Genomic DNA, 57,671 nt, shown 5'->3' with positions numbered 1-57,671 from the left:
GTGTTCTAGGGGGAAGTTATGAATTTTAAAAAGTTTGAAATTCATCTTTTTAACAATAATTTAAATAGTTTTTTTTATATATTGATAAAAGAAAAGGAAACAATAAATATTTACAGTAATACAAATCTGCAGGAAATCACGTATAGATCATCCGATCTGAATTTTCAACTGGTTAAAGTCAGACGAATTTTAGCATTGGGCGAAGACCATTTTTATGAAATCGAGAAAAATGATAAGAAGTTAGGCTATTTTTCTCCTAAAGACAGCATCATGTTGTTCCCCAAAAAAAGGGAGCAGGTGAAGATTCTTGAAAATAGTATATTAAAAAATGAGTTTAATGAGGCAATGAATATACACTTAGAAGATAATTCAGTCATACATGAAGGTAAGATAGTGTATTCTACATTCTATTCTTTTTTTAACGACGTAGTGTATGAAGGGCTGATCTATCAAAATTCATTATTAGGTTTCTTTCCACCGCAAGAGTTGGATCATTTGTATAAATACGAAACGGAGTTCAGTTTAAAAAGAAGATGCCAAACTTTTATGGATGCAAATTTGAATAAACCATTCAAAGAGATCCAGGATATGGATAAGACTTTCAATTCCAAATATATTTTAACTAAAGAAAGAAAAATCCGTTTTCACTTGGGTGGCAAAGATATTTGGATAGATGAAGATAATGTTGATATATCCTATGCGATTGAAGATCATTTCCCCACCACGCTCCAAGAATGTTTAATAACATCACTTTTTTTTACACTTGATAATAAACTGAACGATTATCATAAATATTATCAACAATTATTGAAAAAGAGATGAGGTGTTTATCGTGAATCTGAAAATCTATAAAAAGAACTTTGAAAAAGTTGCTGAAAAAAATATATATGATAATATGCACGGTGATATTATTGAAAAATACTTCCCTTTTAACTTTGCAGAAAAAAGCAGTTTATCCGTTGATAAGGGTCTTTTTTATAATAATAGAAAAGAAATTGATATTGAGAGTTCAAAGGGTGGTTTATTAATCCAAGCATCTCCTCATTCACATAAACAAGTTTATGTGTCTTATATGACATTAGATAATAATTTTAATGAAATACCTGCCAACCCACTGATTAAACGTACTTCTGACATGAATTATTATTTAAGTCTAAACTATGAAGAAAATGGCATATCAATAAGACCGTTTTTGGTATTTTATAACCAAGTTGAAAAAACACGTTTACATGAGATAATCGAAAATTCAACCAAAATCATATTTAGAAATGGTGAAGAAAGTTGTAGATTAACTTTCAAATTGGAGAATGTAGGAAAAGCAAAACTCAAGAATATTATGTTACATTCTCTAAAGGCAGGTGATAGTTCTGATTAACGAATACGTAACAAATTTGATCAACAAGAATTTGGATATATTCAGAGATAAGACCTTTCTTTTTTTAGAAGAGGAAAACCAATTCATTTACTCTGATATTTCGAGTAAAGCAGTGAGTGGCTTATCTCAGTCTCTCCACCAAAAAATTATAAAATCACATCAAATAACAGTAAAAAACGGAATATATTATCATAAAATAGAAATGCCCACTGGCGAATTAGGTTATACATCTTTAGATGATTCCATAAGGTTATACAGGTTGCCCAATTTGTTTGCGAAAATTAAATCAGCCGATATCGATGCATCAATTCAATTCCAAGAAAACATTAATCTCACTGAATATGATGACAAGCTGTTGAAAATATACTACGCATTCAAACAGCATGACAAATTACATCTTATAATCAATAAAATTGGTGCCAAAACTTTAGGACTTGTAGTTAACATTTCAGATGTGAATTTTTTGAACAATGAATTTGAGGATATACAAGTAACCCTGATGCCTGGATCCAAATTATATAAAACAAGCCAATTTAATGAAGAAGTATTGACAATCCAGAAAGAAGCAGAGGTAAAAATCATCAGCTATCTGGAAGGTACCGACAAATACAGAATAAGGTATAAAGGCACGAATTATTGGGTTGAGTATGATCATTTTCCTATAGATGAAAAGATTGTGGTTGGGAAACTGATTGAAGAATTATCAGGCAATGAAGAGGCACTGGAGTTATTGGATAATGTAAGATCCATTAACGACAATATCCATAATTTGAAAGACATAGAGAGAGAGTATGAAAACTTTAAAAATTCTGTATATAAAAATCTTAGATTCGACAATGATTTTTCTATGCTTGTCCATAAAGATAACGGGTGATTAAATGAAATTAGGTAAGTTTTTTGATTATAATTTTAAAGGTATTTCATCTTTATATGATATACCGATTATTAAAATGAATGCTTTCTTGAATAATCTTAATATTTACACTTTGGAAAAGACTATTTTTTCAAAGGAATTAAATCTGTTAAACATTAAATCCGACGAGCTTGAGACTTCATCTGCTCTGATGCTATTGAGCGAGCCTTCTGACCAAACTGTGGAAGAAGAGGATTTACAGTCATTTCTGGAAGAATATCGTCAGTCTTGTGAATTGGCTTCAGAATATAATGTTCAGATGGTACATATAATTACTAATAAAAAATGGTTTGATCTTTTTCGAGAGACTATTAAAAAGTATGAAGTTCGAGTGTATACAGGACCTGTTGATTATTCAGAGTTGAAGGACGGATTATCAAAGTACGAAACACTTTCTATTAATGATTTTCTTTTACCGTCAGCATTAGTAAATTATTCAAATACTATTCATAACAACATTCTGATAGATTTGCGAACAATTGGTGAAAACAAAGGTGATGGCGGAAGTTACTCGTTAAACTTAAATAATATTCTAAAGAGATTAAAAGAGTTTGATCAAAGTTATATACTTATCAATGACAAATCCAATTTGATGGAATTTAATGATCCGGATATCCATGTGATCAAGGAGTCGGACTTCAAACTCAGTGACTATGACTTCAGTTATGTCTATGTTTATCATAATCAGCCATACCAGCATGATCCGATTAAAACCATCTTGATGTATGCTGCTAATTCTAAAGTGGTATTCACAAATTATAATTATATCGTCAACAATATATTGCCTTCCGTGATTTTAAGCTTCAATAATAAACTGAATATCATTGAACCTTTGGAACACAGCGTTGCATTTGATATTTTGAATGAAAATAGAAATAAAGTGATGTTTAACTACACATTCATCAATGTTTTAGAGGATATTTTAAAAGATTTAACAGATGAAACGATAATAGTGCCCACAGAGTTGACGGATACAAATGAATACTTTGACGATCAGATTTATATCAGGCAGGGTGATACTTCAAATTATATATGTAAATTTGATGATAATCTGCACAACTTGGAAGAAACTTTAATGTTTCCTATTGTTTTTTTAGGTAAAGAGACCGTGAGCTATAATAATAGTTACATAAAATCCAGTAATGACACACCTTATGTAATACCGATATATCAAAGGGAACAGAATATCAGTAACAACCCCAATCTATCGGTTATCATACCCATCCATAATAATGGGGTATATCTGAAATATAAATGCTTTTTAAGTATGTTAAAGTTATCGATTTTCAGTGATATAGAAATTATTTTTGTAGATGATGGGAGCAGCGACAAAGTAACCCGAAGAATCATTGATGAATTATTGTATAATTATCCTCAAATTGTATACAAACGCTTTGAAAAAGGATCAGGCAGTGCTTCCAGACCAAGAAATGAAGGAATGAAGATTGCCAGTAGTAACTTAATAAGTTTTCTGGATCCAGATAATGAAGCGATTGATGATGGCTTCAGTAAGTTGCTGAAAGAAAAATTAAGTGATTATTCTTTGGATATGGTTGTTGGGAATATTGTACGTGAAGATAATTTTAGACGGAACGAAATCAATTATTTTAGGAAAGTTTCTTCCAAAGTAGAAAATGATGTGATTGAAGATACAAGAAGTGCTTTAATTGAGAGCAAGTTGACAGTACAAAGTATTCAGGCATTAATAGTAAATAAATCAGTTATTGAAGAGAATAATTTGAGCATGGTAGAAGGTGCAGCAGGTCAGGACACTTTATTTTATCAGCAGTTATTTTTAAAGTGTAGGAAAGTAAAAGTTATAAATCATAATATCCATTCTTATTATGCATATGTAGAAGGATCGGTGACGAACACAGTCAGCAGTCGATTCTTTGATAAATTTTATAAGGTGGAAAAAGAAAGGATCGAATTTTTAGAGGATGAAGACTTGATTCATTACTACATGGAAATCAAGTTCAATAGTTATTTCAGAAGTTGGTATTTATTCAAATATCATCAGATTAACGATGAGGTTGAAAAAGCTAAAGCGAATGATATTCTAAAAAAAATCATAGCTTTATACTTGCCTTATAGAAATTATATTAATTATGATCTGGTGAAAGGATTTTTGTGACGCATCTGTGATTCAGTCCAATGATGATTGTGTCTCTGGAAGAAAATAGAAAATGGGCAAGCGAGGGGTGATAGTGATGAAAAAAATACAAATGTATCCTTATGGGTTCGTTTTCTCCAAAAACATGTTAGAAAATGCGCCTGATAATTTTAGAAAAATTCAAGTAAATGATGATTATTTCTTTTATTATGACTGGATTTTGGAAGCTGATCATAAACAAATAAATGGGAAATTCATAATAATTTACGGTCACTATACTTATGCACATCCTGAACATTCATTCAGCAACCAAAAATTGATAGAAATACTGTTCGAGAAATACTTCGTAGATTATAGTGAATTTTTAAATATGTTAGATTATTTGGGAGGCAGGTATGTAATCATAGTGGGTGATGGTCACAATATCAATTTTTATAATGATGCAGCAGGCACCAGAAGCATATATTACTCATTGGATAATGATATTGTAAGTTCACATGTCAAACTGATAGCTGATAATCAGGAGACCAGTAAAGATAATTTAGTAGCTCAGTTTAAAAATTTGCCGAAAATCAGTACTAGAACACCTTATGATAATGTGAATGGTTTGTTGCCCAACCATACATTGGAATTAAATAAAAAAGAAATAAAAAGATATTTTCCTAGAGAAGCAAATCCTTTTACTCATTTATCGACTAACGAAAAAGTTGTCTTATTTGAAAAGATAATCAGAAAACAATTAAATTATTATTTTGATAACTATCCTAATATTGTTCATTCTATAACTGGCGGTTATGATAGCCGATTATCATTTGCAATCAGTAAAGAGCATTTTGATAGAATTCGATTTTTTACATATACATTAAGTCAACAGAAGGTTAAGAAAAAGAACAACTTTTCAACAAGGTATGAAGAAGATAAAATTTTGGTAAATCAATTGATAGAACATTTACCAATTGATCATACATTTTTCTATTTAAGTGACAATAAAAAACAGGTCTCTGACGAACTGAATCATATTTTAGCGAGTAATACCATCGTCGAACATGGAAGAAAACTGATTCCGCATTATCTTGATTTTAGTAAGGATGATTATGCACTCCATATCAGGGGAAATGCCAGTGCAGTTTTAAAGTCCCCCTATCTTTCATTGAATGAAGAAAGAGATGAGTCATTTCTACTAAAGAAATTCATATCTAACTTGCGACTGAAAAAATCAGAAGAAGTTTCAAAAGAGCTGCTTACTTATTTAAAAAAAGAAATTAAAAAATATAATTATGATGGGAAGGTGGAAGGTTATCACGGACTTGATTTGGCATACTGGGAAATCAGAACAGGAAGATTTCATGCAGAGGTTTTTAATGAGAGTGACGTAGCCTTTGATTCTTTGAATCCAGTGAATCTGAGGGTTTTATATTGTATAGCGCTGTCGTTTGACTTAAAGGACAGAATAAATAATTATATTACTAAAGAATTGATAAATAGAAACCTTCCCATACTGAATTTTTATGGCATAAATCAACTCCAAAACATGTATGAAGAAAAGCAAAAAGAAGAGAGTCTTATGGAATTACCTGATTTTAAAGTGCCATCATTTAGTATTCATGATGATAATGACCAAAAGATACATGATGTGGCAAATTTCAATCATACCTTATATATTCCAAAAAATTATATAGAAGCTGGGAATTATGCTTCAATCCAATGGATATTCGATGAAGAAAAAGGATTTATCACTTTAGATCTGATTAATGCCTATTCTGTCAAAAAAGGGAAAAATTATTTAAAATATGAAATTTATAAGAACGAAAAATTAGTCTTATCAGAGGATATAGCTTTCTGGCAATACAACAACAACATTTCCATATTCAATCTTATAAAAGGGGATGTCTTAGAAATAAGAGTTGTTGCTTTAAAAACCACTGTATCTCAATCGTGGGAGCGGGCCTCTCGTTTAAAAATAAGCAATATTAAAGAGGTTTATACCGTGGAGAAATTTGATAGGGAGGTATTATGTACAAGTCCCTATTCAGTTATTGAGTAGATCATGAATATTTAAGTCAATATAAATAGGAGCCTAAAAATGACGGTGCAAAAATTTGATGTAAAAGAAGTAGATGTATTTAAACTATTAGAATACTCGGAGAGATCAAAGAAGTTATCAGATAAAGCATTGAATAATAAAATCGTACCTTTTCCCGGTTTTGATGAAACTGAATTCAATGAAGATATATGGTATGAAATAAAAAAAGAAAAGTATGGTCAAAGCTATACTTTGTATATTCACACTTTGAGAATTTGTGTCGAATTATTGTTGGAATATGAAAACTCTAACAGAAAAGAATATTATGATAAAGCCAAAGAGATTATTTTTTCATGGTTGAAATTTTCAGAGGAGCCAACTGATAACAAAATGATTTGGTATGATCATACAACTGCGAATCGAACTCAAGCTTTAATTCATTTTATTTTTATATCTGAAAATATTGGTGAGCAGTTGGATTATGAATTATTTAAAAATACTTTGCAGAAGCATGGCGAAGTATTAATGAATGATAAATTGCATAAACTGAATAATCATGGATTGATGATGGATAGATCTTTGATGGTCTTGGGCAATGTGTTAAATGATGATAATTACAAGCAAAAAGGAGTAGCTCGGGCATTAAACACCTTTTGGTTTAATTTCAGTCATAAAGGCGTACACTTGGAGAACTCACCGCAATACCATAATATGGTATTAAGAATGTACGAAGAAATTGAAATGTATTTAAACAACCGTGATGAGTCATTGGGTAATCATATTCTCGAGTATATGAAATTGGCCAAAGAGTATTCTGCATTGATAGTGCGTCCAAATAAGAAAATCACCAGTATTGGTGATACTGGCAACAGCTATAAGAAAATAAAGAAAAAGTATTCCAGCATTTATGATAGAGAAGCAGGAATATCAATCATCCAGCAAGAATCTCCGACCCCATTATTTTTGACATATATATGTGGTTATAGTACAAAAGTTCATAAACACAAAGATGATTTAAGCATAACCTTAAATTATAATAAAAAAGATTTCTTTGTGGACCCAGGTCCATATAACTATAGCAAGCATAAAATTAGAAAGTATATGATTTCCAAAGAAGCTCATAGCAGTTTCTACTTGAAAGAGTTCGATTACAATATTAAGGAAAGCAATAGATATACACGGAAAATTTCATTGGAACACTATTTTGAAAGCTCCGACTATTATATTGTTCGGGGATATAATGGGGATTATACAGGCAGCAGTGCGAAATTATCCAGAACTGTCATTGTTTTCAAAGATAGTAATCTTATCATACTGATTGATGATGTGGATACAAGCGTTAAGCATAAATTGAGATTTACCCAAAATTTCAATCTTGATAGAAATGTAAAGGTTGACAAACTTGAGAGTAAGATAAATCTTAATGTGGATGAAGAGACACTTTCCGTAAAACAATTTAACGATATAGATTCTTTCAAAGTGGTGAAAGGCGATAAAAATAAGCCGGTAGCATTAAATACCACCGGATTTGGTAAAGCGACTGAAACGAACCAATTGCAATTTGAATATGCGACCAATGAGGAAAGTGTATTTATGACAGCGATTTATGATGAAAAGCTAGTTGGGAATCTATACCTTTTAAGGGCAAATGATATCATAAATATCGCCTTTAATAATAAGAATTATACAGTTGCCCTCTAGATAATCCCCATGGAATTATAATAAAACAGGTTCTAATACCATAAATGGTATTAGAACCTGTTCTGATATTTTCATAAAGTCTTATCTTAAATTAATTGAAACATAATAAATTTGAAATTATATTAGGAATTTATTAACTTATCCCATAGGTTATGATTTTGATTAACAGTTTTGAAACCTAAATTTCTCTAATAGTAAGTAATGCCCCAGTAGTGCCTCCTAAACTGAAATCTTTATGGTTCACCACCACTTCGTCCTCATCTTCTATTGCACTCCCGATTCTGACAGAATAAGTTACTTTTTTATCCATTTTCGGTTTATCAATATAATAGAATGAGATATCTACAGGTATATTTTTACCTGGACAGTAAACTAATTTAGATGAAATGCAGGTCGATCCACGGAATAGAGCAACAACAACTCGTCCTTCATTATTAGACCGGTTGACATTACCTTCAAACTGACAATGGAACGCACTCATTTTTGAATAAGGTCTGACAGATATATACCCTAATTGAGCACCTTGTTTAAACTGTGGAACTTCAGAGAGTTGAAAACCGGTTTCAGTTCTTATCTCATCCTTGTTGCTTTTGGACCATACGCGTTTCTCTGAATCTCCAGGTATGATAGTACAGCTTTTTGTCAATTGGTTTCTTGTTCTATATGAATAGAAATTACCGCTCTTTACATTAATATAATTGTCTTTATCCAAGAAGTTTCTTATTTCTCCGGAATGATTGCTATTCACAAAATGAACGACATCATCTTCATTTTCTGGCCATATGAGGACATGGTTGTTTTCAAGTGAGATATCTTCCATGAATTTACCTGCGCTCCATTGATGATAGAAGAATTCTTTACGCATTCCTCTTGCTATGTTATTTCTTACCGTGATAAAACCCCTTTGATAAGTAGTCGGTGCATGGTTCAAAACGGCGATACCTATGAACCTTTGTGGTAAATCAGAAATAAAATTATCACCATCAAAGTTCAGAATTTCTCTATAATTTTCATTAAAATCGAGCTCTCCAGACATAGAAGGATGGATATATTCATTACCTTCAATCGTATGATTGCCACCAAACCATATTCCAACGCATTCTTCCATTTTCCCGATAAACTTATTATTTATAACTCTTTCGTTGGTTCCCCGAAGGAAAATACCTCGATAAGTATTGATGATTGTATTGTTGCTATACGTCATATGATCTGCCGGCCCATGACTACCAAAACCAAAGTTACGTGCTTTAGTTTCTCCCCAGTCACCTTCAGGATACCATGGGGCTTCTTTTGGTCGATTAGGTTCTCGGACCCCGCCACCGTAATTGATACATGAATCAACAGTACCCAATCTGCTAGGATAAGCATTACCAAAATCTCTCACACTGTCGAAATCCACGCCACGTCTGCATCCCCAGAACCAAGAGTTCTGTATCATAGAATGAGTTGAGTTTTGTATATTTACCCCATATCCAAGATAATTATTATTAGAATGACTTACACCGCACGATTCTATAAGAGTGTTATATGAACGTTCAATTTGAAACCCCATTCTTCTTGCATTATTAATAGTAACATTTCTAAAAATACAATCTATACCATACAAAACTCTTATCATTTCAAATTGACTGAAATTATGACTAGGAACCCAGTCAAATTCAACATTCTCAATTAAAACAGAAACTGGGTTAAATAAGTTAACTGTAACTTTTTCTTTTGCTGGACCACTCTCATCTTTGGTTACATGATAGCCGTCAAATAGTATATTCCTAAGTTCTATTTTAGATGATAAAGTACGTTCTACCACGTTTAATTCACCTTTAAAAGCTTGTGGGAATATATACGAAGTTTCTCCATCAACTTTCTTTGGCATTTCGGGAGTGAATTTTGCTTTTTTTGTTTCACCATTGTACTCTGTAACCGTTGCTGAGTAACCTTTATTTTCTCCATCTAATATTGTAAAGTGTCTGCCTGGTACATCTTCTGGTTTTGGATTGAAATTTTGAGGTAAAATTATTGTATCTTTTGTCCCATCAATCAATTTACCGATATTATAACCAACCCATCTATATGGCGGATTTGCAGGCGGTCTAGGGTCATGATACCAAGATTTAGTGGAACTTATTTCACATAATTGTCTTGTTTTTATATCATTCATATTATCTAATGAAATAAATTTAGAACCGGCTTTTTCATTGTTAATTAAAGTTTTTGAACTTCCAGCTGCTTCTCCAGAAAAATTTAAGGCTACTCCTTTTTTTACATCGAATAAAAATTTAGATTTTCCTGGTCCACTACCGCTGGATTGGATTTTTACAGATCTATTTCCGCCTTTAAATGCAAGTGTTTTAGTAATTCTATAGGTTTTACCTGGACTCAACATAACAGTGCCATTAACTTTTAAAGCTTTTTGAATAGCTTCTTCGACTGGCTTAGTGTCATCAGCTTTTCCATCACCTACAGCACCTAATTGATCAACCGCAAAAATATAATCTAAATAATTGTTCTTATTTTCCATTTTATCACTATTATTCAAAATATCACCTCTATGTAATTATAGTGAATTATAAACACTATATGAATATTTTAACCTATTTTATTATTTAAATATACTATCCATAGATTATGATACTATTAAAGAAATGATAAAAGTTTATATTAAATAAATATCAATGGAGGGAAAAGTTTGGAAGATAAAAAGGTTAAGAAATATAGAGATTGGTCAGAATTTCGAACGGATAATAGTGTAGGAATTATTACTACATTACTTAGTGAGCAATTTTTAGAATATTCTTTTAATGCTAAGCCGTTAACTTTTGAGAATTATGTAGAAGAAATTGAGTTGTATGATATAGATACTGTTTTTATAGACAATGAACTTTATGAAATTGACCATGCCTGGTATAAAAAAAGCAGGATAAATATTGTTAAATATTTAAATGAGAATAATATAAATTTAGTAGTATTAAAAAACACCACCCATCCTGTGAGTAAAGTGTTCAAGTATGCATTTCAATTGAATATAAATCCGCAGGCTGATAATTATTATGTTTCTAATAGCAGATTGAACGTTCCTATCGTGCTAGATATAGAAAAATATAATCCCATTAATTCTCAAAAAAATAAAGATATTATTTATTTTAATGTTGGGAAGTTAATAGCGTCAAAAGAAATTAAATCTTATAATAAAGAAACTGACCCTGACTTTTCAATAGTCTCTGAAGAAAGTTTAAGTAGAAAGATACTGTTGAAATTATTTAGTTTTATAAAAAAAGCTAAGATTTTATATATATGTGAGACGTCGAAAATAGATGAAATTGTTTTAAATTATATAGAGAAAATAGCGTTTCTAAATAGTACATACGTTATCTTTGATTACAGTTTTGGTTATAATCCTGAGCACGGATATAATTCGAAAGATGATAAAAATAACGTATCAAAACTGCGAATTTTAGTAAATAATAACACTTACAGTTTAAAACAAGCATTATATGGACAAAGGCAAGTAATGAAATCCAATACGTTTTTACTTAAGGAAAATCTATTTACTTTTCTTAAAAGTAAATCAGAAATAAAGATTAAACCGGAGATAAGTGTCATTACTTCAACTAATAGAAAAAACAAACTGAATTATTATCTCGATCAAATGAATAAACAAAAAGAAGTTACTTTGGAAATTAATTTAGTTACACATGGTTTTCAACTAACTCCTGAAGAACAAAAAGCATATCAAGAAAAATCTGTACATCCACTTAATATCATGTATGTCACTGCCAAGAAAACATTAGGTGAGTGCCTGAATAAGTGTTTAGATTCGAGTACAAAGCCAGTAATAGCAAAAGTAGATGATGATGATATGTATCTTGATTACTATCTTTTTGATCAATGGCTAGCCTTAATGTATAGTGACTCAGAAGTTGTTGGGAAGACAGATGGGTTTTACTATTTTGAAGCTGATGATATAGTGGCAAGAAGAAATATAGATAGATATTACACATTCGATACTTTTATCATGGGAGCAACTATTATGGCAAAAGCAGAAATAATTAAGAAATTGAAATTTAGTAATATCCCAAAGGCTGTTGATAGTGATTTTTTGAGAAAATTGAATGAAATTGGCGGGAAAGTTTATATCGGTCACCCATTCGAAATGTGCGTATACAGGGATGTTAATGTTGATAGTCATACGTGGAAAGTTGATGATTTAACAATGTTAAAATCAGCTGAAATTGTAAGTTTTGGTAATCCTGTTTCATATATTTCACTTAATCAAAATTCGTAGAATCTTATAATTTGTAGTGGCTTTGAGTGATAGATCTATATTTACTAATCTATTAGAAAAAACACATTCCTTCGACTGTTTTTGATTAATCTTCTGTTTAGCTATAGATTCGTAATTTTTATCATTACAAGCTGGGGTTAGAAAGGGATATTTTATTTTCGATTTTGTAACATATTAAATTTTGGTTGGAGGGTACCATGATTAACAATAAGATGAGAATTTTACTTACAATACCGGTGTTATTTGTACTTGCAGCATGTGGTGGAAACGATGATGGTTCTCTTCTGAATGATGCGGAGATTGAGGAGGGCTATTACATCAACTATAACGGCGAGGAATCTGAAAACGCGGAGATGCGTACTTCAGATTTCATCGAGTATGATGATGGATCGGATTATTCACTGACTCGTCCTGCGTACATATCTTATTACAATGAGGACGAGTTCATCCAGACCAATCTGTATGTGGACAATATGCCCGTTCTGATTGAATCGGTTCCTGAAGCGACGCATGTCAGGGTGAGCTTCAATCAAAATAATGAAGATGCGATGGTATTCATCGATGAAGCGCTGGAAGAGGCTGAAGCGGGTCAGGAAAGCGTACCTGAAGAAGAAGAAAGTGAAGAACAAAACGGTGGATCAGATTCTGAGTCGGATGAAGGGACAGAATCATCAGAAGAGGCTTCTTATGATGAGTTTGACTTTGCATCTGTTGAAGGTGAAGCGGTACTTGATACATCAGAATTTACAGATCAGGATTTGTTCATGTACCAGGGAATCAATGAAGAAGGTGCCTTTACTGAAATGAATGATATGGCAACCACCCGCGGAATTGCCTACGATGACACTTCTGAATATGTCATTAACCAGTCGGCAGACATCGCATACTACAACGACAGTGAATTCCTTGAAATCCATTCAGTGGAAGACGAAGGATATATTGAAAATGTTCCGGATGCGAATTTCATCAATATTACTTATAACCTTGATGATATGAATGACTTGATGTTGCTGGAAGAAGACTAGGATGAAAAATTTAAAGCCTGGAATTACATATAACCTGTAATTCCGGGCTTTATTGTTGTGATCATATTCTTTGAAGTATCAAAGTATCATTTATTTCTGTATCGGCATCCATTATATTATCGGCCAATATAATCAATTTCCCATCTTTGCCGACTTCGATAGAGCCGTTGGTATGTTCGGTCCCGTTAAGTTTCGCTCCATTGATGGTCATCGACTTTAATGCTTCAAGTCTGCTGAGTTTCATATCTTCACCAAGCACTCTGCCGCCTTTGGTTTTGCGCTCATTGGCTATCCGTATATTATCCATCGGTGAAATGGGAGTGACAGGACAGTCGGAATGGAGTGTATACAAGACGTCCATGTCTTCGGCCCATCTGGCGGGGCTGATGTGTTCAGCTCTTTCAGGGCCGAAGAATTTTTCATAGTGCTGGTCGCCGTAATAATACACGTGGTTGATGAAGAATGATCCGTCGATGCCCGCTTCTTTCATCGCTTTTATATCCCCGTATTCCCCGGTCTGGATATGCTCGATCCGTCTCGTCTTCGTATAGCCTTCGCAGTTGTCATTGACGTGTTCATAGGCTTTGATGACGGATTTGATTGCGGCATCGCCGTTGGCATGTGTGGTGAGGGGAAATCCGAGCTCCGCAAAATGTACATACAGTTTTTCCAGTTTTTCCTGCGGCAGGATGGTTTCACCTTTTTCATCTATATCATGATAATTCTTGGTCAGCGCGGCTGTGTGCAGCTGCGGCGAGCCGTCCTGGAAGAATTTTGCGCTGTCGAGGACGCATCGTCCGTTTGATCGTGTTTTGATGAATTCATTGATTTCATCGAATGTTCTGCCTTTGAATTCCGGCATTGTCAGCAATAATTGATAGTCGATCATCAATCTGAAGTTGAGGATGCCGTCATGCCTGAAATATTCCATGTACGCTTCAAAATCATGCGACCCTTGAGCGAGTCCGACACATGCTTCCGTCGCAGTTGTAATGCCCTTGGATAAATAAATGTCTTCGGCTGTTTTCAATGCCTGTACCATATCCTCTTTTGTCGGTTTCGGCAGATGGGGGATGATCTTCTCCATCGCCGGGAGCTCGAATACAAGACCGTCGAGTGTTCCATCGGTTTTGCTGAAATAGCCCCCATGTGGGTCCGGTGTTTTATTATCAATACCAGCAATGTCAAACACTTTTGAATTGGCGATGCCCATATGTGCGGAACTGTGCCTGATATAGACCGGATGGCCGGTCGTTAGTTCATCCAGTTCCTGCCGGGTGATATGCCTTTTTTCTTCGAGTTCCAGTTCGTTGTAGCCCTGGGCGACAATCCACTCTCCGGCTGGTGTGTTCTGGATAGCGACACGCAGGGCGAGTTTGATATCTTCAATATTTTTCACGGTCTCAGGAGTCAGATCAACGAGTGATTCATACAGGCCGAAGAGCAGCGGATGGCTGTGGGTATCTATAAAACCCGGGATGATGTATTTACCCGTACAGTCGATGACATCTACGTTTTCATCCGCTTCTATGCTGCCGATATCTTCGATGATGCCGTCTTTGATGAGAATATCTCCTGTATAAGGAACGTCATTTACCATATCAATGATGTTGCCATTTTTAAGCAGTTTATCCTGTGTCATGATTATCTCTCCCTTACGTTAGGATTTTCGAGTTTTTCAAAGTAAGCCGCCTGCACGGTTTCACTTGCTGCGTGTTTAGTGAGCAGGCTCACGCCCACAAGGAGTACGAAAGAAACGATGAAGCCGAATAGTGCATGGTCCATGCCGATCGGCAGGAAAGGATACGCTAATACTAATACGGCCGTACCGATCATGCTCGTCAGAACGCCTGTCTTTGTCACTCTTTTCCAGAACATGACCGAAAGGAATGGGAAGACGGTGATCGTCGCAGTCAGTCTGAGTGCCCACTGATAAGTCGTTGCGATATCTTCTATGCTGTATGCAAAGAGGCAGGCGAGCGCAGTGATGATCAGCACTGATATTCTTGAAGACTTCAGCATCGTTTTCGGACTTGCGTCCCTGTTGATGAAGTTTTGATACAGATCGACCGTCAGGTTGCTGCTGCCCTGTAATATGAATGAAGTCGCCCCGGTCATCAATGCTGCGAGTAATCCAAGGAAGACAATACCGCCAATCGGGCTTGCCATCAGTGAATCCGTGACATAGGAGAAGACCAGATCCGGGTGCATATCCAAAGGTACAAACTGACGTGCAGCAAGTCCGATTAAAAATGGCAGGAATGAAATGAGTCCGGCGATAATAAAGCCTAATGAATTTGCTTTAACAGCCGTATCTTCATCTTTTGCAGCAAATATCCGCTGCCAAGTGGACTGCCAGACCAGATAAAACGGGCCAACGGATAAGGCATAGAGCATAATCTCTCCAAGTCCGTCCGGGCCGGTGAAGTTTATATACTCCGGTTCACTTGCATTGAACAATGAGCCCAGTCCGCCGACATGAGTGACGGTAACAATTGCCAGTGCGACGACACCGATGATTATGATGATCGACTGAATGGCATCCGTTAATATTGTTGCAGGCAGACCGCCGATGACTGTGAATATCAGAATGACTGCAAATGAGATGAATATACCCACCGGCAGGGTGATATCCAAAGTGATGTTGAATACTGTAGACATACCGACCAGCTGCAGGGCAGTCGTCGGCACAGAATAGATGAAGGCTGAAAGGACGGATGGAATGATCCCTGCCTTACCGCCGAACCGTTTTGTAAATAAATCCGCGAGTGTGATCAGCTTCTGGCGGCGTAACGGTTTTGCGAATCCTATAATCAGTATTAAAGAGAATATGATTGCTACGAATGCGAACTTCCAGTAACCGGACAGGCCGACGGTGAATCCGAGGCCGACCCAGCCGATAAATACGGCAGCACCGCAAAACGTACTGATTACAGTGCCTGTAATCTTCCAGAAACCGGTATTTCAGCCGCTGATCAAATAATCTTCATATGTATTGATACGTTTGAAATACCAAAATGCGATACCCAACATGAAGATGAAATATAAAACGAAATAAACGATATACCAACTCATAAATAATCCCCTTTTATTGCTTAACTTATATTCTGGTCTTTATTTTGTTATCCATTTGAATGAAATGGATAACATAGATTATACACAAAATTTGTGTGAATATAATAAGTTTTAAGAAATCAGTTTTTATTCATTAAAATTTTGATATGATGTAGAGAAATATATAGATTAGAAAGAAGCGAATTCAATGGATATATTACCAATCATAGCGATATTGCTTGTCGGTATCGGCGTCGGTTTCATCAATATCGTCTCAGCCGGTGGATCGATGCTGACTCTGCCGCTGCTGATATTCTTCGGTCTGCCGTCGAATGTGGCGAACGGGACAAACAGGATTGCGATTCTATTTCAAAATATCTTTGCAATGTATCAGTTTCAGAAAAGCGGTCACTTGAACTGGAAGCTTGGACTCACGCTTGCTGTGCCGACGACGATCGCTTCCATCTACGGTGCACAGATCGCGGTGGATATCGCGGAAAGCACGTTTGATAATCTGCTCGCAACATTCATGATCATCTTTGCGGTGCTGCTGATCATCAAGCCGCAGCGTTTTATCAAAGAGAAGTTCAATCAGACGACATCGATCATTTTATTATTCATCGCATTCATATTCATTGGCATTTACGGTGGGGCACTGCAGGCGGGTGTGGGATTCTTCATCATGCTGACGCTCCTTACACTTGTGCCGAGAATACCGATGGCGGAAATGCACGGGCTTAAAGTGCTTGTGGTGACCATCTATATTTCAGTTTCGACATTCGTGTTCATTGCGAACGGACTGATCAGCTGGGATTTTGCGATTGCTCTTTCCATCGGTTCGGCCACAGGTGGATTTTTAGGCGGGAAATATGCGAGCGTATTACCGGATAAACTGCTTGAAAAGATATTGATTGGTGCAATCATTTTCTTTGCCGCCATTCTCCTGCTCAGATAATTGCTTTCAATTGATTTTAAGCGATTGTAAGTTGTATTATTTAACTGACATTAAACAATAGGGGGACAATGTGTGTTTTATCAAATGTTCAGACTAATGCTCGTGTCCTCGCTGCTCATCACTTTAAGTGCATGCCAAGAAGAATCCACAACGGATAATTTAATCAATAAAGTGAACAGTGTCGACGACAGCTGGATCAACTATGAAGGCCAGCAGGAAAATGATAACACAATGGTGCAGTCTCAGTTCATACCGTATCATCCGGAGAAGGCGTATGAAGTGAACTATCCGACGTACATCGCCTATTATGACGGAGAGACGTTCCTTGAAACCATCCGCCACCAAGAAACGCCGGCGACAGTGGAAACGGTGGAAGAAGCGGACGGAGTCATCGTCAGTTACAATAAAAAGAATAAAAACGGCATGAAGATGGTGGAAACGGATGAACAGTAAACTTTATATCGTCATCATGCTGCTTTTCATCTCTTTACTCGGCGTCATCATTGCGGACAGTTTCTACCATAACTATACGGATGATCCTGTCGACAGCGATGTGATTGTCGTGCTCGGCGGCGGTGATCAGGGCAGGGTGGATAAGGCTGCTGAGCTGTATCAGGCGGGCTATGCCGATACAGTCATCATGACACCGGTGGGTGACAGATTCAGTGCAGAAGAGCTGATGACCATCGGCAGACATTACGGCATAGACGAAGAAGATATTATGATTGAAGAGGATTCCAGCAGTACACATACAAATGCGGAGGAATCCGTTAAAATCATGGAAGAAGAAGGTTTCGACTCCGCCCTGATTGTTACGAATGATTATCATATCAAAAGGACGAGACTCGCATTCGACAGATTGAATGACGGAAAGATGACCTTCAATTATATCAGTGCGATGAATCTATCCAATGAAAGATGGTATGAAAGAGAAAACTCAGGAACCATCTGGCTGAATGAGTTTGTGAAAACCTGGGGTTACAGATTTGGATTGTATAACTGGTTTGGATGAAAAAGAGGAAACCTCCCGGCAGTATAAATAACTGCTGAGAGGTTTTTATTTATATCTGTTTAAATGATGCCCTGGAAACGTAGGATGATTTCCGCAATGATGGAAGAGCCGAGCAGGGTACCTGTAAGCACAAGCAAGCTGACTAACATTGCTCTCCATCCCATTTTGGTGAAATCGGTCCAGGATCTGCCGATGGCAATTCCGGCATAAGCGAGTATCGGTGTTGCGATTGCAAGCAGTTCTATGTTCTGTGTCATGGAAACGACGAACCCGCCCCAGGGCAGTTCAGGTACAGAGGCAAGAATACCTATCGCAATTACATACACCACGCTCGGAATATTCAAAGGAATAATTTTCTTAAGCACGAATCCGGATAGCACAATAAGTATCAGGATAAGCATTCCGATTACGGCTTCAAAAGAGATAATGTCATAACCGACCCAGTTTCCGATGAATGCAACAATCCCTACGACTGACATGAGTAAAAAATATTCTCCTATATTTCTCATTATTTCTCCCCTCCACGCATTTTCCAAAATACTTTATAAAGTTTTTCTGCAACCGGTAGAGCTATGAAAATACTGACAAATAAACCTGTCGCATAGGTCAATAGATTACTTGCCCCGGCAAATGCAACAATTTGAGATTCAAGTTCTGGAAATGATGCGATTAAAGGTCCGATAGCGGCTGTCATCATACTGCCGCTTCCGACACCTGCGGCCATCGCCAGTGATAATGGATGCAGCGGTGTATATGCTGCGAGCACACCTGAAAAAATACCATAGAAGAGTGCGCCGAAAACAGTTCCGAAAATATAAACCACTGTGATCCCCTGACCTTCGGCTGATTCAAAACCGTATTTATCGTAAATGATGCCAAGGTTGGGTTCACGGCCAATGGAGTGGGCCATCCCGATACTTTCACGTTTCATGCCGAATACAAGTACAGCGACGGGCAGGGCGAGAAAGATCGTCCCGAAATTCCCCAACTCCTGTAATATTAAAGCCGGCCCTGCGGCGATGACATTGACGAGATCTGGCCCGATCGTCACGCCGATCTTTGCAATCAGCAATGACACACTGATGGTGATAATGGGTTCCGCATTTTTTGATTGTTCATCTTTTATGAGCGGAGTGAAGTAAAGTACGAGACCAATGACAATGGCGAACAGCATCGGTAAAAATACCATGATGCCAGGCCCGATACTGATTTCTATAACGCCTACTGCTTCTGTGAGTATAACGATTCCAAGAACAACTGCATGAAGTCTCCAATCTTTGATCAATTTGATTGTTTCACTCATTTTGAAGCCCCCTTTATTCTGAAATCACTGAATAGACAGCTGTCGAATCCAGTGTCCCCTTTCCTTGCTTTAAAGCGGTTCTGTATAGCTGACTGACGATTGATGAGACAAATTGTGGTGTTTTTGATTCTTTGGATAGATTCATATAAAGTTCCAGGTCCTTTGACATATGTCCGAGAAAGAACAGTATATTATCGAACTCTTCATTAATCAGATTTTCGCCGAAAACATCTAACACTTTATTTTGTCCTGAACTTTGCTGAATGATATCTGCGAGCTGCCGGTTTGAAACACCGTAATTGTTCGCGGTCACCATTGTTTCACTGAGTAATGCCGTGATGCCTGCGACAATCATATTATTGCAGAGCTTCACTGCCTGGCCGGTACCGGAATCACCGACGTGGACGATTTTTTCCCCGACGTTCTCCAGAATGGACCTGGCATCCGGGAAAATCTCTTCGTTGCCGCCGACGAGGATGGTCAGCGTGCCGGACTCAGCACCTGCAGGACCGCCGCTGACCGGGCAGTCAAGATAATAAACGCCTGCATCTTCTGCTTTTTTGTGAATCATTCGGGTCGTTTCTACATCAGTTGTGCCCAAATCAAATATCATGGCATCTTTAGGGAGATTTTGCAGTACACCTTCGCTCCCGAGGAGTGCATTTTCCAATATTTGAGTGGACGGCAAGGACAGGAATAGGTGATCGACGTTTGCTGAAATGGTTTTTATTTCAACAAATTCAGCACCTTCACCTTCCAAAAGCTCGCGTGATTTTGACATGTCATCATGGATCAATACATTGTGTCCCGCTTTCAATAAATTGCGTGCGATACCTTGTCCCATTGCGCCACAGCCAATCAGGCCAATATTCATTTTATTACCCCCAATAAAATACTTTTCTTTAATGATGAAATTCAACTTCTAAGGCTTCATATAGACCGCTTTAGTATCCAGCCAGAAATCAAGCGCCTTGCTGCCTTGTTCCCTCGGCCCCAGACTCGATTTCTTTTTGCCGCCGAATGGAAGCTGATTTTCGAAAAGATTGGAAGGTATATTGACATGGGTCACGCCGGTTTCAATACGGCTTACAAAGTCGTGGGCTTTATTCAGATCGGATGTGTAAATGGATGATGAAAGGCCGAATTCTGTATTATTCGCGATATCAATTGCTTCATCGTATGAATCGACTTCGATAATTCCGACGAACGGCCCGAAAATTTCTTCCTGAGCAATTTTCATATTGGTATTCACATTACTTACAACGGTTGGTGCAACGAAGTAACCTTTATCTCTGCCTTCATCCATTAATCTCACGCCGCCGTATTCAATGACTGCACCTTCTTTTTTCGCAACATCCACATAGTGAAGGTATTTGTTCAATTGTCTTTCATTGGCGATGGCTCCATTATCGGCGCCTTCTGAAAAACCATCCGCAACTTTAAGTGCCTGTGCTTTTTCAACAAGCATGTCGGTAATCGTTTTTGAGATGCTTTTAGGTACAACGATCAGCGAAGTGCCGGTACAACTTTGCCCGTTATTGAACATCCCGCTGATGATTGCGCCTTTGACCGCTTCTTCGAAATCCGCATCTTCCAAAATGATTGTTGCGTTCTTCCCTCCCATTTCCGCCTGCATTTTTCCACCGCGGTTTCTGACCGTCTGCCCAAGGGAAAGACCGACATCGGTAGAACCGGTGAAAGAGATCGCTTTAAGGGATTCATTGGTTGCCATTTCGTGACCGACGACCGCACCATCTCCCGTAACCATGTTGAGGACACCTTTCGGTATTCCGGCTTTTTCAAACAGTTCCACGAGTTTTACTGCAATTTGTGCAGTTTCATTCGTCGGTTTATAAACGACCGTATTGCCGGCGATCAGTGCAGGCGCGATTTTGAAGATGCCGATACCGAGCGGGAAGTTGAATGGTGTTATGACACCGACGGCCCCGAGCGGTTCTTTCAAAGTGTATGCGAAAGCATCCGGGTCGTTTGAAGGGATCGTTTCACCCGACAGTTGATTGACAGCGCTGATAAAATGCTTCAAAGCTTTGATGGTCGCTTCCACTTCTTTTCCTGCTGCAGAGAAAGTTTTTCCGACTTCCTTTGTAATGACTGTGGCAAGTGTATCTTTGTCTCCCTCGATCAATGACATCACACGGTAAAGTATATCTGCCCGTTCAAAAGGGGTCGTCTTTTTCCATTCGGGAAACGCTTTCACAGATGACGTGATGGCTCTTTTTGTATCTTCTGCAGTGGAATCCTGAAAAGCACCGAGTATTTCGTCGGTATTCGCGGGATTGGTCTGCTGAAATGTTTTGCCTGAATCCGAGTGGATCCATGCACCGTCTATATAATTCGAATAAGTTGTCACCATATATATGCCACTCCTTTAATGATTTGGTTGTATTTAATTATAATATTTCTTTACAGGAGTGAGTATATGGAGCTGCACACAATTTTCTATGCTTCCATGTGCTGCTCCACATACATTTCATAAGCGATGACGATATTCATCCATTGATGTTCATCCTGCAGATTGATATCCAGGATAGATTCAATTTTTCTGAGCCGCTGGTAAAGCGTGTTTGTATGAATATATAATTGTTCGGCTGTTTTGCTTTTATGTGTGCGCCCATTTTCAATCAGCGCCCCGAGTGTTGTGAGATGTTCCGGTGAATGCTCCAAGAGAAGACCGATATGGTCTGTGATGAATTCATGTTTTACCTGTTCATCGAAGTGGCCCCATAAACGTTTATATCCTAATGTGGAATATTCGACCAGCGACGATGCAGACTGGCAAGCAGCAATGATTGCTTCATTATAAGAAGTATTTAATTGTGCAATGGGACGGGCTTTACCCGTACCGGTAATCATTCCGTATTGCTTATACAAATGTTCCGCAAAGTCTTCCAAATACTGACCGGACGGGGATACTATGATGTAGAAATTTTTTGTAAGAAACAAAGTGGACCCGGGAAAGTATTTCTTCATTAAATTTTCCAGCTGGCGTGCAAAAGTATCATCTCCGTGCGAAGTGGCTGAGATCGCAAAGCAGTAAACGGCTGTGTCTTTTTTAACATTGATGTATTTCAACAGAGTTTCAAATTTGCCATCATTCAATACGCTTTCAAAATCTTCAGACCGGTGCCGGAGGGCCTCTTCATAATTTTCGATTTCCTTAATAAGCAGTGTAGTAAGTGCATCTGCAGCATGATATACGACTTTCAATTGATTTGTTGAGAAGTCTGATAAAGGTCTTATTGCTGATAGATAACCTAACAGTTGTTTATTATGGATGATTGAGATGGCATTGGCAGGTTCAGGGCCAGGAGAATCCAGAGAGAATTTCGAATTCAGTTTCGTCTCCAGTAAATCAATAATCTCCTTTTGGCCGCGATTTCTGATCAACGCTTGTGAAAACTGTTCCTTTATACGGCTGTCTTCGAGTGTATCGGACATACGGATATAGCTGACTATACTCGCAGCCTGGCCAGTGAGTGTGTGAAGCAGTTTTATATCATTTTGTGAAAATGGCTGTTCAGTATTATAGCGGTTTAACGTAAAAGTACCGATACAGTTTCTATTATCCATAAGCGGAACATTTATCGAACTCCTGACTGTTCTTTTATAAGTCCCTTCCTCATACCATTTCAAATTTTCTGTGGATATATTGGACATCATTTTTGAAACATCTCTCCGATTGGCACAAGCCAATGATTTTTTATTGAGGAATACTTTGCCTGTCAAAGATTCTCCAGGCTGAAAAGAGATTCTCTTCAGACTTGAGGTTGAAACGCCGTAACCTGCACCGAGACGTAATACTTTCTGATCTGAATCATACAGATAGACGATTGCCATATCGGTATGTGGAATCATCTCGTTTACAGTTTTTATCAATACATTCAGTACCTCTTCAACACTAGTTGCCCGTTCAATCAACCTGTGAAATTTGTAAAATTCAGAAATATCAACGTGCATTTTTTCATTCATATTAAATTCCCCCTCATAATGAATTCCCCTTGAACGTTTCTGCTGCATGAAAAAGTTGTTATCCTAGATTATATCGTTCGCCTAACGTACACTCAAACGTTTATCTCGTAAACCAAATAGATATAGAAAATTTTACAGCAATGGCTGGGCTCATGAGCTTACGGTTTTTATTTGTATAGTAACCGCACAAAGATTGCATAGTCTCAATCATTTGAGAGGTGTACGTGATAATGATAGGGTGTTTAATAGAATTGTTGTCGATGATGACAACTTTAAAAGCATTGATACTTAAAGGAGAACGTAAATAAATGACGAAACATATACCACTCAATGTCCTTGATCTGGTGGGCATTTCAGAAAACCAGACGGTCAAGGAAGCGATTGAAGCTTCAATGGAACATGCGCAGCTGATCGACAGGCTGGGGTTCAAGAGACTCTGGTTCGCAGAGCACCATAATACTCAAAATCTGGCTTCGACAGCGACTTCCCAGCTGATCATGATGGCGGCGGAAAGAACTGAGAATATCCGTGTCGGTTCGGGTGGCATCATGATGCCGAACCACTCCGGCCTGCAGGTGGCCGAGAACTTCGGTATGATTGCCCAGCTCCATCCGGATAGAGTTGATCTGGGACTTGGCCGTGCACCCGGAACAGACGGGAGAACATCACAGCTGATCACACGTTCCAACAGTGACGCACAGACTTTTGCGAACAACATCTATGATTTGATTGGCTGGTTCAGTGATGAAGGGCTCGGTAAAAGTGTACCGGTCACTTCTACAGTCGGAACAGGGACGAACATACCGATATGGGTGCTGGGTTCAAGCATGAACGGTGCATCGATTGCAGGACAGCTGGGACTGCCTTATTCCATCGCGACACACTTCACACCGGATGATTACAAACAGAAGATCGATAATTACCGTCAGACTTTCAAGACAGATGCACCGACTTCACAGATTGACGCGCCGTATGTCATGGCGGGCATCAATGTGATCGTCGCACCGACGGACGAAGAAGCGGAAAAAATATGGACCACGACCACCCAGATGATGATGGACATGCAGACCGGTCAGAAGCGCAAACTCCAGCCGCCTGTCAATCCTGAAGAACTGGGGACTGAACAGCAGAGAAATATGATGGAAGCGATGTTCAGCATCAAAGCTGTCGGCTCACCTGAAACGGTTCGTAAGAAGCTTGAAGAATTTACAGAAGATACTGGGGCGGACGAACTGATTATTGTCACATACGCCTACGATCCTGAAAAGCGAAAACAATCCATGGAACTGCTGGCAGATTTGTGGTTTGAGAAGTAAAAATGTCATGAATCCCGCCGGATGGCGGGATTTTATTTTTCAAATATACATATGATGAAATGAATGTTAAATTTCTTGAAAAACTGTACAGGTGGTATAATAAACTAAACAAATGAGTGAATTTGACAGGAGGTGTCATCATGGCAACAATCAGAATGGATATTAATCCTGAAGTGCTGGAATATTATATAGAGCAATCTGAAATGGATGTTGAGTTTTTAAAGGGTAAAAACAATCTGGCCAATATCGAAGAGTGGATAGACGGATCTAAACAGCCTACTTTAAACCAACTGAGAGAACTTGCGAAAAAGTTACGCGTGCCTCTTGGTCATCTTGTTCTGAAAGAGCCGGTCGATGACAGTCCGCCTTTATTGGATTACCGTACTGTAGATTCTATAGACACTAGTAAAAATTCCAGGGAGTTAATAGATACGATAAGAAATGTTCAGAATCAGCAGGTATTTGTATCTGAGTACCGTAAAAAAGAGGGGCATTCTACTCTTGGATATCTGGATTACTTCACGCTGGATGAACCGACTGAAAATATTGTTGAGTTCTGCCGTACCTTATTGGATTTAGACGCAGATTGGCAAAAACAACTCGGTGATTTGGAACCCTTTAAATTTTTCAGAGAAAAGCTGAATAAAACAGGTGTGCTTGTGCTGGTCAATGGTATTGTAGAGCAGAATACACATCGATCTTTGGATATAGAGGAATTTAGAGCTTTCGCTTTAATTGATGATTACGCACCGGCAATTTTCATCAATACCAATGACACAAAAAATGGTCAGGTATTTTCTCTTCTGCATGAATTTGCACATCTGCTTTTCGGCAGAGAAGAAATTTATAATGTAAGTAACATATTAAATAAAGAACCATCACTTCTAGAGCGGAAAGGTAATGAATTCGCCTCCGAGATACTTGTACCCAATGAACTGTTTAAAGATGCCTGGCATCAATTTGAAGATAATGAATTATTGGAGAAAACAGAAGCCTTAGCGAGACAATTTAAAGTGAGTATGACAGTAGTTGCGAAAAAAGCATATATAAATCATTTCATTAATGAATGTGATTATAATGCTGTTGCTGAATACAATCAGGATAAGTATAGAGAAAGTAAAATCATGAGGAAAGAAAGCAGCGGGGGAGATTATTGGAATAATCTCAACTACAAGATGGATCCGGTTGTATTTGATACGGTGCGCAAAAGCTTTTATCAAGGTGACATTCAGTTCACAAAAGCTCTTAAATTACTAAACATTAAAGCAAAAGCATTCGACTATTTAGAACAAAATTAAAAATTTCATTTCATCCAAATGATTATAAATGAAAAACAGTAACCTCTTGAGTGGGTACGAGGACTCATCACACCAAGAGTAATCACTGCTTACTTTAGTATACGAGATTAGTATACTAATATTTATAGTATGAGACAATTCGTAAATTTCAATTTATAGGTGATTAATATGAGCACAGAACTAAAATTTTTAAAAGCGATACTGATCAGGCCATTTTTCTGAAAGAAAAAACGATAGAAGAAATGGGCCTGGAGATTGATGAGACGTTAATTGTTACAAAAACAGATGAAGATTTTATTTTGACAAAGAAAAAAGATAAAACTTTTGATGAGGAATGGGATGAATTTATCCAAAACGGCGGTAGTTATGATGATAAAGATATGTATGACTGGGGAAACCTAGAGGTCGGGAGATATGGTAAGTAAGATAATATGAAGCTGTATGTTTTGACATCTCAGTTTACTCATTTGCATGCAGACCATATCTCAGATGTTTTTGCTACTGCAGACATAGAAATAACAAGGGCCATAAGTGATGAATAAATACTGATGCCCTTGTTATTTTGTAGTTGCAGTGAGAATTCCGTATTCATTTGAATCGCTATACATTTCTACGAAGGCAACGATGATAAACAATGCATATTGAATGTTTATCCCATATGAATATGTGGAAATTTAGGAGTAGAGGTGATAGACATGGAAAAGCAAAAGATTATTGAGGAAATTGAAAATATTTTAGATATATCGAAAGTTGGCGTAATGGCCACTATTTCAGGCAATAAACCGAACAGCCGTTATATGATTTTCTACAATGACGGTCATACACTTTATACTAAAACTGATAAAGACTCTCTTAAAGTGGATGAAATAGAGAAAAATCCATCCACGCATGTTTTGCTTGGTTATGAGGAGACTTCAAATGACAGCTTTCTTGAAATCGACGGTAAAGTTGAAGTGGTGGAGGACAAAGAAACGCTCGACTGGTTATGGCAGAACCAGGATAAAACCTATTTCGATTCCAAAAATGATCCGGATTTTATTGTGCTTAAAATAACTCCCGAGTCCATCAAGGTGATGAATGATAAAGATAATCTCGGGACGCCGAAAACAGTGGACTTCAGCCAGTAATTAAAAGTGAGAATATATAAAAATAACAAGAGCCATAAGTAATTAGAAACTTATAGTTCTTGTTATTTTTATGTCTACGGCGTCAATACCATATCTATATGATTATGACCGGCGATATCATATTCATCTGAAATCACTTTAAATCCATAGGACTCATAAAATTCTAATAAGTAGGCCATCGCAATGATTTGTATTTTTTTCTCGGGGTATTGTTCCCGTGCATAATCCACTGCGTACTGAAATAAGTCCCGCCCTTTACCGTTACCTCTGTATTTAGGGTTCACGGTCACACGGCTGATCAATACTTTGTCACCGACCTCTATTCGGCAGTAGGCACGAATGATCGAATCCGTTTTCTTAAAGAGATGCATGGAATCTTTATCCTTTCCATCGATATCCCGAAAGAAACTTTCCTGTTCTAAAATAAAAATATCCTGTCTCAATCCCAGGATCTGCTCTAACTCATCAAGCTCCAGTTCATTATAATTCTTGACGTACCACATACAATGACCTCCGTTAATGTAATTAGCATATATCTATCATAACATATTACAACTCATAAAGTATGAATTATTATGCAAAATAGGCCAATAAGAGGCCAAATAAGAAATATTTCACATAACATGTTAGGATGGAAGTGTATTAAAATACGCATTGGAGCTGAATTTGATGATTGATATTCATAACCATCTGTTAATTAATATTGATGACGGTCCAACTTCAAAACAAGAAGCATACGACCTGCTCGTACAGGCTGCGGAACAGGGTATTACGGATGTCATGATCACACCTCATCACCAAGTCGGCAACTGGTATACACCGAAGGAGAAAGTGCTTGAGGAAATAAAGGTCTTAAAGGCGATTATTAACGACAACAACATAGATATCAACGTTCATCATGGTCAGGAAATCCGTATCAATGAGAATATAGTTGAGGAGCTCCGTGACGGGATCAACACAACGTTGAATGACTCCAGCTATATATTGGTGGAGCTGCCATTCGGTGAACTGCCGTCGTTTTACGAATCGGTCATTGATGAACTGGTGGAGAACGGTTATAGACCGATCATCGCACATCCTGAAAGATGCCAGCCGATTGTGGATGATATCGATATTTTATATAACCTGATCAATAAAGGTGCAGTGGCGCAGGTGACTGCGGGATCGATTACCGGTGACTTCGGCAAGCCATTACAGGAAATCGGCTTGAAGATGGTTGAAGATAAACTGATCCATGTTGTGGCGAGTGATGCTCATGATGCTGAATACAGACCGTTCAGACTGAAAGAGGCGCTGGCTGTCATCGAAGAGCACCTCGGAAAAGAGTATGCAGATAATCTGATTAATAATGCAGAAAAGATTTTCAAGGATGAGCAGATAGTATTTATTGAACATGAAGATAAAATATCTATACAATCTGTGAAACAAAAAGATGAAGATTTTAATAGTATGTTAGAGCAATTAACAGACGAACATGATAATGTTTTTAAGAAATTGGTTGATTGATGAGATATCTTACAGAAGATGATAATGAACAAGAATCAGACGATGAAGCTGGTGAACAGGATACTGATTCTGATGATAGTTCTAATGAAGAAACAGTATCAGACGATGATACAACTGATTCAACAGATACAGATGAAAACACTAAACCTGACGGGGAAGAAGTGAGGGAGGAGTCCACTGATTCTGAAGACGACGGTGAGGACGATGCATCGGGCGAAGCTGCGGCTGATGATGAGGATTTAGACGTTTATTCTTCAATTGAAGATGATGAAACCAGCGTCAGAGTCGACAGTGCGTCCGACGAGCTGGACGGCAAATCGCTCGTTGTGACGGTGCTTGGTGCATCGGATGCGATCGGTGCGGACCATGATCTATATGATATTCACGTGCTCGATGAAAATGGTTCCCTCTACAGCCTGGAAAACCCGGTGACGGTTTACCTGCCGGCAAACGGCTATGTTTCGAACGTCTACTACCTTGGTAATATCTGAGAGACGCTGGAAGCTGTGAACTACAGAACGGAAGACGGCTACGCGGTGTTCGAGGCGGCGAGCTTCAGCCAGTTCGCTGTAGTTTACGGTGAAGAGGATGCGGACAACACGACCGTTGCACCGGTTTCTGAGAATAAAGACCGAGGTGCTGATGAGACATCAGAAGATCGTGCAAACGAGCATCCGACTGTCTACACAGAAGACGTGGATGATACTGAAGATGAAGCGGCTGCAGTGAGCGGTTCCGATGACGGATCAGCTGATGGTGAGGCTACTGGGTCGGAAGCCACTGAATCAGAAGTATTGCCAGACACAGGTGTCACAGAACAAAGCACAACAATATTCGCTACAATCCTGGCGGCACTTGGACTTGGATTCCTTGTGAAAAGAAGAAAACCGACAGATAAATAGATGATTGAAATAGAGAGCCTCCAGAGCTGAAAAGCTTTGGAGGTTTTTAAATTAGTGTTATTTTAACTTCAATGTATGCACTGAGTGTTTGACACGAAGACAGTTAGTCTAGACAGTGGATATTAATATTGGGTAATAGTACAATTAAATTATCAATATATTATTTGATATGAGTAGTGAGATACAAACTGCATAAGTAATCAATTATGATTTTTCTATAAAGGTTAGGTGGTGAAAAAGTTGCAAAATGATAAATTCAACTTTAAAACTATGCAACAGCAAATCAATAATTTACCTGAAACTAGTACAGACAGAAAAGTCGATACTATTCCTAAAGTGTTAGGTATCGAGAATAAAGAAAACTATATCAATAACTGGTTGTCATTCTTATTAGATTCATCCCGTTATTCATCAGTGGAACCATTAAATGTGTTGATGGAACTGTATGCAAAAAAAGAATGTAGTGAATCTAATGTTGGTAAAAACATTGATTTAACAGTAGCTGAAGATGAGGAGATTGAAGTCACTAGAGAAGCGACTTTGGATAACGGACGTAGAATTGATATTCTTATAGAGACAGAAAAGCTTTTAATAGGTATAGAAAACAAAATTCATTCAGGTCTTCAACAGAACCAGTTGGAAGATTACACTCATTCTATTAACAATCTTATAAAAAAAACTCATGAAGGTTCTAAGAGACCAATATTGATATTACTTACTCCTAAGAGTAACAAATCTTTTGAATCAGGTGACTTTTTACATATCTGGTATGAAGAACTTGCAGATAAACTAAGTGAGCTTAAATATGACTACTTAAATAACTTAAGAAATGCATTTCTTCTGGAAGACTTTGTGAACTATGTTAATGAGTATCTAAGAAAGGATGAAAGCAGTATGAATGAGGAATGGGCTAAGTTCTTAGGATCGAATTCAAAAGAGTTGCGTACTATATTCGAAGAGGGTAAGAAGAATCTCGGGTTATTCATTGAGGATATTGGTAACCAACTGGACACTGCTTTTCAAAATGAGGATAAAGAATGGGATACTCTGACATATAAAAACACATCTACACAATTCTGGAGACAGTTGAATAATCCAGAATGGGAAAAGTTCAATCTCCATTACGAAATTGGTACGGTTGAACAAACCCAAGGTTTTATATTACCTACGAAATTAAGATTATCCTTTGATATGGAAAGTAAGGTGGCCAGGGATTACTTTCAAAGTAATGACGTGCTAACGTTTCATGGTGATAAAAAGGATATAAAGGGGCAGAATCCGATAAATTATTTTACTGTAGATTATACTAATGAAAATACCATAAAAAGTGACTTGAAAAAAATAATAAGTGAACTAAAAGCATGGGATGATAAACACAGAAATGAAATTGAAAATGCAGTTAATGAAATGAATAAAAATGATTATTAATGTCTATTCTTTGATAGGGATTGTTATCCATACTTTCATCGAATCAAAGGTGAAAATAAGAAACTTCCAGATTAGAAAATATCTGGAAGTTTCTTTGTGTTTTTTAATAGTCATTTCAATATTAATACTATTGCAGTTTCACTATAATTAAGGTCAATAGACACTGGGTTTGGAGGGACAACATGTTAAGGAATAAAAAAGATGTTAAGCGTTTTGAAAATGAATCACAGCATATCACATGTCAGATCAGCAGTTATTCTGAAGAAGCTTTCGATGATTCAAAGTAATTAAATTATTTTATACCATGTTCTTCTTGGATAGACTTAGAGACCAGCAAATTTATAGCCTGGTTTTTTGAAACACCCTCACGTTTCATATAGGCCTCAATTTGTTCATTTAAAGAGACTGGAATTCTATATGTCATTTTTACAGGCTGTTGTGGTTCATAGACTCCCGGCAATGGTATCTCATTATTGTTTTCCAACATGACTTGAAACCAGACCTCCTTTGCCAGATCCAGATCCTCAATAGCTTCTACTTGAGTATCTCCAGAACCTTCGAGTCCCTTTAACTCTTCATAAAATGCAACGAAATACTCGGAACCATCAAAGTCTTTTTTCGGGATGACACTCAGTTTGTAATTGAGATTCATGTACTCATCGACTTTTTTCATAATTTATCACTTCCTCAATATCTTGAATCAGGGTCTTAATAATATGACGGCGCATAGGTTTTGTGAAGTTGATTGTTCTCATAGGCAGAATGGAATTGGATATTGTAGAGTGGTGATACACTTGGTGTCCACCTTTTCCTTTTTTGGAGTTAAGGATAAAGCCATACATCTTTAAAGCTGATTTGAATTCATGTTCGCTGATGTTTCTTGGATTGTTTTTCAACTTCTCATACATCTTTTCCCGTCGGCTCATATGCCACCACATATGGTATCATTATATATCTTTTACTTAAGAGTGTAAATAAACAAGCGCCCTAGTTGGCTTGGCTCATATAGAAATTCCCTTTTCGTGTTAATTCTTTTGCAATTTCACTATAATTAAGGTTAATAGTCACTGGGTTTGGAGGGGCAGCATGTTAAGGAATAAAAAAGATGTTAAGCGTTTGGAAAATGAATTTCGAAGTATCGGCAACAAGATCAGCAGTTATTCTGAAGAACGTTTCGACAAGGATATTAAAAATCTGTGGCAGAAGCTGAAAATCCGTGTTGGAGATAAACAGCTGAAAGGTATGCATATCGACACGATTTCGACTCTTGAGAAGGGGATGCCGATCAATCTTCTGGTGAATAATGATCTGAAGACGATTTACGATGTGGCGCACTACGATATTAATCGTCTGACGAACATCAACGGCATCGGTGATACATATGCGGAATCGATTCATGATGCTGTAACGAGGATAAAGGAATCGGTCTACCAGCAGGCGCATCCGAGGATGGACCCGGATCATCTGACGGATCTTGATTTGGAGCTGATAGAAGTAGTCTTTAAGAAGCGGGAGATTTTGACGAAAGCTGAAAAGGCGGCAAAGCTGCTTAAAGAATTTGAGTCGGATGTGAAACCGTACATAACGACCGCCAAGAAGCAGAAGAACTTCTTCATGGCTTTGTTCCAGTCACAGGATGAGAAAGAGGAAGTAGAAAATGCGTTTGATGAGTTGAATAAAGACCAGTATCGGCATAAACTCGACCAAATCAAGACGATGATGAATTATATCGAAGGGTTTTCGGTGTCTGAAGATGAGCTGACTCAGCATTTCATCAATAATAACGCTGCCTATTACATAGAAATAGAGAAGGTGACGGGTTATTCTCAAGTGGAAACGGCAGGCGATATCCCATCCGAAATCGTCAAGGCTGTTGAGTCATTTCCGCTGGATACGACGGGACTGGATCTGACGCTCAGACATTATCAGGAATTTGGGGCGAAGTATGCACTACTCAATAAACGGACGCTGCTCGGCGATGAGATGGGGCTCGGTAAGACCATCCAGGCGATGGCGATGATCAATCATCTGCGTCTTGAGGATAAAAATCATGCGATTGTTGTGTGTCCGCTCAGCGTCATAGCCAACTGGAAAAGAGAGATACAGAAATTCTCCGGCCTGAAGGTCTTTATTTTCCATGGGAATGGCAGGGACGAAGCATTCGAGAGCTGGAAGTCAGAGTCGGGTGTGATGCTGACGACTTATGGGCATGCAGGGAAGCTGGACAGAGAAGAAATCCCGGATCTCAACGCCTTGATTGTCGATGAAGCGCATTTTGTAAAAAATCCAGGTGCGAGAAGATCGCAAAGCGTATATAAACTGGGTGAAAATACGGAGTATGTACTGTATATGAGCGGGACGCCGCTTGAGAACAGGCTGGAGGAGATGAAGCAGCTGATGGGTGTGCTGCAGCCGGAGATTGCGGCACAATTGACGCAGGAATTGTATCTTCTTGAACCGAAGGAATTCAAGCGTACTGTGGCGCCGGTCTACTTGAGACGGAACCGGGTGGAAGTGCTGGGTGAATTGCCTGAGCTGGATATCATTCCGAAGTGGACGGACTTCGGTGACGGGGAAGGTAAGTTTTACAGAGATGCGGTCATGAACAATCAGATGATGAAAATGAGACGGGCGGCCTGGACGGGCGGTACACCGGAAAAGTCGCCGAAGCTTGAAGTGCTGATGGATATTTGCGAGGAAGCGGCTGACAACGGGCATAAAGTGCTGGTGTTCTCATACTTCAGAGATGTCATGCGGACGATTGAAAGTCATCTCGGCGAGCGGACGTTTGAGCCGATCAGCGGAGATGTCCCGAACAATAGGCGTCAGGAAATCATCGATGAATTTACAAAGTCGGAGCCGGGTTCGGTGCTGGTCAGCCAGATTCAGGCGGGCGGTGTCGGGCTCAATATACAGGCGGCAAACATCATCGTATTGTGCGAACCGCAGTGGAAGCCGTCGACGGAGGAACAGGCAATCAGCCGGGCGTACCGGATGGGGCAGTCGCGGAATGTCGTCGTGTACCGACTGCTGACTGAAGACAGTATAGATGTCAGCATGCTTGACATTCTCGGCGAGAAATCAAATTTATTCGATGAGTATGCCAGGGAGTCGCAGGTTGCATCGATTGCGATGAACGGATCGGATGAATCTGTCAAACAGAAGGTTATGGAGATGGAGCAGCAGCGTGTGGCTGAAAGTGTTGGATCATCTTAGTGGAGGCTGAATTATGAATAAAGAGCTGGTTTCAATGACGGTTTCAGAACTTGCACCGCTTCTAAAAAATAAAACCGTTTCACCGGTTGAACTGACAAAAGCTGTACTGGATCATGCGGAAGCGGGTCAGAAGGATATCAATGCATTCATCAGTTTTACACGGAACAAGGCTGAAGCGGCGGCTAAAATTGCCGAGCAGGAAATAATGAGCGGGAATTATCGCGGCATGTACCACGGCATCCCGATCGCATTGAAAGACAACATTTACATCAAAGATGAAATAACGACGGTGGGTTCGAAAATCCATAAGGATTTCAAACCGGAATACAATGCGACCGTCGTCGAAAAATTGTCGGACGCCGGTGCGATTTTCACCGGCAAATTGAACATGCACGAGTACGCGTACGGCATCACCAACAATAATCCGCATTACGGTGCGTCGAGGAATCCGTGGAATACGGATAAGATCACCGGCGGTTCAAGCGGCGGCTCCGGCGCTGCGGTGGCGGCGAATTTAACCATGGCGTCACTCGGCACCGACACGTCGGGTTCGATCCGCATCCCGGCGGCGCTATGCGGCATCATTGGTCTCAAACCCACGTTCGGCCGCGTGAGCACTTACGGCACGTTTCCGCTCGCGCCGACTCAGGACCATCTCGGTCCGATGACGAAGAGTATTAAAGACGCCGCGGGGCTGCTCCAGATCATTGCCGGTCAGGATAATAAAGACCCGATGACTGTGCATGCACCCGTGGATGATTATTTGGATCATCTTACAGGTGACGTGAACGGTTTCGTCATCGGCATTGATGCGCAGTATTTCTTTAGAAATATAGATGCCGACATTGAAAAAGCGGTGCGGGGCACTATCCGGTTTCTGGAGATGAACGGCGCTAAGATAGAGTGGGTTGAACTGCCTTCGCTTGACGATACTGAAGATCTGGACCAGATTACCGTGTTCAGTGAAGCATCTTTAATCCACCGGGACACATTTCTTAAAAACCCGGGAGGGTTCGGCATTGAGATGCGGACGGTGTTCGAAAATATTAAAGTGCCGGATGCGATTGACTATATAAAAGCACAGGAAGAAAAAAGAAAGATTAAAAGCGAAATGCTGGAAGTGTTTGAGAAAGTGGATGTGCTGATTTCTCCGACACTGCCATTCACTGCGCCGGATATCGGCAGCAACTTCGTCGACATCAACGGCCGGAAAGAGGAACTGATTAAAAGTGCACTGCACTTTATGCGGCCGGCGAGCCTCACGGGGCTGCCTGCATTATCTGTACCTTGCGGGTTCAAGGACGGTCTGCCGATCGGTCTGCAGGTCATCGGGCCGCCGTTATCGGAAGCAATGCTGCTCAACATCGGTTACGCGATTGAGCAGAAGAACTCATAAAAGAGATTTAAAGCAGACATGATATTTCAATGGGCCATAAGACCTTCTTTGCCAAGTGCAAGGAAGGTTTCATTTCGAGACATTTAACTTTCTGAAAATTCTTTTATTTGATAAAATACTATATGAAAGCGTTTTACTTGCTGTTGCCAAAGCTTCCCGCCAGTCAAACAGATCTAAATAAGGAGGAAGTAATGATGTCAATTTCGAAAGAAGCACTCCATTGGATGTATGCGCACATGTACAAGATTCGCTATTACGAGGATCAGCTGGAAGAGGTTTATATGGAAGGAAAACAGCCTGTGTTCAATATCGGTGCAGGGACCGTGCCGGGGGAAATGCATCTATCAACCGGCCAGGAACCGGCAGCGGTGGGTATCAGTGTGCATTTGAGGCAGGATGATATTGTGACGGCGCCGCACCGGCCGCATCATCATGCGATCGCAAAAGGCATCGATTTGAACCGCATGACTGCTGAAATTTTCGGCAAAGAAACCGGGCTGAGTAAAGGGAAGGGCGGACATATGCATCTGTTCGATCCGAACGTCCACTTTTCATGCAGCGGCATCGTCGGTGCGGGCATTCCGCATGCGGTGGGTGCGGCGCTTGCTGCGAAGAAGCGGGGCAAGGATTCTGTTGCGGTCGCCTATATCGGCGAGGGTGCGGCGAACCAGGGGTCGTTCCACGAGTCATTGAATATGGCGGCATTGTGGAATCTGCCGGTCATCGTCGTCGTTGAAAACAATAAGTACGGCATTTCCGTGCCGAGGGACGATTCGACGTCTGTCGCATCGAATGATCTGCGGGCAGGTGCGTATGGTATCGAAGGGTATCATGTGAAAGGGAATGACCTGCTTGAAATGTATAAAGTATCGAAAGAAGCGGTGGACCGTGCAAGGCGTGGCGAAGGACCGTCGATCATCGAGATCGAAACGTACCGTTACCTCGGACATTTCCAGGGGGACGCTGAACAGTACCGTCCGGAAGATGAAGTGAAGGAACTGAGAGCAAAAGACCAGGTGAATATGTATAGGGATTTATTAATAAAGGATTATGGCTTTGATGAAAACGAACTTGCCGATATCGAAAAGAAAGCGGCCGGTGAAGTGGATGAAGCGTACCAGTTCGCAAGGGACAGCGATTATCCTGACGAGACGGCTGCGCTCGAGGATGTATTCGTATAAAAAATATTTGAAGGGGGCAAATGACAATGCAGGAAGTGAAGAAACGTTTACTGACAGGTAACAAAGCGATGGCCGAGGCCATTCGTCTGGAGATGGAAAGTAACGCGGATGTGTTTGTGCTCGGGGAAGATATCGGCGCGTACGGTGGTATTTTCGGTTCGACCGAAGGGCTGCTGGATGAATTCGGACCGGAGCGCATCATGGATACGCCGATTTCAGAAACGGCACTGATCGGTGCGGCGGTCGGGGCAGCGACTGAAGGCATGCGCCCGATTGCCGAGCTCATGTTCGTGGACTTTTTCGGGGTCGCGATGGACCAGATCTATAACCAAATGGCGAAGATTCCGTATATGTCCGGCGGCAATGTGAAAGTGCCGATGGTATTGATGACCGCAGTCGGCGGCGGGTATAACGACGCTGCGCAGCACTCGCAGACGTTGTATGCGACGTTCGGCCATATGCCGGGGATGAAAGTGGTGGCACCGACCACACCATATGACTTAAAAGGCATGATGATTTCCGCCATCCGTGATGATAACCCAGTCGTGTTCATGTTCCATAAGACACTGCAGGGACTCGGTTGGATGGAACAGCTGGATACGTCCGAGGGCCATGTGCCGGAAGAATCCTATACGGTGCCTTTAGGGAAGGCGAATGTAGTCAAGGAAGGGATGGATGTGACGATGGTCGGACTTCAGATGACGACACATTACGGCATGGGTGCAGTGAAAGAGCTGGAGGAACAGGGCGTGAATGCCGAGCTGATCGACCTCCGTTCCATTGTGCCGCTGGATAAGGCAACGATTTTGAAATCACTTAAGAAGACGGGACGTCTATTGATCGTGGATGAAGATTATAAATCATTCGGTGTATCGGCTGAAATTGCGGCGATTATTGCCGAAGAGGGTTTATTTGACCTGGAAGCGCCGGTGAAACGGCTCGCACTGCCGGATGTGCCGATTCCTTACAGCCGTCCGATGGAGCAGTATGTGATACCGACGACGGATAAGATTGTCAAAGCAGCACTCAAGTTGATGGATGAATAATCGAGGAGGGGAAGCATCGTGGCAATGGAAATAAAACTACCCCGTCAGTCCGAGAAGCTGGATGAAAGCCTGATCACTTTCTGGCAGGTGTCAGAAGGGGATACGGTCAAAAAAGGTGACGTCCTCGTCGAGGTGCAGACGGAAAAGGCAATCTCGGAAGTCGAATCACCAGAATCCGGCGTCATCAAAGAAATCGTCAAGAAGCGGGGAGATACAGTAAGAGTCGATGAAGTACTGGCAGTTTTGGACACCGGGGGAGGAAAAAGTGAAGCAGCTGAAAATAAAGAACCAGTAGAGAGCGAAGGGGACGAAGAGAAGCGAACGGCTGAAGAAGAGAAGCCGTCTGCAGACAATAAAAAAGCGACGCCGAGAGTGAAAAAGTTCGCAAAAGAACTAGGGGTCGACTGGAAACTCGTCACACCTGAAAGATCGGACGGCAAAGTGACCGAGGATGATGTGCGGAATTTTGCGGAAAGTGACGGAATAGAAGTGGCGCCGGATGTTGCAGAAACGGTGCAGGAGGAAGAAAAACCGCGACGCCAGGTTTTATCGACACCTTCAGTACGGAAGTATGCAAGGGATAATAATCTGATGATCGACCATGCCCAGCAGTCCTATATTACAGAAGGGCAAAGTGACTCCGGCACGAAAGATAAGGAGAGACGCGTGCCATTGACCGGCATCAGAAAAGTCGTCGCAAGAACGATGACGCAGTCCGCACAGACCATTCCGCATGTCACACATTTTGATGAAGCGAATGTTGAGAAACTGGTCGAACTCCGGGACATGCTGAAAAAAGATTTTGAAGTAGAAGCGGTCAAGCTCACCTATATGGCATTCATCGTCAAAGCGTTCACCAATGTGCTTTACAACTATCCATATTTGAACGCATCGTTTGATGAGGACAGTGAGGAAATCATCCTGAAGGAACACTACCATATCGGTTTTGCGACAGATACGGACCAGGGGCTCCTTGTGCCGGTCGTCAGAAATGCGGACGCACTGTCTCTGTTCCAGATCGCAAAGGAACTTCAGGAACTTGCGGATAAAGCCCGGAACGGCGGGATGACTTCAGACGACATGACTGGCGGCACCGCAACAATTTCCAACGTCGGATCGGCAAAGGGCGCGTTTTTCACACCGATCATCAACCCGCCGCAGTCATCCATACTCGGCATCGGCAGAATCGAGAAGAAAGTTGTCGCGACAGACGATGATGCGATTGAAATCCAGCCGAGAATGTCTTTATCATTAAGTTATGACCATAGAGTGCTTGACGGCGTCATGGCGCAGGAGGCAATGAACGAGCTGAAACGGTTATTGGAAGAGCCGGGATTGCTGCTGGCGTACTAGAACGCTGATTTAAAATGATATAGAAACATTGAAAGCTCCCGGTTTCGGGGGCTTTTTTTAGTGATGAAGTCATTTCTAAAATGTGGTTTCATATTAATCTCCAACGGTTTTTATTATAAACAAAGTATAAATTTCTAATTATCTTTTTATATTTTCTTAAATGCTCGTAAAGCCTTATTCTATGTGCTTTCGAGTATTTTTACTGTAGGAAGATACTTCACGTTTCTTTGCATATTTCCTCATGTCTTAGCTGTCAGAAGTGGTAAATAAGTAGTAAATTCATTTGTACTACTAAGCAACAAGACGCTCCTGTTGCTTCTCTTTATTCAAGCGTTTCATTTCTGCCATTGCAGAATCGAATGTTGCATGTGCGTAATAGTTCAGCGTCATGGCTATATTAGCATGTCCCATAATGTACTGTAATGCCTTTGGATTCATTCCTGCATTTGCATAGTTGGTACAGAATGTATGTCGCAAACTATGTGGAGTGATGTGTGGCAATTTATCCTCGTTATACTTATTGTATTTCTTAACAAGACCTTTCATCATGCCGTTGTAATCACTTGCCACTTTTGGATAGTTCTTTCTATTAAGAAAGAGGAAATCACTATATCCATCAATCTCAACACGCTTATCATTCTTTCGATTCGCTAACACTCGCTTAAATGCTTGATAGGCTTCTTCAACCATAGGAACTTGACGTTCGCCACTTTTGGTCTTTGGTGTTTCAATGTAGTACCCAATTTCAGTATCTCTCAATAGCTGATGGTCTATATTGACAAGACGATTCTCAAAATCTAAATCTGGAAGTGTCAAACCACCAAACTCTGAAATACGAAGACCTGTTTTTAAGAGTATCAGAATTTCATCATAATTTTTGCTGTAGGTTTTATCAGCTTTTGCAAAGGCTAACAGTTTTTCTTCCTGTTCTTCTGTTAGTACGGTCTTAGGGACAGTATCATCATCAAGAACTGCTTTCAGTTGAAAGTCAAATGGATTCTTCCGAACACAATCATCTTGTATAGCAATATAGAATGAAGCCTTTAAAGAACGTTTGTAGTTATTGATGGTTTGATAAGCATAACCATTTTCACTCATTCTAATAGCCCATTCTTTAGCGTCTGATGGCTTAATACTGTCAATACTTCTTACACCTAACTTGTCTTTCTTCAAAATATCCATAAGATATTTGCGTCCAGTTTCAGTGTTTTTTCTAACCTTTGGTCTTTGAGCGTTCTGTTTTGCGTAAAGCTGGCAGAGTGTCATTTTCTTTCCTACAACATCAATACCATCATGAATGTCTTTCTGTAACTCTGCGATTTTCTCTCTAAGTGAGATACAATCACGCTTTCCTGCTGGTACTCGGTCTGTAGCCACAAGTTTCCACGAGTAAACAAATTGCGGTTCTCCAAATGAATCTATATATTTGTATAAGTATCTTCCGTCTTTTCGTTGGCTCTCTCCAGTCTTTAAGATTCGACCTTTATTGTCACGTCTTTTTTCTGACATGGCATTTGCTCCTTTCCTTTATGGAAAGAGCCTTGATACGACTTAATACTATTTTATCATATACAAGACCCTTTGGCGACGCTAGATTGCGTCCAATGTATCTATAATTTTTTCAAATTGTTTTCGTTTAATCTGAATACGATTGCCATTCATAATCAGCCAATTTGCATTTTTATTTTCCTCTGCCAAGCGTCGTAGCTTGTTTTCGCCAATACGAAAATATTTTGACGCTTCTTCAATGGTTAGGGTATAACGTTCCCAAATAGGAATGTCAGTCTGCTTCATAAAATCCTCCTTTCCAAATCACTTATTTGGATTTCATAAAAGTTGTTTTACCAGCAATCGAACAGCTTTAGCAAAGCTCACGGGAGTTCCACCCCTGCATGGTTCTCATGTAGCCATACTCATTGCCTGCGACGGTTTTATCACGCTCGGACTATTGACTGTATGGGAGTATCATTATCACGATAAGAATGTCGTTGCAGGCAATCCTGCTAAAGATTGCTTCTCGGATCACTAACATGAATCGCTCGCTATCTTTATAAGATAGGTCATGGCGGTTAGTTCCGTTGGCTCTTTTCTTATCGAAACGTATTCGATTACTTTTATTCAGTTTTCAAAGAACAATGGCTCGTTAGCCTATCAAAACACATTGAAAGCTCAATATGCTTTGGTGGAATAACAAACCTCCCTGTTCGGGAAGCGTGGAATGGTTTAGCACGCTTCCACGAAAGGAGAGAGGATATTACTTAATTTCAAATGACAAAATCTTTGTAATCAGTCTGGTTTCCATTCTTCCACGTAAGACTTCATCAACGACCATACTTTGATTGCCATATTCATCTTTCATAAGTCGTAGGGAACGCTTCGTTATGTACCCTCTGTAATGATGTAGAATCTGGTTAATCGCTTCGGTATCGCCATCTGTTGCCTTTACAATGAGAGGAAAGGGAATCATAGGATATTGTGTTTTCATTCTTCAAATTCCTCCATAAACTTTTTAATTAAGGCTAGTCCACTGGTTCTATGCCGATAGACAGTAGAACGGTTCAATTTCAACAGGTCTGCAATTTCTGAATCGCTCATGTCCATAAAGTAAAACAGCAGTAGAATTTCACGTTTCTTGTCTGGCAACTCACGTAATGCTTCACTCAACAAATCATTTTCAACGCCTACTGATAACCCATTGAGTGTAAAAATCTGAAAGTCAGTTGAATAGTTATCTGTTGTCGCAAACTGGCTAACAAGATAATCGCCAACATCCGAAAAGGACACCTCACGCTTTGCAATCCTTGAAAGATAAAGCATATAATTCTTTCGCTCGTCTTCCATAGCACGTTTACAGATATAGTCAAACTGATTTTCTATTGTGGTCTGAAAAGAAGATGGTTTCATGTTTCTCACCCCCTTTCTGTCTAGGAAAGGAAGTGAGCCTTGCTCGTTTATCTCCTTTCACTCTTAGTCCCAATGTGAAAGGGGGATTTGTTGCATTACTGATAAATAAACTTTGTAAAAAAGTTCTGAATAGCCAAAAAAGCATATAAACAGATTTATTTCTCTGTTTACATGCTTCTGTTATTCTATCTATATGATTTATAAAACCACATTGGTGGACGTACTTATCTATTGCAGATAGACGACTTTTTTTGACAAGAACCCAATGTAAGGAAATTTATTGTATATGATGTACTTCATGGCGACGTTGACCTCCAACAAACCGCCATTTGGAAGTAATATACAATATTTTAACAGCGTAAATAGCACTACCATATAACGGTTTTTTTTATTGGCGTTTAGTAGTGCTTTTTATTAAATATAAACCTATAAACCATATAACACGTTTTTCTATACCTGTTTTTAATTCAGTAGGAACAATAAAATGTATAGAGGTGGTCTACTATGCGTAAAAAAGAAGATAAATATGATTTTAGAGCCTTTGGTTTAGCCATTAAAGAAGCTCGATTGAAACGAGGTTTAACTCGTGAACAAGTGGGAGCATTGATTGAAATTGACCCACGGTACTTAACTAATATTGAAAATAAAGGGCAACACCCCAGCATACAAGTTCTTTATGACCTTGTATCGTTACTTCATGTTTCCGTTGATGAATTTTTCTTACCTGCTAATAACTTGGTAAAAAGCACCCGACGATTACAGATAGAGAAATACATGGATAGCTTTACAGACAAAGAACTATCCTTAATGGAATCTTTAGCCAGCGGTATCAACGAAGCAAGAAACATCGAAGACTAATTAAAAGAATCCATACATAACGGAAAGAGCCGATAAAATGAGATTGTATTAATCTCATTTTATCGGCTCTGCGTCTTTGCGTCTGGCTCTGTAATCACAGTTACTTTGAACTGCTTTATTTCAATTAAATTTTCTTGTCTGCATTTCGGACAATAGAGGGGGAATTTTTTTAATTCAGTATCTTCCCTTATCTTTAATCGTGTTTTATTTCCACATACAGGACACAATATCCACTTGTAGTTTATAATAACTATCTCCTCCTTTACACTTTAATTCAAATCTTTATTAAAAAATATTTCATCTTATTTAACAAGAAACCATATTTATATAACAACATAAAATACACTAAGTTATTTTATTGAACATATATCGTACTTTATCTATCCGACTATTTGGACGACGGGGCTGGCAAACAGGTTCACCGGTAGTAACATGGTACCCTTTTAACTCTGTTAAACAAACACTACGTCCATTTGTAAAGAAAGTTAAATCACTACGATATTCTTGAATACACCGAGCAGGGATTTCTCCACTAAGAATGACCTCATTATTTTTCAATTGAGTGTCTACGATGTTCGCACAATATTTAGGAGCATCGTTGTATGCTCGTGAAAGATATTCCTGTGGCGCATAAATTTTAAAACTAAGATATGGCTCTAACAATTCTGTTCCAGCTTTTTTTAAGACTTGTTCCAATACAATAGGAGCAAGCATCCGAAAATCTGCTGGGGTACTAACAGGGCTATAGTATAAGCCATACTTAAAACAGATTTTACAGTCCGTCACATTCCAACCATACAATCCTTGTTCACAGCCATAGCGTATCCCCTCCATAACTGCATTTTGAAACGATTGATTTAAGTATCCAAGAGAAACCGAGCTCTCATACTGCATTCCACTTCCCAACGGAAGCGGTGATACAGATAAACCAATGGAAGCCCAGAAAGGATTTGGCGGCACTTCGATGTGAATGGTATATTCTGCATTTTTTAACGGTCTCTCCATATAAATGACTGTAGGCTCTTTTAGTTCTATCTCCACATGATACTTTTCTTGCAACAGTGCACTAATCACTTCCATTTGTACTTTCCCTAAGAAAGAAAGTATAATTTCATGTGTCGTAGAATCCACGTAATATCGTAGAAGCGGATCACTATCTGAGATTTCCAAAAGGGCATCAAGCAACATTTCTCTCTGTTCAGGTTTACTCGGTTCAACAGTTGTTTGTAGTAGAGGGTGCGGATTTTCAATCTTTTTTCTCTGTGGCAATAGTTTTGTATCTCCAAGAACACTATTTAACTTCAAAAACTCATTTTGCAAAATAACAATTTCTCCAGAATAAGCTCTATCAATCTTACATAATTCACCATTTATTGAAGTATACATTTCTGTAACTTTTATTTTTTCTTTTTCTGATACTCTAACCGAATCTCGTAAATGTAGTACTCCACTATAAAGGCGTATATATGCAAGACGTTGTCTTTTTTTTGTATATTCAATTTTGAAAACATTTCCGCAAAGTTCAGACGGACCTCGATGTGTTGATGAATAAAATTTATTAGTAATAACTTCTATAAGGTTATCAATCCCTATATTACTTTTTGCACTTCCATGATAAAGAGGGAACAGAGAACAATTCTGAAATCTTATGCTTTCCTCTTGTTCGAGTTCCAATGCTTCTAATGATTTACCGGACATATATTTCTCTAAAAGGTCATCGTTTCCCTCTATTACCGTATCCCATTGTTCAGATTCGGTAAAGTTCGTCACACACATATTAGGATACAGTTCTACCTTCTGTTTGATTACAATTTCGGCAGAAAGTTTCTCTTTAATATCCTGATAAACCGTTGATAAATCAATTCCATTTTGGTCAATCTTATTGATAAAAAAGATTGTGGGAATCCCCATTTTCCTAAGTGCATGAAATAATATACGAGTTTGTGCTTGTACGCCATCTTTTGCAGAAATCAGTAGAATTGCCCCATCTAAAACTGATAATGAACGATATACTTCTGCTAAGAAATCCATATGTCCTGGCGTGTCTATGATGTTCACCTTCGTATTTTCCCACTGAAAAGAGGTTATTCCTGTCTGAATTGTAATTCCTCTCTGACGTTCTAAAAGCGTATTATCCGTCCTCGTTGTACCTTTGTCCACGCTTCCTAATTCTGTAATCGCTCCACTGTTATATAATAAGCTTTCTGTTAAGGTAGTTTTTCCTGCATCAACATGAGCTAAAACTCCAATATTAATAATTTTCATGTGATTTTCCTCCATTCAAAAACCCAAAAGGGCATAAAAATCCCAGTGATAAATACTTTTATCACTGGGATTTTTATGCATAACCATAGGCATACAAAGCATACAGATATTCTCCGGATACTTTAGAATCACATGATAAAGGTATTCTTAAACTGGGTACAAAAAACTAAGCCCTCCTAAAAAAGGACATCCAATTATTTGTTCCCACTATCAAATTGACAGTTTATTTAAGAATACCTTGCCGCATATTTATTAACTCCTTTTAAATAGATACTTAAATAATAGCACGTAAGAGCATATTTGTAAAGGAATCTCCAATTTTTTATCAAAGAGAGTACGTGATTACAAAATAGCTGTAATAATGTACCAATATTTGTTATTCTATAATCTTCCAATTACTCCCGTTCTTTTCAAGTACCAAATCAAATTGAGATACCTGCGTTGCTTTGGTCTGCTGGTCGATATACTCCACTGTCAGCGATACCGTGACTTGATTATCCTTACGATTGTGAATAGGATTTACCAGTTCTTGAAAGATGTACTCTTTTCCGATTGGTTTTAATATCCCGTCATTCACATAGTAGGAAAGTTCACTGGCTGTCGCTGTAGGATAGAGCTTGAAGAACGTCGTTAAAAACTCATTGATTTCATTGGTTGTAATGGAATCAACCGTCCCCTCACTTTCAATGGCTTTTGGTTTATAACTTGATTTCTTAGGTATGTTGGTAATGGTCGGATTCTTAACCAGTACCATATTTCCAGAACCATCTACATAGACACTCACTATATAAGCAGAGTGGACGGTCTTTGTATTTTCTCCCTCTGTAATGAGCTGGTCTACACTGTAGGTTACATTAAACTCATTGTCGCCAGTTGGCTCTACCGTCCATATCTGAAATCCTCTTACAGAAGACGATACAGGAATATCTTTGCGTACTGTATCAACATTGAGAGCTTGAAGTTCATCTGTCAGATAGCCTTTTAGACTTTCCATTCGATTATCAATGGACTTATCGGATTGCTCCCATGAATAGTAGACTTTCGCAAAGTTCTCTACAAAATTTTCTACATGATGAGTATCAACGTATTCCTTTTCTATGATAGTTGTTTCGTGAATAGTATGAGTATCTATAGCTGTAAAGTGCTTGAATATCGCAAAGCTGAAACTAAGCCCTAAAAGTACCCACAAGGCAATCACAACCTTTTTATGAGGATTGACCTTATAGACACGAGGTTTCTTTTCCTTTGGTATCTGTTTTTCTTTATTCTGATTTTTTCTAAATTTCATCATTAAATCTTCCTTTCTCATTGTTTGATTCGTCCTGCTCCCACTAAATGCTGTTGCCAGTAGGGGCTTGTTAAGTCGGCATAACCGATTGGGTCGCCTGCATGAAACATACGGTTATTGCCAAGGTATATCCCAACATGAGTAATATAAGAGCCAGCGTTATAGGTAGAATGAAAGAAAACCAAATCGCCAGCTTGTGCTTCCGATAGTGGGATATGCTGGGTCACATCATATTGCTGTTGTGCGGTTCGTGGTAAGTTAATTCCAGCTTTTCCATACGTCCATTGTGTCAGTCCGCTACAATCAAAAGAAGTAGTCGGGGAAGCTCCACCGTAAACGTATCGCCAGCCCTCATATTTCAGTGCTTCGTCCATGATGGCTTGTACCGTATCATCATCAAACTCTGTTGTGACAAGATACTGCGTTACCAGTTGCACATAAAACATATTGCCATAGTTGTATCGCCAGCCCCCATTGATAGGTATGGCTATGGGATTGGGGTAAGACACTTTTTCGCCACCTGAATACTCTTTTGAGAAACTTTGAGCCAGTTCAAAGGTATATTTATTTCCACGATTAGCCACATACCCTAAGAAACCACCACCATAATTGTAGGACTGGATAACCGATTCTAAATCTACACTGAGCCTTTCGCTACTGGCTAATAATTCACTGAAATACTTCACACCTTGCTTAATGGATTCTTCTGTACTCAATGAATTAGGTGGAAGACCGAGGGATTCCGAGGACTGCATAACATCTTCCGCAGTACCGCCCGATTCCACCTGTATAATCGCAAGAAGTATGTTGACATATTCTTCAACGCCATATTCTTTGGCATATTTTTCTACCATAGGCTTATGAGCCAGCACTTCTGCGGAAACATTCACACCTCCATAATGAATATTGGAAATTCCGCTGTCCTGTTCATCTGAAAATAAAATGGCAACAAACAGAAGCAGTGAGAAGACCATCAAGAATAATCCAGAACCACCAATCACTAAAGTTTTCAACTTCATGGTTTCTTACCGACTTTCTTAATGGTGGCGGTTTTGATTGGTGGTCTACTTCTTGTATTTTGTAGTGGTACTCTTTGAACAGTAGACGGACGTTCTTTTGTGATTGGACGTTGTGAAGTTCTATCTGCTGTAGTGGTTGAAGTTGCTGGCTTTTGAACGGTTTTTTCTTGAACGGTATTGCCTTGGCGTTCCACTTTTGGACTTGAAAAATCGGACTTAACTGCTGGACGCTCTTGTTTGGCTTGTTGAGATTCCTTATATGAAGTCTGAATATTAGACTGTTTTGAGGTCTGTTCATCATGATATTGTTCTTGTCTTGTAGTCGGTCTTTCATGAACAGAAGAAGCAGGCTGTTTTTTCTGTTTGACCTGTTCCATTTCAGAGCGACGCTTCGCAATGGTTTTTCGCCTTTGTTCCTGCTGTTCCTTGCGTCCACTGGCTCTGTCCGCTTTGGTTTGAGAAATACTACTGGTTAAATCACGGACATTCTCTTTTACTTTGGATTTTCCTTGATATACTGCATATCTTGCATTGGTCGGCAAATCTTTAACCTGTTCTTTCAAACCACTAGCAGTGTCTACCATTCTGTCTTTGGTATCAGCTACTGTACCGATGGTTTGACCGATACGTTTTCCAAGTGTTGATTTTTCCTTTCCGTCTGGTCGGGAGTGATCTGCTTGTGTCCTTGCAGAACTCCCCGAACCCGACTGTCCTTTTTTACCTGTAACAATGGCAGACCCAGCCCCTAGAGTAGTCATGGAACGTCCAAGTTTCCGCTGTAGACGGTGCATGTGAGCGTGCATAAGCATACGAGGTTTTCTCATCACACGACTTCCCACACTTTGAGAATCGTTACTCTGTAGAGAAAACATACTCATTAAATCGCCCAGCTTGAAGTAGATTCCTGCAAAGGTCACAATCTGTAGAAAAGCAATCAAAAAGAACGGATAACCAGCCGATAAGGTATAGAGCATGGTTGAAATACTAAATGCTGTCGTAATAATCAATGTGATTCCAGCTCGTGTCAAAATGGTATTAAAGAGCTTTGTTATGGCTCGTTTTGACATACCATCAAATGATGGAATCATGCTTAAAATAAAGCTCACAGGCAGAAACATAGCATAGATGATAAAAAGTACCTGCGAGAAAATCATGATTCCTGTTAATAGGAATACAAATATGGAAATCCCAATATTGAAGACAAATAGGAAGAAGACTGTACCTAAACGGTTAATGGTCTTTGTAATGGTTAGATTGGTATTGCTTCTGTCTTCAATTTCTTCCGCAACAATTTTTTCTCTGTCTTCGCCATTGTTGGAATCTGGGCTGGTGGAGAGCAGGCTTTCCACACGGTCAATACCGATACTTTCAATGTCTGAACTGTTGTATTGAAGCAGTAGCCACGGTTGCTGAACCTGTATGGAAAACAGGCTATCTCTGATTAAGTCCACGCTGTCCTTGCCTTGACTATCGGAATGGGGCATGACAATCTTCGTGCCAAGTGATAAACTGGCATTACTGATGTCTGATGAAAAGTCATTGATTTTTTTAATGTAGTCGGGAGCGTAGGCAATAAAGGAAGCCGATAGGATAAACACCAGCACAAAATTCATAATGGCATGAATTGCCTTTGTGGTTTCTCTCTTTATCAGTCCCGTATAGGCAACATAAACCCCAAGAACCAAAATCAAGAGTAAGAGGAATCCAACATAGAAACCCTCTGTTGAAAATCCGTTTGCACTCACACCAGCTAAGGTCTGCATATTCTTACCAATGGAATCTGCTGTAGCGGAAATGAAGTCTAAGGAATAGGCTTCCTGTACTAAGTAACCTGTCGCATTGGAAACATACAAACTGATTGTCCAAATAAAATTGGTAATGGCATATAGTCCATACATGACCTGTTTTCCAATCCCGTCCGACCAGTTCCACGGAAGCCAGCCCCAGCTATTATCCACATAAAAATCCAGTTGATAGTTTTCAAGTGGGTATCGGCTGTATTCATTTGCCACATTGACCGTATCATCTACCAAGCCCGCAGCTTGAACCACCGTTCCCAGCATGGCTAAAAGAAAAATGGCAATCACAAGTGTGAAAGCCACTGTCATTGCCACTTTACCTAGACGTTTCAGCGTCCAGTTTGATTTTATTCTGTTTACTATTGATGGTTTCACATTTACACCTCTTTTCGCACAGGTGGTCTGGTATCAAAGGCATGGAGCAGTTCTTCAAATACAGGGTGGAACTGTATCACACCGACACGACCATATAAATCACTGATAAGGCATTGCCCGTTTTCCAAATCACGCAATCGCTTCTGATTGTTTTCGTCCTCTGGGTCTACACCAAAAAAGGCTAAGGTCTTTTTAATCTCGTTAAGGTCAGTGGAACGAAATGCAAATTTTAAGCCGAGGTTATTTTTCAGTTTTTCATCTAAGAGGTCGTCTGTATTTTGGGTCACGAAATATACCCCAGCGTTCATAGCACGACCAGCCCGAACCAGCTTCATAGATAGTGTTTTTCCTTGTGCTACCTGTAAAAAGCTCCATGCTTCGTCTAAATCTACAATCTTGAAAATGCTTCGGTCTGTATGGATAAAGTCTAAAGCAAAGGTACTAATGACAATCAGCATAGCAACGGATAAAAGCTCCATAGTGGTATATTCCTCAAAGGAAGTTTCCTTGTCGGGAAGTACCAAGTCCGCAACCTGTATAATGTTCAGTTGTTTTTCTAAGCTGATAGACTGCTCCACATAACCATTACTGAATAATAAATGTGCAAAGTCATAGTCTGTAAAACTTTCGATATGGTCGGCTATACTGGTACTTAGTGGCGTATTCTCAACCCGTAATTCCTCAATCACTTTCATCAACCCTCGTACTTCACTATTGGTTACTGCACGAATGGCTTTTCTAAGGATTGGGAAGCGTTCCCCATCACGAGAGGAAATCCCCGTAAGGAATGTCAGAATATCAATAGCCAGTGATTCAGAATCTTTGGGATTTTTCATAATCACATAAGGGTCAAGTAAGCCTTTGTTTTTCTCATCAGAAGTCAGAGTGACGATATTGATTTCATGGGAAATCTCTGGCAAGGTTTCTTTCCATCTGCCACGTTCTGCTTTTGGGTCTACAATCACTGCTTGTGCCCCATAAAGCACCGCATAATAGACGATAAGGTTATTCGCAAAGGATTTACCACCACCCAGCGAACCAACAAAAGCCGACGCTAACGCATTGGTTACTGAACCCTTAACCCCTTGACTGGCAAGAGCAGGTTTCAGATAGACATTGCGTCCAGTATCTAAGCTGTAGCCAACATAAATCCCCTCATTTTCCCCCAGCATTTGAGTAGCACCAAAACCTAAACCAGCGAGGAAATCAGAGGTCACGTATTGAATATAATCATTCATATAACGCTTGCTGGCAGGTAAAAATTCTTCATGTAAGCCGAGCATATCCCCAAATGGTCGTACCAGTTTTACGCTTAAATCGTCATAAAAATCTTTCACTTCATTACAACGACGTTTGAGTTCGTCAAGATCATTTGCTGATACCCTTACCACATAAGACAGCTTGTACATAGATTCCTTGCTTTGGTCTAAATTGGTTTCCAGCTCATTCACACTTTCCAGAGCTTCCGCCACATTGGAGCTGGTTTCATTATCACTTTGCCAAGCGTGGTTATCCAAGTCTTTCAGTTCTTTCTTTTTATTGCGGACAGTAGATAGGGCTTTACGATTCGCTACAATTTCCACATTCATTGACGTATCAATCGGGAATGTAAATTGCTGTTGCTGGTAGTAGAAGATTTCAGAGGACGGGAAGTCCAGTTCTCCGACAATGCTGTTAATGGTAAAGTAAGCTACATAGACGGTTTCATCTTCCTGCTGGATTTTCAAATATCGCTGTTTTTCTTCCACCAAACAGCGAGTAGGCTTAATCAAGTCATAGTATTTAATCAGCGTTTCATTATCCAGCTTTTTCTTTGATAGATGGTACTCATACTCTTCATAGGCAGTGCCTGTCTGTCCGTAAAGGTGTTCAATCAGATAGCCGAAGTCGTCCTTATCTAACCTGCGGATTTTGAAACGACGAGAGATTTTATTTTCTAAGAGCTTTTCCATCTTCTGAAAACGCAGGATTTCATCATTACTCATACTAACAAAATCGCCCATCAGCTTATGGTTCACATCATAGACAAAATCAGACAAAGCATTTTTTGCTTCAACGGTAAGACTTTTCATAGAAAACTCCTGATCGTTGAGAAGCAACTTAAAGCCGATAAAGAAACGGTAGTTCACTTGATTTTCGCCAATCATGGATATTAAAGCGTCTGTCTGTTGGTCGATTTTGTCATAGGCAACCGCTTTGAGCTTGCCAGTGACTTCATTTTTGGAACGCTCTTGTGCAGAACGTATGCTGGATTCTGTACTGATTTGTAAAGCATGAATTTTGCCATCACGATTTTGTGCGATAAGCTGTCTGAAAGAATCATGCACTTGTATTTTCTGTTCTGGACTTAGAAATGAGTAATTGTAAGGAACAAGCTCATAGTAAGCATAACATTCCCCGTCTTTATTCCAGACGAGATTGTTTTCAATGTATTTAATTGGATATGCCATAAAATTCACTCCTAACTGCTGTAATGGCTTCTTGTGGCTGGTTTCTGCCAAGCGTTACTTTTTTTCCTGCATAGGTCAGCTTTGGTCGCAGTGCATAAGCAATGACAGACTTCAAAAATCCATAAGGCTTTTTACCATCAAAAGTTTTTGTAGACATAAACCATGTGAAAGCCACAGGAATCCCAAAGTATTTGAGAAATGCTCCCTCTATCATGGAAAGAGGGGGCAAGTTGCCAAGTATCATCACTGCAAAGAGTGACACGACAAACCATGTCATTTGCGTAAAGGTTATGGGAAACGGAAGTCTAAAATCATTGATAGAATACAGTACCTTTTCCACAGACCAGATACTGGTATAGCTTCGTATTTTCTTCATGTAATCAATCCTTTCATAAAAAATAGGGGTAGCTGATTGAGCCACCCCGTAAAATAGAAAATCTGCCAGTAGTAATGTACCGACAGATTTAATAGACGATTTCAAAAATCCCATGATTGGTTGAGATAAACGTTCCTGAAAGGTCTAAATCCCGACCATAGGCTTGATAATCAATATAGTTTTGAAGACTAGCTGGTACTTCGCCTAAAGCACCCGTTTCTTCAATGTAGTAGCGTGCCACGTCATACATATCATCACAATCGGAATGAATGATAATATCCTCTTGATGTTCGCTTAGTTCTTCAATGCTTGAAAAATGAGTGAGCAGAGCAGATAGCTCCGATTGTAATTCTTCGGGTAATTCCGATACCATTTCCCATAGTCGATTGAGTTCGCCAATGGAAGTGTATTCGTCAACCGTAAAGGGTAACTCGTAGTCATGAATGGCGTATTCCTCATATTCATCATTCAAGCCGATTTTCTCTTTGACTTCCTCAAAGTCAATGGGAAAGGTAAACCACGCACCGACCAATTCGCCCTCATTGTATTTGCCTAAATTCGCAATATAGACTTGCATATCGTCCATATATTCACGTCCTTTCTTTGTAGAGATTCAAAAATCCCTACCGCACTTCGTTTGGTGTACCATTCCTTTGCGGAACATAAGAAAACCACTTATATTCCACAAAAGAACGGTTTTATTTAAGCACCAATAATGCGATTGAATAGCTCTAGTAAAATGTCTTTTACTCCAGCAGCGTTGAAGACTAAGCCAACCGCAATAATCGCAATAATTAAAAAGCCAATCAGTTTGCTAAACTCACGCTTGAAGCCAAGATACAAGCCAATCACAACGATTGCTAAAAGCACCAGTGATTGAGCGTTTGATAGAAACCAGTTATAAAGGTTTTGTCCAAAATTCATAAAAATGTTCTCCTCTCTATATTCAATGAATTTGTATTTGAGTTATTTTTTTGTTGTTATCACGTCCTGTTCTTTTACTGACTGTTGCTTCAAAATCTGCTTGTGTCGGTCTGTCAGTTTCGCATGGTCGAGAATGTCTTTTACAACCTGCGTCTGGTTGATTTCATCAAGTTTAATCGCAACCTTTAAGGTCGGGGCAACTTGATGAGATAGCCAGTTCAGCGTCCTTTGGAAGGAGTAAGGCTCTGGTTTTGTGGTTAGTTTTAATCGTTCACGATTGTTCCCAATAAACCAAGCCCATTCTTCATTCAGTTTCCAATCAGAACGAGGTTTGGAATCGTCTTTATCTACAAAACGGATATACCGATTGATAATTTTAAAGGCGGTATGCTCTGGATTGTCATAGACGAGTAAATCACGGACTGCATAATAGGCACGCTCATTTTTCAATCGAATCTCAAAACGGTTTTTTACTTCTGCGTCTTCAATGGGAATATCATTTTTCTTGTACTGCTCGTAGTCCTTTTCATAGATACAGAAATAAACTTCACTTTGTAATGAACCGATATAGAGGGTGTTTCCCATACATTCCTTTTCCTCTTTGCGTACCAGTTCGCCACTGCGATAGCTTTTAAAACTGCGGAAGACGGAGATACATTCTTCCTGTTGGCACTTTTCAGTGAGTACAGGGATATTTAAAATCCCTGTCTTATCGTTAATGGCAAGGTCAAGGCGTTTCATCACACCGCCAGCCACCAAAACGTCCATAAAGAACTCATACCAGCTTCTTTGTTGTGCCAGAAGATAGCTTTCAAATTGTCTGCACCCACGACCTTTCAATTCCACCAGAACTCCTTTGTCCAGTTCATGGGAGCAAAGGACGAATATGTCGCCTAAAGCATAATGCTCTGAATAAGAATAGAAACCATAGTCCTCATGAAGAAAATAGGACAGTTTCAGTTGTAAGATGTTTTCGACCACCTGCTGTACGTCTGTTGTCGGAAAGCGAATTCTTACATAATCAAACAGCATTTCAAGGGGAGCGTCGGGATTGAAGCGTTCCAGAGCTTCCCAAAGGGACTGCTGTAAATCCTCTGATGGCTTGACTTTTCCTGTTTCAATATCGCTTAGATACTGCCTTGTAATACCAGTCGCAACAGCTAAACGGTTTTGAGATAGTCCATAAGCCAAGCGTTTTTCTTTTAAATGCTGTAACCAAGTTTGTTCATTCAGTAAAAATCCCTCCAATCAAAAAGGCGTATGTCAACTTTTAAAGCCCATTTGACATACGCTGAAATTTTGTAAATCCCTTGTAACCAAAGGATTTTCTAATGTTTTTTTGACTGTTTCCTGTCGATTTGTACCCCCCTGTTAGATACGGGGGGTTAAGTGCTGGCGTGGCTATTGCCACACCAGCCAGCAAGATCAGTCCACACCTGCGACTTCCGCTTCGCACGTCGCCTGCGTGGACTGTCTGCTGTTGGATAACTTTTTAATTTCCTCCAAGAAATCATATCCTTTTGGTACAAGGGGAGTATAAAACTCTGATATGACACTTGTTCCTACATCAACATAGCCACGACCTTTGATTCGCTTTAAGAAGAAATCCTTTTGTACGTCACTGCCAAACATCATGCCATAGCCCATTTCAGACATACGACCTAAAGCCACTCTGAAATTAAACTGATCACGGATTCCGTCGCCTAAATATTTTGCGTCTGGACGTTGACAAGCCAGTATTAGAAAGAAGCCAGCTTGACGACCTAACATGACAATCTGTTTCAGCTTATTCATAACTGCGGTGTTTTCTTTTGTTCCCAGCATTTCCATGAAAGCGACGTATTCATCAAAGATTAAGAAGTGTGCCGGGAGACCTAAGTAAGCATAATTTTTGCCAGTCTTATAGTTCTTCATCTGCTTCATTTCCTCACTACGTTTCATCATTTCTTCATAGAATGTTTCAATGCAAGAAAGCAAGTCTTCTTTTCTATAGTAGACATTTGCCATCACAGAACCTAAGTCCGCAAGATCAGCATTTTTCGGGTCAAGAATATACAGTTTTGAATCTGTATGAAGCAAGGCTTCAATCAGTGTCAGTATAAAGTAAGTTTTACCGCCACCTGTACCACCAGCAATCAACATATGAGGGAGCTTATCATATTCCCACCATACGTTTTTCATTAAGCGAAGTTTACCATCTTTAGCTTCTACTTCATCAATAGAAATACGACTGGCTATGGTGTCATAGAGCAAAGTATATTCCACATAGGAATCCTTTAACTCTTTATCCGTCAGCTCACAGTACAAGCCACTCTCTAATTTCTTTTCCAAGTGTAAGAGTTGGTCTTGATATTTTCCCAGCGTGATTTCCACCCGTATCTGTATCAAGCCATTTTTAAGTCGATAATACATTTTAGGGAAGTAGGTTATCTTTTCCTTTGTACGACCAGCACTATCTTTAAAGAAACCCTCTGTTTTGACCTGTTCAGATTCATACCACTTGTTTTCAAGTATCATCTTTGCCAGTTTTTGACGGTGGTAAAGTTGTTTAACCGTATCATAGCGAACCCGTTTGAATACAAACGCTACCAGCAAGCAGATAAGAATTGCGACACTGAAACTGATAATTAAATAGGGAATGTCAATCTTATCTGCTTGTGATAGGTTAAAATCCTGCCAGTTGATCTGCTGGATTGTCTTCACATGAAACAGTCCGACAACCAGCAGGAAAACAGGCAGGAGTGACGCTATCGTAAAATGAAAGACTAAATCTTTACCAGATGGGCGAATCCTTTTACCACGCTGTTTCATGCGAAAAAGTCTCCTTTCTACCTAGCGACTATTTGTCTTGTGTCGGTTCTTTCTTTGCTTGTGGTTGAGCTTTGAATGAACTAGAATCCTTTGTCAGCACAATATCGTCTGCCTTGATATACCAGTCAACATCTGCTCCTTGATAGGTGGCAGTAGCAACGGTGTCCGCAATGGGATTGATAAGTTCCACCCGTGCGTTATAATCAAACTCTTTCAAAGGCACGCTGGCAGGAATACTTACTTGAATCATGCGTCCTTGTCCTTTGGATTTTAAGTCATAGGTACGTTCCTTGATTTCATCTGAAACCGACCCGTCTTCATTTTGGATTCTCACTTCACGACGTAGAGCAGAGAATTTCAATTCTCCAAAAGTCGTGTCTTTATCTAATACAATGCCATTTGCTAATCTCATCATTTTTCCTCTCTTTCTTTATTCTTTTATCATGTCGTCAGCATGTAAAAGGTAATTTGTAAAACCACGAGTGCCGATTTTGTAGCCCTCTGCGGTAATACGTGGATTGACTAACTTCACACGTTCCTCAAAGCCGAAATGTTTTTCGCCAGCTTCAGCAGGAAGCACCACCACAATATCATCTGCTCTTTGAACATCAGAATAGAGATTATAGCTTCTTGATAAGACAGTTAGCCGTCCGTTGATTCTTCGCTGAACGACTTTATCCTCGCCAGCAAATTCTAAATTGCCGAATGTTTTTTCCATGTTGGGAATCACAAATTTAAGTTCCATATTTTTACCTATCCTTTCTTTTTTATTGGCTGAATGAATGTTTGATGGTCTTAAAGAGTGGGGAACGACCTTTTGATTCTTGATTTTTTGTTTTCATAAGTTCACTTCCTTTCAAAATCGGGTAAAAAAATAGACACCTCATTTTTTGAAGTGTCTACCTATTAAATATTCAAATTTTATTGGAAGTATCTTTATATCTTCACTTTTCAAGGATAAATCGTCGTATCAAAGCTCATTCATAAGTAGTAAATTAGTAGTAAATTGAGTGGTTTTGACCTTGATAAAGTGTGATAAGTCCAGTTTTTATGCGGATAACTAGATTTTTATGCTATTTTTTTTAGA

54 protein-coding genes (1 of these 54 running past the window's edge) are annotated in these 57,671 nt (G+C 39.3%); 26 read left to right on the top strand and 28 right to left on the bottom strand.

Annotation, left to right across the window (positions count from 1 at the left end; all coding sequences use genetic code 11):
- From BO48_RS13575 to BO48_RS13545, 7 genes are all read left to right on the top strand, one after another.
- Window positions 1-29, top strand: the end of a protein-coding gene (locus BO48_RS13575; protein WP_496368153.1) for a glycosyltransferase. The gene continues 2,620 nt to the left of window position 1, outside the view; only the last 29 of its 2,649 coding nucleotides appear in the window; the start codon falls outside the window, past its left edge; the stop codon is at window positions 27-29.
- On the top strand, window positions 19-822 hold the full coding sequence (locus tag BO48_RS13570; RefSeq protein WP_496368151.1) for a hypothetical protein: 804 nt from the start codon (window positions 19-21) through the stop codon (window positions 820-822). The genes BO48_RS13575 and BO48_RS13570 overlap by 11 nt, the downstream gene beginning before the upstream one ends.
- Before the next feature lie 10 nt (window positions 823-832).
- Window positions 833-1,375 (top strand): hypothetical protein, encoded by a 543-nt coding sequence (locus BO48_RS13565; protein ID WP_496368149.1) that lies wholly within the window; start codon window positions 833-835, stop codon window positions 1,373-1,375.
- Window positions 1,376-1,391: 16 nt separating this feature from the next.
- The gene (locus BO48_RS13560; protein WP_496368147.1) at window positions 1,392-2,249 is read left to right on the top strand and encodes a hypothetical protein; all 858 of its coding nucleotides are present in this window, start codon (window positions 1,392-1,394) and stop codon (window positions 2,247-2,249) included.
- Between the two features lie 112 nt (window positions 2,250-2,361).
- Window positions 2,362-4,422, top strand: coding sequence for a glycosyltransferase family 2 protein (locus tag BO48_RS13555; RefSeq protein ID WP_496368145.1), 2,061 nt, complete (start codon window positions 2,362-2,364; stop codon window positions 4,420-4,422).
- Window positions 4,423-4,498: 76 nt separating this feature from the next.
- Complete coding sequence (locus BO48_RS13550) at window positions 4,499-6,445, top strand: hypothetical protein (RefSeq protein WP_496368143.1); 1,947 nt, start codon at window positions 4,499-4,501, stop codon at window positions 6,443-6,445.
- A 39-nt stretch (window positions 6,446-6,484) separates the two neighbouring features.
- Entirely contained in the window at window positions 6,485-8,125 is a 1,641-nt protein-coding gene (locus tag BO48_RS13545) for a heparinase II/III domain-containing protein (RefSeq protein WP_496368141.1), read from the top strand.
- 178 nt (window positions 8,126-8,303) lie between these two features.
- Here the strand turns inward: BO48_RS13545 and BO48_RS13540 are convergent, their stop codons facing one another.
- Entirely contained in the window at window positions 8,304-10,661 is a 2,358-nt protein-coding gene (locus BO48_RS13540) for a hypothetical protein (RefSeq protein WP_496368139.1), read from the bottom strand.
- A gap of 150 nt (window positions 10,662-10,811) precedes the next feature.
- On the opposite strand from BO48_RS13540, the gene BO48_RS13535 reads away from it, so the two are divergent.
- Together BO48_RS13535 and BO48_RS13530 are read left to right on the top strand one after the other, a co-directional pair.
- On the top strand, window positions 10,812-12,407 hold the full coding sequence (locus BO48_RS13535; protein ID WP_496368137.1) for a hypothetical protein: 1,596 nt from the start codon (window positions 10,812-10,814) through the stop codon (window positions 12,405-12,407).
- Window positions 12,408-12,604: 197 nt separating this feature from the next.
- Window positions 12,605-13,432 (top strand): hypothetical protein, encoded by an 828-nt coding sequence (locus tag BO48_RS13530; protein ID WP_496368136.1) that lies wholly within the window; start codon window positions 12,605-12,607, stop codon window positions 13,430-13,432.
- Between the two features lie 61 nt (window positions 13,433-13,493).
- On the opposite strand, the gene BO48_RS13525 is transcribed toward BO48_RS13530, so the two are convergent.
- Both BO48_RS13525 and BO48_RS13520 read right to left on the bottom strand, forming a co-directional pair.
- Complete coding sequence (locus BO48_RS13525; protein ID WP_496368134.1) at window positions 13,494-15,074, bottom strand: amidohydrolase; 1,581 nt, start codon at window positions 15,072-15,074, stop codon at window positions 13,494-13,496.
- 2 nt (window positions 15,075-15,076) lie between these two features.
- Window positions 15,077-16,333: a sodium:solute symporter family protein gene (locus BO48_RS13520; protein WP_496368174.1), complete on the bottom strand. Its 1,257-nt coding sequence runs from the start codon at window positions 16,331-16,333 to the stop codon at window positions 15,077-15,079.
- Window positions 16,334-16,694: 361 nt separating this feature from the next.
- Here BO48_RS13520 and BO48_RS13515 point away from each other — a divergent pair, with 361 nt between their 5' ends.
- The 3 genes from BO48_RS13515 to BO48_RS13505 all read left to right on the top strand — a co-directional run bounded on the left by BO48_RS13515 (window position 16,695) and on the right by BO48_RS13505 (window position 18,453).
- Window positions 16,695-17,441, top strand: coding sequence for a sulfite exporter TauE/SafE family protein (locus tag BO48_RS13515; protein ID WP_496368132.1), 747 nt, complete (start codon window positions 16,695-16,697; stop codon window positions 17,439-17,441).
- A 72-nt stretch (window positions 17,442-17,513) separates the two neighbouring features.
- Complete coding sequence (locus tag BO48_RS13510; RefSeq protein WP_496368130.1) at window positions 17,514-17,894, top strand: hypothetical protein; 381 nt, start codon at window positions 17,514-17,516, stop codon at window positions 17,892-17,894.
- Window positions 17,884-18,453, top strand: coding sequence for a YdcF family protein (locus BO48_RS13505; RefSeq protein ID WP_496368128.1), 570 nt, complete (start codon window positions 17,884-17,886; stop codon window positions 18,451-18,453). Before BO48_RS13510 ends, BO48_RS13505 begins: the two co-directional genes overlap by 11 nt.
- 59 nt (window positions 18,454-18,512) lie before the next feature.
- On the opposite strand, the gene BO48_RS13500 is transcribed toward BO48_RS13505, so the two are convergent.
- From BO48_RS13500 to BO48_RS13480, 5 genes are all read right to left on the bottom strand, one after another.
- Window positions 18,513-18,962 carry a hypothetical protein gene (locus BO48_RS13500; RefSeq protein WP_496368126.1) on the bottom strand — a complete coding sequence of 150 codons (450 nt, stop codon included), beginning with the start codon at window positions 18,960-18,962 and terminating at the stop codon, window positions 18,513-18,515.
- On the bottom strand, window positions 18,962-19,756 hold the full coding sequence (locus BO48_RS13495; protein ID WP_496368124.1) for a DUF3100 domain-containing protein: 795 nt from the start codon (window positions 19,754-19,756) through the stop codon (window positions 18,962-18,964). The genes BO48_RS13500 and BO48_RS13495 overlap by 1 nt, the downstream gene beginning before the upstream one ends.
- A 13-nt stretch (window positions 19,757-19,769) precedes the next feature.
- Complete coding sequence (locus BO48_RS13490; protein WP_496368122.1) at window positions 19,770-20,630, bottom strand: NAD(P)-dependent oxidoreductase; 861 nt, start codon at window positions 20,628-20,630, stop codon at window positions 19,770-19,772.
- Window positions 20,631-20,678: 48 nt separating this feature from the next.
- A complete protein-coding gene (locus tag BO48_RS13485; RefSeq protein WP_496368120.1) occupies window positions 20,679-22,130 on the bottom strand; it encodes an aldehyde dehydrogenase family protein in 1,452 nt (483 codons plus the stop codon).
- Window positions 22,131-22,216: 86 nt separating this feature from the next.
- Complete coding sequence (locus tag BO48_RS13480) at window positions 22,217-23,746, bottom strand: helix-turn-helix domain-containing protein (protein WP_496368118.1); 1,530 nt, start codon at window positions 23,744-23,746, stop codon at window positions 22,217-22,219.
- A 308-nt stretch (window positions 23,747-24,054) separates the two neighbouring features.
- Here BO48_RS13480 and BO48_RS13475 point away from each other — a divergent pair, with 308 nt between their 5' ends.
- The 4 genes from BO48_RS13475 to BO48_RS13460 all read left to right on the top strand — a co-directional run bounded on the left by BO48_RS13475 (window position 24,055) and on the right by BO48_RS13460 (window position 27,487).
- Window positions 24,055-25,062 carry an LLM class flavin-dependent oxidoreductase gene (locus BO48_RS13475; RefSeq protein WP_496368116.1) on the top strand — a complete coding sequence of 336 codons (1,008 nt, stop codon included), beginning with the start codon at window positions 24,055-24,057 and terminating at the stop codon, window positions 25,060-25,062.
- A 140-nt stretch (window positions 25,063-25,202) separates the two neighbouring features.
- Window positions 25,203-26,360 carry an ImmA/IrrE family metallo-endopeptidase gene (locus BO48_RS13470; RefSeq protein ID WP_496368114.1) on the top strand — a complete coding sequence of 386 codons (1,158 nt, stop codon included), beginning with the start codon at window positions 25,203-25,205 and terminating at the stop codon, window positions 26,358-26,360.
- Between the two features lie 242 nt (window positions 26,361-26,602).
- Window positions 26,603-26,785, top strand: coding sequence for a hypothetical protein (locus BO48_RS13465; RefSeq protein WP_496368112.1), 183 nt, complete (start codon window positions 26,603-26,605; stop codon window positions 26,783-26,785).
- 270 nt (window positions 26,786-27,055) lie between these two features.
- A complete protein-coding gene (locus tag BO48_RS13460; RefSeq protein ID WP_496368110.1) occupies window positions 27,056-27,487 on the top strand; it encodes a pyridoxamine 5'-phosphate oxidase family protein in 432 nt (143 codons plus the stop codon).
- A 74-nt stretch (window positions 27,488-27,561) separates the two neighbouring features.
- On the opposite strand, the gene BO48_RS13455 is transcribed toward BO48_RS13460, so the two are convergent.
- Window positions 27,562-27,990 (bottom strand): GNAT family N-acetyltransferase, encoded by a 429-nt coding sequence (locus BO48_RS13455; protein ID WP_496368108.1) that lies wholly within the window; start codon window positions 27,988-27,990, stop codon window positions 27,562-27,564.
- A 166-nt stretch (window positions 27,991-28,156) separates the two neighbouring features.
- On the opposite strand from BO48_RS13455, the gene BO48_RS13450 reads away from it, so the two are divergent.
- The 4 genes from BO48_RS13450 to BO48_RS13435 all read left to right on the top strand — a co-directional run bounded on the left by BO48_RS13450 (window position 28,157) and on the right by BO48_RS13435 (window position 31,323).
- Window positions 28,157-28,993: a tyrosine-protein phosphatase gene (locus BO48_RS13450; RefSeq protein WP_496368106.1), complete on the top strand. Its 837-nt coding sequence runs from the start codon at window positions 28,157-28,159 to the stop codon at window positions 28,991-28,993.
- On the top strand, window positions 28,993-29,484 hold the full coding sequence (locus BO48_RS13445; RefSeq protein WP_496368104.1) for a hypothetical protein: 492 nt from the start codon (window positions 28,993-28,995) through the stop codon (window positions 29,482-29,484). Before BO48_RS13450 ends, BO48_RS13445 begins: the two co-directional genes overlap by 1 nt.
- 15 nt (window positions 29,485-29,499) lie before the next feature.
- Complete coding sequence (locus tag BO48_RS13440; RefSeq protein WP_496368102.1) at window positions 29,500-29,895, top strand: LPXTG cell wall anchor domain-containing protein; 396 nt, start codon at window positions 29,500-29,502, stop codon at window positions 29,893-29,895.
- 240 nt (window positions 29,896-30,135) lie between these two features.
- Window positions 30,136-31,323, top strand: coding sequence for a PD-(D/E)XK nuclease family protein (locus BO48_RS13435; RefSeq protein WP_496368100.1), 1,188 nt, complete (start codon window positions 30,136-30,138; stop codon window positions 31,321-31,323).
- A gap of 292 nt (window positions 31,324-31,615) precedes the next feature.
- On the opposite strand, the gene BO48_RS13430 is transcribed toward BO48_RS13435, so the two are convergent.
- Complete coding sequence (locus BO48_RS13430; protein WP_496368098.1) at window positions 31,616-31,996, bottom strand: type II toxin-antitoxin system HicB family antitoxin; 381 nt, start codon at window positions 31,994-31,996, stop codon at window positions 31,616-31,618.
- 413 nt (window positions 31,997-32,409) lie between these two features.
- On the opposite strand from BO48_RS13430, the gene BO48_RS13425 reads away from it, so the two are divergent.
- The 5 genes from BO48_RS13425 (at window position 32,410) to BO48_RS13405 (ending at window position 39,515) form a co-directional block, all read left to right on the top strand.
- Window positions 32,410-34,539: a DEAD/DEAH box helicase gene (locus BO48_RS13425; protein WP_496368096.1), complete on the top strand. Its 2,130-nt coding sequence runs from the start codon at window positions 32,410-32,412 to the stop codon at window positions 34,537-34,539.
- Window positions 34,540-34,552: 13 nt separating this feature from the next.
- The gene (locus BO48_RS13420) at window positions 34,553-35,935 is read left to right on the top strand and encodes an amidase (protein WP_496368094.1); all 1,383 of its coding nucleotides are present in this window, start codon (window positions 34,553-34,555) and stop codon (window positions 35,933-35,935) included.
- Between the two features lie 194 nt (window positions 35,936-36,129).
- Entirely contained in the window at window positions 36,130-37,116 is a 987-nt protein-coding gene (locus BO48_RS13415) for a thiamine pyrophosphate-dependent dehydrogenase E1 component subunit alpha (RefSeq protein WP_496368092.1), read from the top strand.
- 26 nt (window positions 37,117-37,142) lie between these two features.
- Window positions 37,143-38,162 (top strand): alpha-ketoacid dehydrogenase subunit beta, encoded by a 1,020-nt coding sequence (locus tag BO48_RS13410; RefSeq protein ID WP_496368172.1) that lies wholly within the window; start codon window positions 37,143-37,145, stop codon window positions 38,160-38,162.
- An 18-nt stretch (window positions 38,163-38,180) separates the two neighbouring features.
- Window positions 38,181-39,515 (top strand): dihydrolipoamide acetyltransferase family protein, encoded by a 1,335-nt coding sequence (locus tag BO48_RS13405; RefSeq protein WP_496368090.1) that lies wholly within the window; start codon window positions 38,181-38,183, stop codon window positions 39,513-39,515.
- 291 nt (window positions 39,516-39,806) lie between these two features.
- On the opposite strand, the gene BO48_RS13400 is transcribed toward BO48_RS13405, so the two are convergent.
- The 4 genes from BO48_RS13400 to BO48_RS13385 form a co-directional block, all read right to left on the bottom strand.
- Entirely contained in the window at window positions 39,807-41,024 is a 1,218-nt protein-coding gene (locus BO48_RS13400) for a tyrosine-type recombinase/integrase (RefSeq protein WP_001291561.1), read from the bottom strand.
- Window positions 41,025-41,105: 81 nt separating this feature from the next.
- Window positions 41,106-41,309 (bottom strand): excisionase, encoded by a 204-nt coding sequence (locus BO48_RS13395; protein ID WP_000814511.1) that lies wholly within the window; start codon window positions 41,307-41,309, stop codon window positions 41,106-41,108.
- A 460-nt stretch (window positions 41,310-41,769) separates the two neighbouring features.
- Window positions 41,770-42,000 (bottom strand): helix-turn-helix domain-containing protein, encoded by a 231-nt coding sequence (locus tag BO48_RS13390; RefSeq protein WP_000857133.1) that lies wholly within the window; start codon window positions 41,998-42,000, stop codon window positions 41,770-41,772.
- On the bottom strand, window positions 41,997-42,419 hold the full coding sequence (locus BO48_RS13385) for a sigma-70 family RNA polymerase sigma factor (protein ID WP_000804885.1): 423 nt from the start codon (window positions 42,417-42,419) through the stop codon (window positions 41,997-41,999). Before BO48_RS13385 ends, BO48_RS13390 begins: the two co-directional genes overlap by 4 nt.
- Before the next feature lie 504 nt (window positions 42,420-42,923).
- Here BO48_RS13385 and BO48_RS13380 point away from each other — a divergent pair.
- Window positions 42,924-43,277: a helix-turn-helix transcriptional regulator gene (locus BO48_RS13380; RefSeq protein WP_001227347.1), complete on the top strand. Its 354-nt coding sequence runs from the start codon at window positions 42,924-42,926 to the stop codon at window positions 43,275-43,277.
- Between the two features lie 59 nt (window positions 43,278-43,336).
- Here BO48_RS13380 and BO48_RS13375 read toward each other — a convergent pair whose 3' ends face one another.
- The 14 genes from BO48_RS13375 to BO48_RS13310 form a co-directional block, all read right to left on the bottom strand.
- Entirely contained in the window at window positions 43,337-43,504 is a 168-nt protein-coding gene (locus BO48_RS13375; protein WP_000336323.1) for a cysteine-rich KTR domain-containing protein, read from the bottom strand.
- 118 nt (window positions 43,505-43,622) lie between these two features.
- A complete protein-coding gene (gene tet(M), locus BO48_RS13370) occupies window positions 43,623-45,542 on the bottom strand; it encodes a tetracycline resistance ribosomal protection protein Tet(M) (RefSeq protein ID WP_000691736.1) in 1,920 nt (639 codons plus the stop codon).
- A gap of 15 nt (window positions 45,543-45,557) precedes the next feature.
- Entirely contained in the window at window positions 45,558-45,635 is a 78-nt protein-coding gene (locus BO48_RS13365) for a tetracycline resistance determinant leader peptide (RefSeq protein ID WP_078372222.1), read from the bottom strand.
- A 283-nt stretch (window positions 45,636-45,918) separates the two neighbouring features.
- Window positions 45,919-46,851, bottom strand: coding sequence for a conjugal transfer protein (locus BO48_RS13360; protein WP_001224318.1), 933 nt, complete (start codon window positions 46,849-46,851; stop codon window positions 45,919-45,921).
- Complete coding sequence (locus BO48_RS13355; RefSeq protein WP_000769868.1) at window positions 46,848-47,849, bottom strand: bifunctional lytic transglycosylase/C40 family peptidase; 1,002 nt, start codon at window positions 47,847-47,849, stop codon at window positions 46,848-46,850. Before BO48_RS13355 ends, BO48_RS13360 begins: the two co-directional genes overlap by 4 nt.
- Window positions 47,846-50,023 (bottom strand): CD3337/EF1877 family mobilome membrane protein, encoded by a 2,178-nt coding sequence (locus tag BO48_RS13350; protein ID WP_000804748.1) that lies wholly within the window; start codon window positions 50,021-50,023, stop codon window positions 47,846-47,848. Before BO48_RS13350 ends, BO48_RS13355 begins: the two co-directional genes overlap by 4 nt.
- Window positions 50,024-50,025: 2 nt before the next feature.
- A complete protein-coding gene (gene tcpF, locus BO48_RS13345) occupies window positions 50,026-52,473 on the bottom strand; it encodes a conjugal transfer ATPase TcpF (RefSeq protein ID WP_000331160.1) in 2,448 nt (815 codons plus the stop codon).
- On the bottom strand, window positions 52,457-52,963 hold the full coding sequence (locus BO48_RS13340; RefSeq protein ID WP_000506270.1) for a conjugal transfer protein: 507 nt from the start codon (window positions 52,961-52,963) through the stop codon (window positions 52,457-52,459). Before BO48_RS13340 ends, tcpF begins: the two co-directional genes overlap by 17 nt.
- Entirely contained in the window at window positions 52,938-53,435 is a 498-nt protein-coding gene (locus BO48_RS13335; protein ID WP_000342539.1) for an antirestriction protein ArdA, read from the bottom strand. Before BO48_RS13335 ends, BO48_RS13340 begins: the two co-directional genes overlap by 26 nt.
- A 116-nt stretch (window positions 53,436-53,551) precedes the next feature.
- On the bottom strand, window positions 53,552-53,773 hold the full coding sequence (locus BO48_RS13330) for a hypothetical protein (RefSeq protein WP_001009056.1): 222 nt from the start codon (window positions 53,771-53,773) through the stop codon (window positions 53,552-53,554).
- Window positions 53,774-53,815: 42 nt separating this feature from the next.
- Complete coding sequence (gene mobT / locus BO48_RS13325) at window positions 53,816-55,021, bottom strand: MobT family relaxase (protein WP_000398284.1); 1,206 nt, start codon at window positions 55,019-55,021, stop codon at window positions 53,816-53,818.
- Between the two features lie 177 nt (window positions 55,022-55,198).
- Window positions 55,199-56,584, bottom strand: a complete 1,386-nt coding sequence (locus tag BO48_RS13320) for an FtsK/SpoIIIE domain-containing protein (protein WP_000813488.1) — start codon at window positions 56,582-56,584, stop codon at window positions 55,199-55,201.
- A 28-nt stretch (window positions 56,585-56,612) separates the two neighbouring features.
- Window positions 56,613-56,996 (bottom strand): YdcP family protein, encoded by a 384-nt coding sequence (locus BO48_RS13315; protein WP_001234286.1) that lies wholly within the window; start codon window positions 56,994-56,996, stop codon window positions 56,613-56,615.
- Window positions 56,997-57,014: 18 nt separating this feature from the next.
- Window positions 57,015-57,329 carry a YdcP family protein gene (locus BO48_RS13310; RefSeq protein ID WP_000420682.1) on the bottom strand — a complete coding sequence of 105 codons (315 nt, stop codon included), beginning with the start codon at window positions 57,327-57,329 and terminating at the stop codon, window positions 57,015-57,017.
- Window positions 57,330-57,671 lie beyond the last annotated feature (342 nt).

The organism is Lacicoccus kunmingensis DSM 17847 (assembly GCF_059568765.1).
Note: the sequence above shows the minus strand (reverse complement) of the source record. Positions and strands in the feature narration are given on the sequence as shown.

What these genes read in the sequence shown, in the direction of transcription:
- BO48_RS13495 (WP_496368124.1), bottom strand. Translation starts at nt 19,756, where the DNA reads ATGAGTGAAACAATCAAATTGATCAAAGATTGGAGACTTCATGCAGTT.
- BO48_RS13515 (WP_496368132.1), top strand. Translation starts at nt 16,695, where the DNA reads ATGGATATATTACCAATCATAGCGATATTGCTTGTCGGTATCGGCGTC.
- BO48_RS13505 (WP_496368128.1), top strand. Translation starts at nt 17,884, where the DNA reads ATGAACAGTAAACTTTATATCGTCATCATGCTGCTTTTCATCTCTTTA.
- BO48_RS13425 (WP_496368096.1), top strand. Translation starts at nt 32,410, where the DNA reads ATGTTAAGGAATAAAAAAGATGTTAAGCGTTTGGAAAATGAATTTCGA.
- BO48_RS13330 (WP_001009056.1), bottom strand. Translation starts at nt 53,773, where the DNA reads ATGAATTTTGGACAAAACCTTTATAACTGGTTTCTATCAAACGCTCAA.
- BO48_RS13360 (WP_001224318.1), bottom strand. Translation starts at nt 46,851, where the DNA reads ATGAGAAAGGAAGATTTAATGATGAAATTTAGAAAAAATCAGAATAAA.
- BO48_RS13355 (WP_000769868.1), bottom strand. Translation starts at nt 47,849, where the DNA reads ATGAAGTTGAAAACTTTAGTGATTGGTGGTTCTGGATTATTCTTGATG.
- BO48_RS13490 (WP_496368122.1), bottom strand. Translation starts at nt 20,630, where the DNA reads ATGAATATTGGCCTGATTGGCTGTGGCGCAATGGGACAAGGTATCGCA.
- BO48_RS13450 (WP_496368106.1), top strand. Translation starts at nt 28,157, where the DNA reads ATGATTGATATTCATAACCATCTGTTAATTAATATTGATGACGGTCCA.
- BO48_RS13470 (WP_496368114.1), top strand. Translation starts at nt 25,203, where the DNA reads ATGGCAACAATCAGAATGGATATTAATCCTGAAGTGCTGGAATATTAT.
- BO48_RS13310 (WP_000420682.1), bottom strand. Translation starts at nt 57,329, where the DNA reads ATGGAACTTAAATTTGTGATTCCCAACATGGAAAAAACATTCGGCAAT.
- BO48_RS13365 (WP_078372222.1), bottom strand. Translation starts at nt 45,635, where the DNA reads ATGCCTATGGTTATGCATAAAAATCCCAGTGATAAAAGTATTTATCAC.
- BO48_RS13480 (WP_496368118.1), bottom strand. Translation starts at nt 23,746, where the DNA reads ATGAATGAAAAAATGCACGTTGATATTTCTGAATTTTACAAATTTCAC.
- BO48_RS13335 (WP_000342539.1), bottom strand. Translation starts at nt 53,435, where the DNA reads ATGGACGATATGCAAGTCTATATTGCGAATTTAGGCAAATACAATGAG.
- BO48_RS13340 (WP_000506270.1), bottom strand. Translation starts at nt 52,963, where the DNA reads ATGGGATTTTTGAAATCGTCTATTAAATCTGTCGGTACATTACTACTG.
- BO48_RS13545 (WP_496368141.1), top strand. Translation starts at nt 6,485, where the DNA reads ATGACGGTGCAAAAATTTGATGTAAAAGAAGTAGATGTATTTAAACTA.
- BO48_RS13395 (WP_000814511.1), bottom strand. Translation starts at nt 41,309, where the DNA reads ATGAAGCAGACTGACATTCCTATTTGGGAACGTTATACCCTAACCATT.
- BO48_RS13475 (WP_496368116.1), top strand. Translation starts at nt 24,055, where the DNA reads ATGACGAAACATATACCACTCAATGTCCTTGATCTGGTGGGCATTTCA.
- BO48_RS13455 (WP_496368108.1), bottom strand. Translation starts at nt 27,990, where the DNA reads ATGTGGTACGTCAAGAATTATAATGAACTGGAGCTTGATGAGTTAGAG.
- BO48_RS13525 (WP_496368134.1), bottom strand. Translation starts at nt 15,074, where the DNA reads ATGACACAGGATAAACTGCTTAAAAATGGCAACATCATTGATATGGTA.
- BO48_RS13420 (WP_496368094.1), top strand. Translation starts at nt 34,553, where the DNA reads ATGAATAAAGAGCTGGTTTCAATGACGGTTTCAGAACTTGCACCGCTT.
- BO48_RS13550 (WP_496368143.1), top strand. Translation starts at nt 4,499, where the DNA reads ATGAAAAAAATACAAATGTATCCTTATGGGTTCGTTTTCTCCAAAAAC.
- BO48_RS13445 (WP_496368104.1), top strand. Translation starts at nt 28,993, where the DNA reads ATGAGATATCTTACAGAAGATGATAATGAACAAGAATCAGACGATGAA.
- BO48_RS13315 (WP_001234286.1), bottom strand. Translation starts at nt 56,996, where the DNA reads ATGAGATTAGCAAATGGCATTGTATTAGATAAAGACACGACTTTTGGA.
- BO48_RS13385 (WP_000804885.1), bottom strand. Translation starts at nt 42,419, where the DNA reads ATGAAACCATCTTCTTTTCAGACCACAATAGAAAATCAGTTTGACTAT.
- BO48_RS13460 (WP_496368110.1), top strand. Translation starts at nt 27,056, where the DNA reads ATGGAAAAGCAAAAGATTATTGAGGAAATTGAAAATATTTTAGATATA.
- BO48_RS13400 (WP_001291561.1), bottom strand. Translation starts at nt 41,024, where the DNA reads ATGTCAGAAAAAAGACGTGACAATAAAGGTCGAATCTTAAAGACTGGA.
- BO48_RS13530 (WP_496368136.1), top strand. Translation starts at nt 12,605, where the DNA reads ATGATTAACAATAAGATGAGAATTTTACTTACAATACCGGTGTTATTT.
- BO48_RS13570 (WP_496368151.1), top strand. Translation starts at nt 19, where the DNA reads ATGAATTTTAAAAAGTTTGAAATTCATCTTTTTAACAATAATTTAAAT.
- tcpF (WP_000331160.1), bottom strand. Translation starts at nt 52,473, where the DNA reads ATGGCATATCCAATTAAATACATTGAAAACAATCTCGTCTGGAATAAA.
- BO48_RS13500 (WP_496368126.1), bottom strand. Translation starts at nt 18,962, where the DNA reads ATGAGAAATATAGGAGAATATTTTTTACTCATGTCAGTCGTAGGGATT.
- BO48_RS13390 (WP_000857133.1), bottom strand. Translation starts at nt 42,000, where the DNA reads ATGAAAACACAATATCCTATGATTCCCTTTCCTCTCATTGTAAAGGCA.
- BO48_RS13465 (WP_496368112.1), top strand. Translation starts at nt 26,603, where the DNA reads ATGGGCCTGGAGATTGATGAGACGTTAATTGTTACAAAAACAGATGAA.
- BO48_RS13380 (WP_001227347.1), top strand. Translation starts at nt 42,924, where the DNA reads ATGCGTAAAAAAGAAGATAAATATGATTTTAGAGCCTTTGGTTTAGCC.
- BO48_RS13320 (WP_000813488.1), bottom strand. Translation starts at nt 56,584, where the DNA reads ATGAAACAGCGTGGTAAAAGGATTCGCCCATCTGGTAAAGATTTAGTC.
- BO48_RS13430 (WP_496368098.1), bottom strand. Translation starts at nt 31,996, where the DNA reads ATGAAAAAAGTCGATGAGTACATGAATCTCAATTACAAACTGAGTGTC.
- BO48_RS13410 (WP_496368172.1), top strand. Translation starts at nt 37,143, where the DNA reads ATGCAGGAAGTGAAGAAACGTTTACTGACAGGTAACAAAGCGATGGCC.
- BO48_RS13415 (WP_496368092.1), top strand. Translation starts at nt 36,130, where the DNA reads ATGTCAATTTCGAAAGAAGCACTCCATTGGATGTATGCGCACATGTAC.
- BO48_RS13485 (WP_496368120.1), bottom strand. Translation starts at nt 22,130, where the DNA reads ATGGTGACAACTTATTCGAATTATATAGACGGTGCATGGATCCACTCG.